Source organism: Bombiscardovia apis (genome assembly GCF_033095945.1).
Lineage (GTDB): Bacteria > Actinomycetota > Actinomycetes > Actinomycetales > Bifidobacteriaceae > Bombiscardovia > Bombiscardovia apis.
Genome location: NZ_AP026800.1, coordinates 980418 through 1038088 on the forward strand (window position 1 = coordinate 980418; position 57671 = coordinate 1038088).

At 50.9% G+C, this 57671-nt stretch carries 54 protein-coding genes and 4 tRNA genes (2 of these 58 cut by a window edge); 15 read left to right on the forward strand and 43 right to left on the reverse strand.

Annotated elements, in window-relative coordinates; translation table 11 throughout:
- Positions 1 to 241: the 3' portion of a hypothetical protein gene (locus tag R8377_RS03805; RefSeq protein ID WP_317642175.1), read on the forward strand. 173 nt of this gene lie to the left of the window's left edge; the window shows 241 of its 414 coding nt (coding positions 174-414); its start codon lies beyond the left edge, outside the window; the stop codon is at positions 239 to 241.
- Positions 242 to 2935: 2694 nt separating this feature from the next.
- Here the strand turns inward: R8377_RS03805 and R8377_RS03810 are convergent.
- Positions 2936 to 3445 carry a hypothetical protein gene (locus tag R8377_RS03810; protein ID WP_317642176.1) on the reverse strand — a complete coding sequence of 170 codons (510 nt, stop codon included), beginning with the start codon at positions 3443 to 3445 and terminating at the stop codon, positions 2936 to 2938.
- A 430-nt stretch (positions 3446 to 3875) separates the two neighbouring features.
- Here R8377_RS03810 and R8377_RS03815 point away from each other — a divergent pair, with 430 nt between their 5' ends.
- Complete coding sequence (locus R8377_RS03815; protein ID WP_317642178.1) at positions 3876 to 4841, forward strand: hypothetical protein; 966 nt, start codon at positions 3876 to 3878, stop codon at positions 4839 to 4841.
- A 231-nt stretch (positions 4842 to 5072) separates the two neighbouring features.
- Here the strand turns inward: R8377_RS03815 and R8377_RS03820 are convergent, their stop codons facing one another.
- From R8377_RS03820 to R8377_RS03830, 3 genes are all read right to left on the reverse strand, one after another.
- Positions 5073 to 5606, reverse strand: coding sequence for a ClbS/DfsB family four-helix bundle protein (locus tag R8377_RS03820; RefSeq protein WP_317642179.1), 534 nt, complete (start codon positions 5604 to 5606; stop codon positions 5073 to 5075).
- Positions 5607 to 5708: 102 nt separating this feature from the next.
- The gene (locus tag R8377_RS03825; protein ID WP_317642180.1) at positions 5709 to 6191 is read right to left on the reverse strand and encodes a zinc ribbon domain-containing protein; all 483 of its coding nucleotides are present in this window, start codon (positions 6189 to 6191) and stop codon (positions 5709 to 5711) included.
- Positions 6192 to 6463: 272 nt separating this feature from the next.
- A complete protein-coding gene (locus tag R8377_RS03830) occupies positions 6464 to 7699 on the reverse strand; it encodes an MFS transporter (protein ID WP_317642181.1) in 1236 nt (411 codons plus the stop codon).
- A 343-nt stretch (positions 7700 to 8042) separates the two neighbouring features.
- Between R8377_RS03830 and R8377_RS03835 the strand changes: the two genes are divergently transcribed.
- From R8377_RS03835 to R8377_RS03845, 3 genes are all read left to right on the forward strand, one after another.
- The gene (locus R8377_RS03835; protein WP_317642182.1) at positions 8043 to 8669 is read left to right on the forward strand and encodes a TetR/AcrR family transcriptional regulator; all 627 of its coding nucleotides are present in this window, start codon (positions 8043 to 8045) and stop codon (positions 8667 to 8669) included.
- A gap of 163 nt (positions 8670 to 8832) precedes the next feature.
- Positions 8833 to 9534: an ABC transporter ATP-binding protein gene (locus tag R8377_RS03840; RefSeq protein WP_317642183.1), complete on the forward strand. Its 702-nt coding sequence runs from the start codon at positions 8833 to 8835 to the stop codon at positions 9532 to 9534.
- A complete protein-coding gene (locus tag R8377_RS03845) occupies positions 9528 to 11936 on the forward strand; it encodes an ABC transporter permease (RefSeq protein ID WP_317642184.1) in 2409 nt (802 codons plus the stop codon). Before R8377_RS03840 ends, R8377_RS03845 begins: the two co-directional genes overlap by 7 nt.
- Positions 11937 to 11979: 43 nt before the next feature.
- Here R8377_RS03845 and R8377_RS03850 read toward each other — a convergent pair whose 3' ends face one another.
- Both R8377_RS03850 and R8377_RS03855 read right to left on the reverse strand, forming a co-directional pair.
- Positions 11980 to 12477: a hypothetical protein gene (locus R8377_RS03850; RefSeq protein WP_317642185.1), complete on the reverse strand. Its 498-nt coding sequence runs from the start codon at positions 12475 to 12477 to the stop codon at positions 11980 to 11982.
- Positions 12467 to 13147 carry a hypothetical protein gene (locus R8377_RS03855; protein WP_317642186.1) on the reverse strand — a complete coding sequence of 227 codons (681 nt, stop codon included), beginning with the start codon at positions 13145 to 13147 and terminating at the stop codon, positions 12467 to 12469. The genes R8377_RS03850 and R8377_RS03855 overlap by 11 nt, the downstream gene beginning before the upstream one ends.
- A 307-nt stretch (positions 13148 to 13454) precedes the next feature.
- On the opposite strand from R8377_RS03855, the gene R8377_RS03860 reads away from it, so the two are divergent.
- A complete protein-coding gene (locus R8377_RS03860; RefSeq protein ID WP_317642187.1) occupies positions 13455 to 13958 on the forward strand; it encodes a hypothetical protein in 504 nt (167 codons plus the stop codon).
- Between the two features lie 160 nt (positions 13959 to 14118).
- Positions 14119 to 14445, forward strand: a complete 327-nt coding sequence (locus tag R8377_RS03865; RefSeq protein WP_317642188.1) for an MFS transporter — start codon at positions 14119 to 14121, stop codon at positions 14443 to 14445.
- 99 nt (positions 14446 to 14544) lie between these two features.
- On the opposite strand, the gene R8377_RS03870 is transcribed toward R8377_RS03865, so the two are convergent.
- Together R8377_RS03870 and R8377_RS03875 are read right to left on the reverse strand one after the other, a co-directional pair.
- Positions 14545 to 15993: a polysaccharide deacetylase family protein gene (locus R8377_RS03870; RefSeq protein ID WP_317642190.1), complete on the reverse strand. Its 1449-nt coding sequence runs from the start codon at positions 15991 to 15993 to the stop codon at positions 14545 to 14547.
- Positions 15994 to 16097: 104 nt separating this feature from the next.
- Positions 16098 to 18011 (reverse strand): DUF6541 family protein, encoded by a 1914-nt coding sequence (locus tag R8377_RS03875; protein ID WP_317642191.1) that lies wholly within the window; start codon positions 18009 to 18011, stop codon positions 16098 to 16100.
- A 210-nt stretch (positions 18012 to 18221) separates the two neighbouring features.
- On the opposite strand from R8377_RS03875, the gene R8377_RS03880 reads away from it, so the two are divergent.
- On the forward strand, positions 18222 to 18578 hold the full coding sequence (locus R8377_RS03880; protein ID WP_317642192.1) for a hypothetical protein: 357 nt from the start codon (positions 18222 to 18224) through the stop codon (positions 18576 to 18578).
- Positions 18579 to 18606: 28 nt separating this feature from the next.
- On the opposite strand, the gene R8377_RS03885 is transcribed toward R8377_RS03880, so the two are convergent.
- From R8377_RS03885 to R8377_RS03910, 6 genes are all read right to left on the reverse strand, one after another.
- Positions 18607 to 19812: an MFS transporter gene (locus R8377_RS03885; RefSeq protein WP_317642193.1), complete on the reverse strand. Its 1206-nt coding sequence runs from the start codon at positions 19810 to 19812 to the stop codon at positions 18607 to 18609.
- Positions 19813 to 20041: 229 nt separating this feature from the next.
- Complete coding sequence (add, locus tag R8377_RS03890) at positions 20042 to 21061, reverse strand: adenosine deaminase (RefSeq protein WP_317642194.1); 1020 nt, start codon at positions 21059 to 21061, stop codon at positions 20042 to 20044.
- A gap of 143 nt (positions 21062 to 21204) precedes the next feature.
- Positions 21205 to 21861: an ABC transporter ATP-binding protein gene (locus R8377_RS03895; protein ID WP_317642195.1), complete on the reverse strand. Its 657-nt coding sequence runs from the start codon at positions 21859 to 21861 to the stop codon at positions 21205 to 21207.
- Positions 21862 to 21870: 9 nt separating this feature from the next.
- Complete coding sequence (locus R8377_RS03900; protein ID WP_317642196.1) at positions 21871 to 22536, reverse strand: hypothetical protein; 666 nt, start codon at positions 22534 to 22536, stop codon at positions 21871 to 21873.
- A 1-nt stretch (position 22537) separates the two neighbouring features.
- Positions 22538 to 23248 (reverse strand): hypothetical protein, encoded by a 711-nt coding sequence (locus tag R8377_RS03905; protein WP_317642197.1) that lies wholly within the window; start codon positions 23246 to 23248, stop codon positions 22538 to 22540.
- A complete protein-coding gene (locus tag R8377_RS03910) occupies positions 23238 to 24059 on the reverse strand; it encodes a hypothetical protein (RefSeq protein ID WP_317642198.1) in 822 nt (273 codons plus the stop codon). Before R8377_RS03910 ends, R8377_RS03905 begins: the two co-directional genes overlap by 11 nt.
- Before the next feature lie 381 nt (positions 24060 to 24440).
- Between R8377_RS03910 and R8377_RS03915 the strand changes: the two genes are divergently transcribed.
- Positions 24441 to 24854, forward strand: a complete 414-nt coding sequence (locus R8377_RS03915; RefSeq protein ID WP_317642199.1) for a hypothetical protein — start codon at positions 24441 to 24443, stop codon at positions 24852 to 24854.
- A gap of 78 nt (positions 24855 to 24932) precedes the next feature.
- On the opposite strand, the gene der is transcribed toward R8377_RS03915, so the two are convergent.
- On the reverse strand, positions 24933 to 27074 hold the full coding sequence (der, locus tag R8377_RS03920; RefSeq protein WP_317642200.1) for a bifunctional cytidylate kinase/GTPase Der: 2142 nt from the start codon (positions 27072 to 27074) through the stop codon (positions 24933 to 24935).
- Positions 27071 to 27844 (reverse strand): pseudouridine synthase, encoded by a 774-nt coding sequence (locus R8377_RS03925; protein ID WP_317642201.1) that lies wholly within the window; start codon positions 27842 to 27844, stop codon positions 27071 to 27073. The genes der and R8377_RS03925 overlap by 4 nt, the downstream gene beginning before the upstream one ends.
- 158 nt (positions 27845 to 28002) lie before the next feature.
- Between R8377_RS03925 and R8377_RS03930 the strand changes: the two genes are divergently transcribed.
- Entirely contained in the window at positions 28003 to 29091 is a 1089-nt protein-coding gene (locus tag R8377_RS03930; protein ID WP_317642202.1) for an MIP/aquaporin family protein, read from the forward strand.
- Here the strand turns inward: R8377_RS03930 and R8377_RS03935 are convergent.
- The 18 genes from R8377_RS03935 to R8377_RS04020 all read right to left on the reverse strand — a co-directional run bounded on the left by R8377_RS03935 (position 29008) and on the right by R8377_RS04020 (position 43252).
- Positions 29008 to 29379: a DUF3017 domain-containing protein gene (locus R8377_RS03935; protein WP_317642203.1), complete on the reverse strand. Its 372-nt coding sequence runs from the start codon at positions 29377 to 29379 to the stop codon at positions 29008 to 29010. The two genes, R8377_RS03930 and R8377_RS03935, sit on opposite strands and share 84 nt — an antisense overlap.
- Before the next feature lie 37 nt (positions 29380 to 29416).
- On the reverse strand, positions 29417 to 30823 hold the full coding sequence (locus R8377_RS03940) for a cell division protein PerM (protein ID WP_317642204.1): 1407 nt from the start codon (positions 30821 to 30823) through the stop codon (positions 29417 to 29419).
- Positions 30824 to 30846: 23 nt separating this feature from the next.
- A complete protein-coding gene (locus tag R8377_RS03945) occupies positions 30847 to 31431 on the reverse strand; it encodes an adenine phosphoribosyltransferase (protein WP_317642205.1) in 585 nt (194 codons plus the stop codon).
- Positions 31432 to 31532: 101 nt separating this feature from the next.
- Positions 31533 to 31943, reverse strand: a complete 411-nt coding sequence (locus R8377_RS03950) for a preprotein translocase subunit YajC (RefSeq protein WP_317642206.1) — start codon at positions 31941 to 31943, stop codon at positions 31533 to 31535.
- A gap of 72 nt (positions 31944 to 32015) precedes the next feature.
- Positions 32016 to 33050 carry a Holliday junction branch migration DNA helicase RuvB gene (ruvB, locus tag R8377_RS03955; protein ID WP_317643693.1) on the reverse strand — a complete coding sequence of 345 codons (1035 nt, stop codon included), beginning with the start codon at positions 33048 to 33050 and terminating at the stop codon, positions 32016 to 32018.
- 61 nt (positions 33051 to 33111) lie between these two features.
- Positions 33112 to 33723: a Holliday junction branch migration protein RuvA gene (gene ruvA, locus R8377_RS03960; protein ID WP_317642207.1), complete on the reverse strand. Its 612-nt coding sequence runs from the start codon at positions 33721 to 33723 to the stop codon at positions 33112 to 33114.
- An 84-nt stretch (positions 33724 to 33807) separates the two neighbouring features.
- Positions 33808 to 34389 (reverse strand): crossover junction endodeoxyribonuclease RuvC, encoded by a 582-nt coding sequence (gene ruvC / locus R8377_RS03965; RefSeq protein ID WP_317642208.1) that lies wholly within the window; start codon positions 34387 to 34389, stop codon positions 33808 to 33810.
- A gap of 5 nt (positions 34390 to 34394) precedes the next feature.
- On the reverse strand, positions 34395 to 35150 hold the full coding sequence (locus tag R8377_RS03970; protein ID WP_317642209.1) for a YebC/PmpR family DNA-binding transcriptional regulator: 756 nt from the start codon (positions 35148 to 35150) through the stop codon (positions 34395 to 34397).
- A gap of 136 nt (positions 35151 to 35286) precedes the next feature.
- A complete protein-coding gene (locus R8377_RS03975; protein WP_425604980.1) occupies positions 35287 to 36498 on the reverse strand; it encodes a glycosyltransferase family 4 protein in 1212 nt (403 codons plus the stop codon).
- Positions 36491 to 37495, reverse strand: a complete 1005-nt coding sequence (locus R8377_RS03980) for a phosphatidylinositol mannoside acyltransferase (protein ID WP_317642210.1) — start codon at positions 37493 to 37495, stop codon at positions 36491 to 36493. Before R8377_RS03980 ends, R8377_RS03975 begins: the two co-directional genes overlap by 8 nt.
- A 5-nt stretch (positions 37496 to 37500) precedes the next feature.
- The gene (gene pgsA, locus R8377_RS03985) at positions 37501 to 38172 is read right to left on the reverse strand and encodes a phosphatidylinositol phosphate synthase (protein ID WP_317642211.1); all 672 of its coding nucleotides are present in this window, start codon (positions 38170 to 38172) and stop codon (positions 37501 to 37503) included.
- A gap of 81 nt (positions 38173 to 38253) precedes the next feature.
- Positions 38254 to 40296: a threonine--tRNA ligase gene (gene thrS, locus R8377_RS03990; protein ID WP_317642212.1), complete on the reverse strand. Its 2043-nt coding sequence runs from the start codon at positions 40294 to 40296 to the stop codon at positions 38254 to 38256.
- 101 nt (positions 40297 to 40397) lie between these two features.
- On the reverse strand, positions 40398 to 41252 hold the full coding sequence (locus R8377_RS03995; RefSeq protein ID WP_317642213.1) for a PAC2 family protein: 855 nt from the start codon (positions 41250 to 41252) through the stop codon (positions 40398 to 40400).
- A gap of 128 nt (positions 41253 to 41380) precedes the next feature.
- Positions 41381 to 41456, reverse strand: a tRNA-Val gene (locus R8377_RS04000).
- A 61-nt stretch (positions 41457 to 41517) separates the two neighbouring features.
- Positions 41518 to 41589 (reverse strand) — tRNA-Val (locus tag R8377_RS04005).
- A gap of 38 nt (positions 41590 to 41627) precedes the next feature.
- A tRNA-Cys gene (locus R8377_RS04010) sits at positions 41628 to 41698 on the reverse strand.
- A gap of 28 nt (positions 41699 to 41726) precedes the next feature.
- Positions 41727 to 41799: transfer RNA gene (locus R8377_RS04015), tRNA-Gly, on the reverse strand.
- Positions 41800 to 41977: 178 nt separating this feature from the next.
- Complete coding sequence (locus R8377_RS04020) at positions 41978 to 43252, reverse strand: MFS transporter (protein WP_317642214.1); 1275 nt, start codon at positions 43250 to 43252, stop codon at positions 41978 to 41980.
- A 191-nt stretch (positions 43253 to 43443) separates the two neighbouring features.
- On the opposite strand from R8377_RS04020, the gene R8377_RS04025 reads away from it, so the two are divergent.
- Entirely contained in the window at positions 43444 to 44946 is a 1503-nt protein-coding gene (locus tag R8377_RS04025) for an MDR family MFS transporter (RefSeq protein WP_317642215.1), read from the forward strand.
- 40 nt (positions 44947 to 44986) lie between these two features.
- Here R8377_RS04025 and R8377_RS04030 read toward each other — a convergent pair whose 3' ends face one another.
- Positions 44987 to 45322, reverse strand: coding sequence for a hypothetical protein (locus R8377_RS04030; RefSeq protein WP_317642216.1), 336 nt, complete (start codon positions 45320 to 45322; stop codon positions 44987 to 44989).
- Positions 45323 to 45608: 286 nt separating this feature from the next.
- Between R8377_RS04030 and R8377_RS04035 the strand changes: the two genes are divergently transcribed.
- Positions 45609 to 46475: a class I SAM-dependent methyltransferase gene (locus tag R8377_RS04035; RefSeq protein WP_317642217.1), complete on the forward strand. Its 867-nt coding sequence runs from the start codon at positions 45609 to 45611 to the stop codon at positions 46473 to 46475.
- Positions 46476 to 46553: 78 nt separating this feature from the next.
- On the opposite strand, the gene uppP is transcribed toward R8377_RS04035, so the two are convergent.
- Positions 46554 to 47429: an undecaprenyl-diphosphatase UppP gene (uppP, locus tag R8377_RS04040; protein WP_317642218.1), complete on the reverse strand. Its 876-nt coding sequence runs from the start codon at positions 47427 to 47429 to the stop codon at positions 46554 to 46556.
- Positions 47430 to 47562: 133 nt separating this feature from the next.
- Between uppP and R8377_RS04045 the strand changes: the two genes are divergently transcribed.
- Positions 47563 to 48357 carry a fructosamine kinase family protein gene (locus R8377_RS04045; protein ID WP_317642219.1) on the forward strand — a complete coding sequence of 265 codons (795 nt, stop codon included), beginning with the start codon at positions 47563 to 47565 and terminating at the stop codon, positions 48355 to 48357.
- Between the two features lie 91 nt (positions 48358 to 48448).
- Here R8377_RS04045 and dnaJ read toward each other — a convergent pair whose 3' ends face one another.
- Positions 48449 to 49576 (reverse strand): molecular chaperone DnaJ, encoded by a 1128-nt coding sequence (gene dnaJ, locus R8377_RS04050; RefSeq protein ID WP_317642220.1) that lies wholly within the window; start codon positions 49574 to 49576, stop codon positions 48449 to 48451.
- 51 nt (positions 49577 to 49627) lie between these two features.
- The gene (hrcA, locus tag R8377_RS04055; RefSeq protein WP_317642221.1) at positions 49628 to 50746 is read right to left on the reverse strand and encodes a heat-inducible transcriptional repressor HrcA; all 1119 of its coding nucleotides are present in this window, start codon (positions 50744 to 50746) and stop codon (positions 49628 to 49630) included.
- A gap of 249 nt (positions 50747 to 50995) precedes the next feature.
- On the opposite strand from hrcA, the gene tkt reads away from it, so the two are divergent.
- Both tkt and tal read left to right on the forward strand, forming a co-directional pair.
- A complete protein-coding gene (gene tkt, locus R8377_RS04060; protein WP_317642222.1) occupies positions 50996 to 53098 on the forward strand; it encodes a transketolase in 2103 nt (700 codons plus the stop codon).
- A 187-nt stretch (positions 53099 to 53285) separates the two neighbouring features.
- Positions 53286 to 54395 carry a transaldolase gene (tal, locus tag R8377_RS04065; protein ID WP_317642223.1) on the forward strand — a complete coding sequence of 370 codons (1110 nt, stop codon included), beginning with the start codon at positions 53286 to 53288 and terminating at the stop codon, positions 54393 to 54395.
- A 98-nt stretch (positions 54396 to 54493) separates the two neighbouring features.
- On the opposite strand, the gene R8377_RS04070 is transcribed toward tal, so the two are convergent.
- The 5 genes from R8377_RS04070 to whiA all read right to left on the reverse strand — a co-directional run.
- Complete coding sequence (locus R8377_RS04070) at positions 54494 to 54823, reverse strand: hypothetical protein (RefSeq protein ID WP_317642224.1); 330 nt, start codon at positions 54821 to 54823, stop codon at positions 54494 to 54496.
- 165 nt (positions 54824 to 54988) lie between these two features.
- Positions 54989 to 55237, reverse strand: coding sequence for a preprotein translocase subunit SecG (gene secG / locus R8377_RS04075; protein WP_317642225.1), 249 nt, complete (start codon positions 55235 to 55237; stop codon positions 54989 to 54991).
- A 90-nt stretch (positions 55238 to 55327) separates the two neighbouring features.
- Positions 55328 to 56119 (reverse strand): triose-phosphate isomerase, encoded by a 792-nt coding sequence (tpiA, locus tag R8377_RS04080; protein WP_317642226.1) that lies wholly within the window; start codon positions 56117 to 56119, stop codon positions 55328 to 55330.
- 99 nt (positions 56120 to 56218) lie between these two features.
- Positions 56219 to 57424 carry a phosphoglycerate kinase gene (locus R8377_RS04085; protein ID WP_317642227.1) on the reverse strand — a complete coding sequence of 402 codons (1206 nt, stop codon included), beginning with the start codon at positions 57422 to 57424 and terminating at the stop codon, positions 56219 to 56221.
- A gap of 138 nt (positions 57425 to 57562) precedes the next feature.
- Positions 57563 to 57671, reverse strand: the 3' portion of a protein-coding gene (gene whiA / locus R8377_RS04090; protein WP_317642228.1) for a DNA-binding protein WhiA. It continues 842 nt past the right edge of the window; the window shows 109 of its 951 coding nt (coding positions 843-951); the start codon falls outside the window, past its right edge; its stop codon occupies positions 57563 to 57565.

A 57671-nucleotide genomic window follows, 5' to 3' on the forward strand; every position in this document is an offset into this window, starting at 1 on the left:
GCTAAGTCAAGATAGCGAATGGATTTTGGCTATCGCGCAAACAATCACGCTGCACTCAGGAAAGAGAATTAGTGATATATGTGAGCAGCTGTACGAGAAATTCCTAACCACTGGAAGTTCTGCTTTATTTATGTACGCTGTAACCCTTCGACCAAAACTGCCTAATTCTCAACATTCTTTTACAGACATAGTTGACTTTTCTGACTCCCAATTTTCCGCAAACAATTGGTGGATTGAATGAGCGGCTTTTAGTAGCACTTCCGAAGAAGTCTAGCTTCCTGAATTTTGCCCCTACTTTGCTCTGCCCTGAAACTTGAGTTTCGGACAGAGCATCATTTTATACTACTTAACTGTCACCAAAGTCATATCTGTTTGAGAGGAAGAGTTAAGATTTATTAGATATTCCTGTACTGTTAAATGGTTGAGAGAGTGCATGTAAAAGTAACATCCAACGCACCACATTTAGCTCCCATACCATCTTGACCTAACGAGAAGAATCCTGGCATATCTTCTTCTACTCATCATCCGGTCTAGTTAATCATTATGGGTTATGTAGCAAAACGTGTGTCTAATGGTTGTCTGTTTTCAGGTATGTTGCGGGTTCAGGTGCTTCGTCCTGCCCATCCTTTTCTCGTGGAGTCCCTTCTCAGCGATCGTGGCGGTCCCGTAGAGAGATGGTGTCTGTGGCGGTGGACCAGCAGTCTTGGGTCTGGATCCTTTGGCGATGATGGCCTGCGGTCAGGGAGGGGTCGGTGAAGGCGAAGAGGGATCCCTGTCTGTTGAGTTGTCTGAGCCTCACGATCAGCCCTAGCCTGAACGCCACCGCTTACCCTGCCCATCGCATCACTCAACGCCTGGGCGGTCTCCTCCAAGTCCTTCACCCCAGCTTTGGCGTCATCGCGCACCTTCGATGCCTCATCAATGGCCGCTGATAGATCCACGCGCACTTGCTCATCATCGACCCGACCATCTCTGGAAGCCAACAGGCCGGAAGCCTCACCAACACGAGACACCACAACACAGAATCCACAGCCCCAGACAACCCACGGCTGCGCACATCAAACAAACTGATATCACGACGTAGACTCTCATCATGAGCTCGTAATTCATCGACACTAGCCACGTCGCAGGATACAGAATACGGTGCTTTAGCAGCATTTTCATCAGCCATTTTCTTGCTGCCTTGACATCATTGACCTGGTTAGATGTTATTTTCTTCGCTTCGTGGTTTTTGCTGCTTGTCAGCAGATCATCGTTTTTCCTGCTCTCTCTTCCCTCTCATTGAAGACATTTCTGCAAGATTGTTGAGCCAGTTTGTACTGCCTGTCTCTCAAATATACAAAGCAGGCCGGCATCACCAAAGCAGTCACCACTGCGAGTACCACCACGATTCTGCCTTTTGCCGAAATCCTCGACAATCGAGAACTATGAAGAATACTGTCAAAAAAGTCATTGTGAAACACCTTCCTATTACTGATTACAAGATAAGGGGGGTGCGGCGGATTCGCTGCCTTTCGCCTGCTTCTTGAAACATGCTCTCGGCTCGTTCGTCTGAGACTTGAGAGTTCACTGCTGCCAGCCGTATCTTGTCAGCACTAGTCGGCGCTTCTTGGGCTGCAACAAGCCTGTGCATAATATTGGCGGATTGGCACGTGCTTTTGACATTTTATATAAACATTCTTCCTCAAGAAACGACAGCTGTTGAGAAGCAATGTCTAATCTGGTAGCAGCTTCATAGACATGTTGATGATTAAGATCTTCAATGATAAGACCGGTAAACGGTGCGCTGTCTGACAGCAGTTCGTAGGCGAGGACCCCGAACGAATACATTTCGGTTGCACCACTTTTCCACTGTTCAGGCGCAGCATAGCAACAGGTAAAACTGCCTTTTCTCGTTACGTTTCAGTAAGCTCCTCTGCGTCATGCGATATGCCAAAGTCGGTAAGATGCCAATGTCTATTGAGTAGAAAACGTTGGCGGATTTCATATCCCTATGCACGACATTACCTTTTATGCTCACTAATATGACTACTATATCTTTAAGAATGGGAGTCGATTCACCCGTCATTATGCCTTTCTGATACCGTTGTATAAAGTACGCTAAAAAACGCTGTGCTATCGGACATGAGTAGCGCCCAAAACATTTTGCCATCTATGGTGTCTGTGCCTTCATCCCACCCCGGCATCACATTCTCAAGTTCATGCTCTTGTTGTATCCGAGCAATACTAAATTCTCTTATCGCCCCACTCTCAGCCTGTATAAGTTTAGCCGCTGCTACTCGACCGTGACTATCGGTAGCTGATATACCGAACCAGAGCAACCTCTGCCAATTGGATCACGAAAAGTTCACGTATGCATACCGCACACGCGAAACAGGGCGATGTTTCTGATAATCTCGGAGCCCTCCTGCTTGCACTGCCAGCAACCTGGCTGACTGAGTCGGATTGACCGGCACACCTCTCCCAATCCCTAAGCCAGTTCCGTCTGTGCGAGTGTCATGAGGCAGTTCTTTCAGCCTAATCCAATCGGGCACATTTCGGGCACATCGCTACCCATAAGTACCCGTATCAGCTTGTATCAGTTAATACTTGGAATCTGCTAGAATCGGCAGTATTCCTTGGATAGTTAGCAGCAGTTAAAGGCAGCTCGCATGTACCAGAACAGCGGCTTATCTCACAAGGGGTCGCGGGTTCAAATCCCGCCGGCCCGACAAATAGCAATGATTCCAAGGGGTTCGCCCCTTGGAATTTTTTGTATGCCATGAATTAAGCGCATTTGAACCACAGAATCTTTTCTAGTCTGCTAGCTCTCTGCTTGACTTATGTACTTATACCAATGATATCTGGAAATAGAAATAGCGAGTAACGCTACAACAATGAATACCGCACCAATTATGAACTCACACCCCGCTAAACAAGTAAACACAACTCGGGGTTATTCCTTTAGGAATCCTCCTTCAATTACTGACTTTGCAGTTGAATGATCTACTTTCCATGAACTACTTTCATTCGCGAAGCCTAAATCCACGAGAGCATCGGTTACGAGTACCGCAGATGAAGCATTATCGCCTTGTTTGACGGAACCCTGCTCGATACTCTTCTCGATAGTTTCGAGATTGGTGTTTCCGAGCTTGTTGTCAAATTTCTTCTCGATGCGAGCCATGCTCTGGAAGGTCGCGTATTTGTCTGCCAAATTATGATCGTTCGTACAATCCTGACTTGCATATTCAAGAGCTTTTCTTCCTTGGCCCGCATAGAGCTGCCGAAAATAAGTCTTGGCTGTTTTCTTTACTTCGGCGCCTTCAGTAGCGGACATTTCAGCGTTGCCATGTGAAAGTGTTCCTGAATCTGCACCGCAGGCCGATAGAGACATTACCAAGCAAATAATAGTGAATGCCGACAGTATGAGAGTTATAAGACCTAGCACCTTATGCTGTAATTTCATGAGTAAGACCCTTTATCCTAAGAACCGCTTCGACACCGGATACATGAAGCCAACTCTTATCGAATTTCCGATACAGAATAGAGCCATTTTATACAACAATCACTCCTACCGCCACACACGATTTCGGAATGAGGTTTACCAATGATCTAACATGCTCATCGGCGCTAAGAATGCTATCAGTTGAATCGGTGACAACATTTTGTGTTTTTGTTGGTTTTTATGTAGTTCTTGGCGGGGATTGATTGGCGCATTGGTGTCCGCTGTAGTAGCACCAGCCAAAACTCGGGTAGTGAAGCTTTGCTGCTTCCGTGTGGATGCCAGGAATAACACTAAAGAGCACTTACTGATACTTATAAACAGCATCAGGGTAATACAAGACTGTTAAACGATAGACTGGTAGCAGAACCGTTCTAAGAGAAGGAATGCGAGCATGGACAGCGAGAGTACACAAACAGGTCCTGACCAGCAGGATGCCACCACTGCGGTGCAGGTGCAGCAGTCAAACAACCGCAAGCGCATCGCTATCATTGTCGGTGTCGCAGTGGTCGTTATTGCCATGATTGTAGGCCTTGCTATCGGTTACTATCGCGCGCAGCAGCATAATCGTCATGAGCAGGCGTTCGCAGACTGCCAGATTGCAGCAAGCAAAGCCGAGCAGCAAGCTAAACAAGCGCAAACAATACTTGACCAAGCCGCAAACCTAGTAAAAGACAGCAAAGATAAAGTTGCAGACAAGGAAACCATCACAGCACTAACCGCCAGTGTAAACAAGGTAAAAGAACAGGACATAACCTTCACCTGCAAATCTTCTATGAGTACCAACGAACTCAACAGCACCATCGCAAATGCCAACAGACTGGAAACCCGATACAACCAGCTCAAGGTAACTCTCAACAAAGAAATCAAAGCCGTCACTGCTTCGCAAGAGAAGAAAAGCCTAGACGATGCCCGGGCAGCGCTCGCGAGTAAGAATGACGAAGCTAGTAAGCTGCTTACTGATTCTGAGGGTAAAGTTGCGGATAACGTGTGCCGTGAGTCTTTACAAAAGGCTATCAACGAGGCTACGGCAGTTCAGTCCGCGATTCCTGACGACTACTCGAAGGCTGTAGAGAATCTAACGCGCACCATGAGCGCAGTTAACGACAATATGAACGCTGCCGCTCAATCTCAAACTGAGAGTGTGCGATCTGTACCCCAGTCAACCAGTACTAATAATGGTTATGCGCCCCAGTCAAACAACACGTATCGGCCCGTGCAAGCGCCAACAACCCCTGTTACGCCACAAGCGCCAGACCCACAACAACCTGCACCTGCACCGAACAACAGCGACGACGAATTGGTAATGGTTTGCACAGGAGAATTAGGACATGATGCAGTATGTTCTGACGCAATGTAAGTAGATGGTAATCTCCTAAAGTTATAAAACCTCAAGGGTTATCTTAGAGAATTCTTATTCCTAGTCACATAGGGGTTCTTTATTACTGCGGACGATTCGTCTACCGCATCGAAGTTGTTGTGCCACTTGGCGGACCAAACAGAGCATGGTCGCCTACAACCGCTAAATACTTACTTAATAGACATGCTTGTCTTTGTAACGAATTCTTTAAAAGTCGAGTAGCGGTATCGGTTATTGGCACATTTTCTTATACTTACGAATCTTTTTGAGAGCCCATTCATAGTGGCTTGAAGTTGAGGAGACGAAGTAAGAACCCAAAGTCGAGCCGCCGGTCCATGGGAAGGCTCCTTTAGAGAAAAGTTCCTCATTACTGAATGAGCCAGCTAATGCCATGACCTGTTCGTGTGATTCACTGAACAAGGCGAGCGCGGTTTCGTATGACGTTTGCTGGTGCTTGTCTCGTAGCTCAATATTCATATCGCCATAATTACGCCAGTTATAGCCTTCAAGTAAAAAGTTCTGCTGCTTCCCCTGCCGGTTCGCCTCGACCCAGTGGAGGAGCAACTGGTGCCATTCGTACAAGTGAACGAGAACGTCGCGTATGTTTTTATCGCGGCCCCAGTGGGCTCCTTTCTCCTTGACAAGGTCAAAGGAAAAGTTGCCAGTACGTTCCTCTTGAGACAGTGAGTCGAGCAACTTCATAAGTTTATGGTAGGTCTCATCAGCCGCAGCAATCAGATCAGTCTTGGTGGTCGGTCGAGCCATTGTAATTCTCCTTAGTTGCAGAGTCTAATCCGCAAAGTTGCTGTATATTCCGTCTCGACGTTGGGCATATCAGATAAGGCGTTCATTGCTCGCCCTTCTTTCCTAGCCGTCCAGATGCACTCGCTGGGAGTGGGATTTGTGCTGCCAACGCTTGAGATTGGGAAGGAAGGCTCCCAGATAGGAGACCGCAACTTCTGGCGAGATTCCGGTGGCTTTAACGAAATAGGGAACGTTCGCTTCGATGAGATCATCCATCTGCTCCTGCGTGAAGGCACCGGACTGATAGCACCACTGGCAGTAGTCGGGATTCTTGCTGCCGTCGCCGTTCGTGCTTCGCTCCATGTCTGGCACCGAGAAAGGGGTTCCGCACGACTGGCAAATCGGACCTTCAGGAGCCTCAAATAGTTCGATTACAGGCACCTGGAGGACGTAAGCGATCAGCTTGACCATGTCGATACTGGGTTCGGTTTCACCGTTCTCCCAGCGGGAAACCGCCTGACGGGTGACATAGAGTTGCGCAGCCAATTCTGCTTGGGTCATATTTTCTTGTTTACGTAGTACGGGAAGAACGTCTTTGATAGCCACAAGGATCCTTTCCAGATGAAAACACAGGCAGATGCCGCTGGGATTAATCATACTTCCCGATTGACTGCTCTCTGCCACGGTGCAACAAATTGTTGCGTCCAAATAAAGCATTAAGTAAGGGTCAAACAGAGTGAGAAATCATCGTCTGACACGAACTAGCTAAGCGTATTAACCCAAAACTACCAACAGGCCAACCGTGAAAAGAGCATCAAATCAGACCATGGTGAAGTCTCACGTGCTTTGGGAAGACACTATCGCGCAGCCGGGATGTACTATTTGGTTGGTTTATTCGCAGCAAAGGTGGCGATACCTGGCACGAATGCTGAGAATGCTGTTATGACGACGCAGATAATGGCGCAGTAGAACAGGATGGTCGGCGCATTGGCCAGTGTTAGTAAGACATAGCCTGCGAAGAGGCCGAAAGGGCCGAGGAAGGTTCGCGCCCCATCGAGCAGGGCGTACACCCGCGTTTGGTCAGAGGGCCGAAAATGGTTGCCTATATACGCTTGCAAATGAGGCGTTCCTATAGACAGGCTGAATCTTCCGACGGAAAGCAGTAGGACTGCGATAGTGATATTAAGGTGTATCGACAGTGCAAAATAAGCTGTAGCAACTAAGGCGTCACCTACAAGCAACAACAATCCGGGAAGGCGAATATTCGGGCATAAGCGCGCAATTACATTCCCAGCAAGTAAAGCCCAAGCAGGCAGAGCTGCCCATAATCCTGCTTGCTGCGCGGTATATGTCTGGGTTAACGTGTTGGGAACGCCAGCCGATGATGCGAGCTCGAATGGTATAGCCGTAATGCTGATTGCAATAAGATAAACAAATAACCAGCGTTGAGATGACACTACCCGCCAGGCTTGCGACATGTCACTCAATAATGCACGCGCAGAGAGTCGGTTTTTGTAGCTTCTACTCATCGGACCTTGCCCAACATTCCGAAGAGTTTTACTGCACGAAACCCATGTGATTGTAGCCAAAACAAAAGATAGTGCGTCTAGGCAGAACCCAAGTGCGTAGGTATTCAATCCGATAAACATGCCGCCGATAGCGGAACCGATAGCAAGACCGGTGCGGTTAAGAATCGCGTTGGTTGCGAACACTTTCGTCCGGTTCTCCCCTGCTCCCAGATGAGACCATAAGACCGACACTGGTGCCATAGTGGCGCCCGCAGCAAACCCATTTACCGCAAAGGCACAGACCACTGTTATTTCACTCGCCCCAAACTGAGCGGCCATAGCTAGGACCACTAAATCAAGGGCTAATACGCTATATCCTAATATGATTACCTTGAGCGCACCCAACCGGCGAATGAGAGCCGAAGCGCAAGCGGCACCGCACGACATGGCGATAAGCATGAAGGCAGTCGGTATAGGCACAAACTCAGCTGGGAAATGACCGGCCAAATACAACAGAATAAGCGAAGATGACACACCGTTGCCGATGTGCGAAAGAAAGGAAGCTGTGCGTATTCGCCCCCAGTAGCTGAGCATTGTTGAATCCATACAAACGTGCACCTTCGCGTAAGCTCCCAACCGAGAGAGCGTCTCAAAAACCTTATTTCGGGCACTAGCTGAGTCAGATGCAAATCTCCTCATAGACACGAGAAACTACTGTCTCAGCTTTGTGCCCGCTCCTCCCAATTATTTCAATCTACAACAAATCGTTGCTTTACGCATTGCAGCAAATGATATGCACTTATCAATCAATAATGTTCGAAAATCAAAGCCAACGGTCAAAGATAGTTGACTCAGTCGTTTATAGCACACATACCTTCGCCTGGCATTTGACACAACTAGAACAGTGTTCTATGGTTGTTGTTTTAGAACATGTTCTATAATGGTTTGTATGACAGCAAGAAAGAAGGACAACCTTCAGAAGAGGCAAGAATTCATTGATACTGCGACTGAGCTTTTTCGACGCAAGGGAGTAGAAGACACGTCACTGAGAGATGTTATTAAGGCATCTAACGGCGGTAAGGGGGTCTCCCCCAGTGTCTTTTACTACTATTTCGACTCGAAAAATGACCTCATCAACGCTTGCATGGACTCGTATATGGGCTCCTATGCGAGCTCTCTTGTCCAGGCTTTAGAAGATGAAAGTCAGGATATGAACGGCAAGATTGATGCGGTGCTGGCATGTGTAGGTCAGGCTTGGGAATCTATCACTCGAATTTTCCCCTCTACCGAGGAACGCAAGGACTGGGAGGGCAGGTTCGATAGGTATTTTATTGACTCGCTCTTCGCCAAGATAGTGCCTGCCATGTCGAGCGCAATAGCCTCGGGCTTAAACCGAGGCCAACTGCCTTCGACAGTATTGAGCCGGCAGTTAGGGCCTGAAAGCATAGCTGAACTGCTCTGCACAGGCACTTCCACCATCTGCCGTAGGCTGCGAGACCCGAAGTCAGAGTCCATTGACCATGTCAAGACTCTGGTTAAGGCCTACGCCGGTCAGCTCTTGGGGCTGCCCGCCTAAGGGTTCCAGAACCAGTCGCATTCATTTCGGTAGCCTGCTTGAGCGTTGGCATCTTTGCGAGCGCTCTCCCTCTTCTTCTTTTGTACAAACCGCACACTCACCAACAGTGCCTGCCTCTGCCTGCGCAAGGGCAGTTACTGGTTTGAACAAAGGAAGATTAGGCATGTCTTATATCGAAGCGAGAGAACTCAGCCGCATCTATACGGCTGGAGATTCACAGATTCGCGCTTTAGATTCGGTTGATTTCACTATTGAAGACAGCGAGCTCACTATTATCTTGGGCCCGTCTGGCTCTGGCAAAAGTACCACGCTCAATCTGCTGGGCGGCATTGATTCAGCGACTTCTGGCTCCCTATATGTAGACGGGCAAGATTTGTGCGGACTCTCAGAAAAAGGCTTAACCAGCTACCGCCGTACGCAAGTGGGCTTTGTATTCCAGTTCTACAATCTCATTCCTAACCTCACCGCTTTAGAAAACATTGAACTGACCGCAGGTCTCAGCTCGAACCCCCTATCGCCCCAGCAACTACTCGAATCAGTTGGGCTTAAAGCCAGAGCAAAAAACTTTCCCGCAGAGCTCTCCGGTGGAGAACAACAGAGAGTTTCGATAGCTAGGGCCTTGGCCAAGAATCCGCGCCTGCTCTTATGCGACGAACCAACTGGAGCTCTCGATAGCGAAACTGGTAAGAAGGTATTGATACTGCTGGCATCTATGGCCAGAGTCGAGCACAAAGCCGTGGTGATTGTTACCCACAACGCGGCCATTGCGCCAGCGGCAGACCGAGTTATTCGTTTGCGAGACGGTCATATTGTTGGCATTGAAACCAATGCAAATCCGGTAGAAATGGAGAGCATCACATGGTAACGCACATGCTCTTCAAGAAAACGTTGCGAGACATTCGCAGTCAGTGGGGCCAGTTCCTCTCCGTCTTCATAATGGCTATGCTTACCATGCTGGTTTTTGTGGGTATTACCTCAGCCGGATACGGCATGCAGCGCTCGCTTGACACTTACAACGAAGCTAGCCAGCCTGCGGATGCCTGGCTCAATGGCCGTTCTATAACAGACGATGATGTAAATGCTATTCGACGATTGGATACCGTAGCGCAAGCTTACGCTGGGCAGACGTTTTCCGCTGCTGTGCAATCCGAAAACGGTCAAGATTCCAACGATTCCACTCTTGAGCTCAATGCCGTAGACCGCGAGGATATACCGAAGCTCGACACGGTAGAAGGCGCTGACTTTCAGGTAGGCACAAACGAGCATGGGCAGCATACAGCAGAGCACCCAATTTGGGTCGATGCTGATTTTGCTTATGATCATGACTGGAAGGCGGGCGACAATATCAGCTTACAGATAGGAAAACAGACGCTTGAGTGGACCGTTCAAGGCCTAGTTCATTCGGCCGAATACCTCTACCCCGCTGATCCCGACACGTCGGTTCCTAATCATCAGCGTTTTGGTTTCGCTTACACCGACTTGGCTTTGCTCGCTCCAGCTCAAGGGGTACCTACATACACAACCGTACGCTTGCGAGTAAAGCAGGCATCCGAGCAGAATCAAAGCTTCCAACATAGAGCTTTAGAAAATGAACTACGCAGTCAGTTGGGAGAACGCTTCGTTTCCTTCTCCTTCCAAGACACCAGAGCGCAAACCAGCTCGCTGCAGAGTCGAATTAGCAAGGTTATTATGATTGCTACTCTGTTTTCGGCTCTCTTTGCCCTAGTGGCATTGTCAACTATGCTGACTTCTATTTCTCGCCTTATTGGCATCCAACGCCTACAAATTGCCACTATGCGAGCGCTTGGTATTTCAAAAACTACCATCCGCCTCCATTACAGCTCCTATGCGCTCATCGTAGCTGGACTGGGTGCCGTCGTAGGCTTTGCTTTGGCACCATTTACGGTAAGCACAGTGATTATGAAGGTCTACGAGAAAACCTACTGGCTGCCATCATGGTCGGTTGCCATTAAGCCGTCTGCTTGGCTGGTGCTTGTTATGCTGGTTTCTGTGTGCATGCTGGCTGCCCTCGCTGCTTGCGGACCTGGTGTCAAGCGAGCTCCTGGCCTCGAATTGAGCACCACTTCGAGCACATCAAGTAAGGCTACGCCACGAGCGCTCCTGGAGCATTTCCCCCACCTTTGGGCTCATACCTCCGGCAATTGGCGGTGGACTATGCGCAACATGCAGCAGGGCAAACTCAGAACGCTCATGGGTCTCTTAGGCTCAATGGGTTGTATGGTCCTGTTGTGTGCTGGGTTTGGTGCTCAAAGTGCAGCCCAGAATATGCCTGGCTTACTGTACGGCAAGCAGTACACGTACCAGACCAAAGTTACCCTCGATCCTCGCGCAACAGCGGATCCTGCACGCAGTGAGCAAGTACAGGCTAACGTCGAGAACGCTGCGAATAACAGCGGAGACGCCGGCTCGGTACAGTGGGTTGAAGAGCAGCCGATGCAATACCGCGACGATGACAGTCAGACAGCATTCTTAAATGTGGTTGGACCCGGGTCGTTTGTTTCCATCGCCGACAGCAAAGGAAAACAAATTAACCTGGACGAGGGAGCCGTACTCACCCAGCAAGCTGCCCAAGCGCTAGGTGTCAAGCCCGGAGACAAACTCGCCGTGCGAACAGCGTCAAGCCAGAGCTACATAGAGGTGCCGATACACGCGGTTGCCTATGCCCCGGTGAGCCAAGGCTTGATTATCTCGCAGCAGGTCTGGACTCAGGAACTCAATCAGACATTTAATCCCACTGCTGCCTTACTAGGCACTTCCGAGAGCGGTCTGAAAGATGTGGACGGTGTCTTGCGCGTAGCCAGCTTTGATTCTCAAAAGGATGGTCTGGTTCAAAACGTAGCTTCATTTGCCAGCATATTCGCTATGCTCAAACTGGCTGCCTTGTTCTTAGGTTTGGTAGTGCTCTACAACTTGGGTGTGCTCAACTACTCGGAAGAAGAGCGCCAATATGCCACTATGCGAGTATTAGGCTTCCGCCAAGGTCAGATTCGCTCTTCAATTCTCAGAGAGAACTGCTCTCTGTCGGTAATTGGCTGGCTGCTCGGTATTCCTGCCGCAATAGCTTTCCTCAAGATATACCTAGGTTCGGTTGCTTCTTCGACGATGGCTTTTAACCCTGAGCTTTCTCCCACCGATCTTGGCTTGGCAAGCCTCCTGACATTAGGCAGCTCAGTATTGGTAGCGCTCGTAGTGAGTCGTCGGGTCAAACGTATCGACATGGCACAGGCCTTAATGGCAGGCGAGTAAGAGTCGTTTGGCGCGGTTTTATCAGCTCCGAGTCCTAGATTCTTCAGGACTCGGAGGGTGAACTGCGTCTGTGTTCGTCAGGGCCACTGCTGTGTTGCCGCTTTTCGAGCCAGTCAAAGAGTCTGAGGAGGCAGAAGTTCATCAGTAGGGAGAGTGCGGTGGTCATTAGTGCGGCTGGTAGCAGGGCGCGAGTATCTTCAAAGAATGGGTAGAGCAAGCCCATTAGGATAAGCATGCCCGTAACTTCGCTGCATATTGTTGTAGACCAACTCTTGCCGAAATTGTTGCGAAACAGCATGGTAATAACGCTGTCTACTACGTCAGTAGCTACGAAGAAAGCGAGGAAAGCACCAATTGCTCCCAATACGGCAGCCCACCCGTGTACCCACGACCGCCAGCTACCACATGGCAATACAGCATGAGCCAAACTAATTCCCCCGGAAAAAGGAAGCACCTGCCCCAAGACAATAGACCCAAAGAATCCTATTCCAATAGCTGTATCCGATACTATCCATCCCGATTTGTTGTCATCAGATGTCATGCTCACCCCCGTCATCACCAGCTTCATGAGAGATATCTTTAGCCTCCGACACTTCTTGCTGGTCATTGTCTTCGTCTACAGAAGATGGATGCCAACCTAACCGGTTGACGCCGTGCTCCTTATTGAATTGGTCGAGGCGTTGAGCGGCCTGATTTCGCCTGTCTTTCTTAATGTCTGCGGCCATATTTTGTAAAACAACGTGTGACTGTGCAACTTTGTCTCGCACGTCGTCAGGTGTGCCTGCGTCTGGAGCAAAAATGAGCCTGTCAGCCAGCACTGCTAACGCAAGTAAAGCACTCATTGCTAACTGTTGCTGCCATGTGTCTGCCAGCCAATACCCTACTGCCCAAGTTGCTACCGCTGTTGCAACTATCTCCGCAAATATTTCTGCCTTCCCAGTCGGTAAATCACGACGCTCTTTTATACACCAGTGGCGCATTAAACTGGCGTTACAGACAGCACAAATTACTGTGGAGACAACTATATACTGCGTTAAGCGCCCAAGGGGAAGATATGTTACATCTATCAGCTTCCCCAAAACCCAAGCAATCGGCAGCTCTACCACAAGATATATAAGCCCCAGCGTGAAACGGCCAATGACTTGATAGTGAAAGGCAAGCGGTTCCCAGGCATCCCCGGCTGTATTAACGTTCTTTCGTTCCTCTTTCATTGTGCATCTCTTCCGTTGGTAAATAGTGCTTGTTCCAGCCCAACTTCCTACTTTTAGTCATTATCGACTCAGTTGCACAGCTGTTGTACCTGAACCCTAAACGGACCTTAGAGTTGACTGTACATCATAAGCGCCCTACTAGCCAGCACATAACACATTTCTGGCATCGGAGGACCGATAATTGATAACGATGGTGACTATATCCGCTAAAGATGTCGGACGTTACTCTTGATGCATGGGTTGAGGTGGCAGAGGGCTACTATATGTCATATATAAAGATGTTCGCCTTCGTAAAGGCTAGGTTATTATGACTACTCAGGCTCCGTTTACGCTGATATGCGACGGAATTGATGAAAACCAGCGCTTCAAGATTGACCATACCGGCCGCGGAGAAGACCTCTCCCCCAGCTTTCGCCTGCAAAACCTGCCTGAGCAGGCGCAGACCCTAGCACTGGTATTACGAGACGAATCTCACCCACTCTTTGGTTCAATGACCCATTGGCTTATCTGGAACCTGCCCGTGGCTGACACTATTCCTTCCAGCATTCCTCACGGCACCAACCCCGACATTGGTCAGGCTCGGCAAGGCCTGGCCTACGGTTGGCACCGCTATCGAGGGCCCAAACCTCCAAAAGGGAAGTTCCCACCGCTACAGCTTCACCGCTTACGCAGTCAGCCGATCTCTCCAACTCAGCCCCCAACCTACCTACCGCCAACTCCTCGCAGCTCTCAAAAGCAAAACCCTAGCCACCGCCAGCACCCATGGTTTCTACGAGTAAACCGTTCACAGCATTCGCGACTTTACGAGTGATTGTGATGTATGACTAGGCAGATTACAGAGTTCTTCCTCTATCTCAATATGTGGTCCAAGTCGAAGACTTACTCTGAGCGGCGAGTAGGGTGAAGTAATGACATACACATTACTGCCCCCCCCCCCAAGACTTGATTGTTCGTTTGTATAAGAGCCTACGATGAGTGCCCGTTTAAGTGCTACAACAACCGCTTTGAGCTCAGTACTTGCCGCACACACGTTCTCTGTCATCGGCAACACTATAACCGTATTCGCTATGCCCTTCTTAGTGCGGTCATTAGGAGGTAGCGCTGCCGATGTCGGCCTCGCCACAGCGGTTGCGACTATACCTGTCGTCGTTGGTGGCCCCTTGAGTGGAGTGTTGATTGACTGGCTGGGTCCGCGAAGGTTTAGCATCTTCTCTGATCTCATTTCAGGCTTAACCGTGTTGGCAATTGCTTTACTCAGCAGCAGCGATGATACCCCTGCTCGATACGGCATGGAATAATGCGGACACTACGCAGAATTTCACCACTTAGAGCAAGCTATACAACCATTTTTAACGCTTGAACGACAGCTTGAGACGCTTAACGAACGGTTGGAGAACCTACATACGTAAGATGTTGGTGCGGGAGTAGTAGATGTCGCCGGCTCGGGGGTATTCTCCGGTGAGTTGAGGGATCGTGACGAAGCGGAGATTGTCGTTGCTATCTCTAAGCTGGTCAATAATTTGCGGGAGGGCATCTACCGTGTGCTGGTAGGCGTCATGCATGAGGATTATTGCACCAGGGCGAGCTTGGCTCAGCACTTTCTCCTGCACGGAAAGAGTGCTGGCCTGGGCGGACCAGTCGTAGCTGTCGACGTTGTAAAGAGCGATACCCGCCCCGAGTTGGTCGCTGAGATTAGTGCGGCTCTCCTCGTTGACTGCACCATGCGGCGGGCGCACTAAGTTGACTGGTCGACCAGTAGCTGAGCGGATAGCAGTAGCAGTTTCTACAAATTCTTTCCGCTGGCTTTGTTGGGCAGTTATACTCGTGAAATCTGCGTGGCTCCAAGTATGGCTGCCCACTGGGAAACCTCGTTGGCCAATCTCGGTGAGTATATCCTTGCCGTTAGTATCAATTTGTTGACCGATTGAGAAAAAGCTAGCTATTGCATGCTTTTCTTGCAATACGCTAAGTATGTCAAGACTGACCGGGCTAGGGCCATCGTCAAAAGTGAGCGCCATGCAATTTTGATGGCTACAATCAATGCTTGCTTTGCGATTTTGCGATTGCACTACCATGTCAGCCGCTTGGTACAAGCCCAGTCTGACTACTTCAAACTCGTGGCGAAGTACTTGAGTCGGCTCCCGAGACAGCAGCAGCTTTGCTTCTTGTATTGACTTCAATAAGTCTTCGCGCACCACTTCCTTATCGACATCTCCCTTGGAATCCTCAAAGAGCGCATCCATGCCAGGTAGTAGTGCATCGAGTCTGCCCCGAGATACTGCTGTTGCCTGAGGATTTCTGTCAAGCACTGCGCCTTCTATTGGGGAGAAGGTTTTGCTGAGCTCCTGTATCTGTTGAATAGCTTCGAGCGTTGTATCTTTAGAAGTCTGCGCTTGCCTACGTAGGCTCCACAGTGGGCGCTGCGGTTGGCAATTTGCCACTCGTTCTTGTTGTGCTGGCGATGTGTTTTGTGGCTGTCTTTTGAGCAAGGTTTGGGCCTTCTTCAGTTGCTGTTGCCCTAAGCTATCAGCTTGGCCTGCTAGACTCTCGGCTTCTTGTAAGAGTTTAGAATCATCACCCCAAAGCTGAGCTAAATGCTCCTCACTGATGTTAGCTGAATTGCCCCATTCTACGCAGTCCGCTACCGCCCGTCGAACCGAACGATACAGCGGCCTATAGGTTACAGCTGCCATGAGGCCCAACAATGCTACGATAACCAGCGCTGCGATAAGTACTTTGCGCCTGCGGACTGACTTGCGCTGCGACGGATCTATTTGGGCTGCACCAAGCGCACCAGCAGTCGGTTGTTCAACCGGCTGGCCCTGTTCGTAGCTTCCATCAGCCATACCTACACTCATTTCACTATTGCTTCAATGAGCCCCCTGTGTAGCGCTGCCTTGCACATACAACCATTATAGGTTATGCCAAGGGTAAAGCCGCTCGGTATAGTTCAACGCTTGCAAGTAAAGCGATATAGCGCCCAATCGTGAGCGAAAGAGCCCTGAGCGCTAAAATCTGCGACTTTGACTAAAGCGCCCGATTCTAGATACGCCTGAATGTGATTTTGGTCGTGGAAGGGATCGTATTGCCCCTTGAAGGTGTACGCACTGAGACTGTGAGCCTGCGGGCCCATGCTCAGGAAATACTTCTCCCCACTAGGCTCTACTAGGCAGACGGTGTTGAGGAGCGTTGCCGGGTCTGCGCTCGCGAAGGCCTGCTCCACCTGCATGAAAATGGCGCCGTTCTTCTCCGTCATCGGATTATAAATCGGATAGAGCATGTTAGCACCAAAAACGGTAGCGCCATACATGGAACCGTTAAGCGGATCAGAAATAATAGTGGCCTTCGTGCCGGTAATAGCAACGACTTCTCGGAGCACTTGCATCTTAGATTGGGTCAGCTGCTCATAAGGGTCTTCGTTTTCTAGAATAGTGCTCTCGTTAATTTGGTCTGCGAGCTCTTGGCGGCCGGGATTGTGAATCTGGCATCCACACAGCACCAAGGCCACTAGCACGACGGAGCACAGTGTAAGCCAAGGCTGCCGAGCCGGTACGCGCATACCAGCTATAGCACACAGGGCAAAGCAGATAAGCGGTATAAGGGCGAAGGGAATAATGGTCAGTGGCCGCGTTTCGGTGCGATACCAAGCCCCAGCCATGATATTCGGGAACCAACCAGTCAAGGCGGTGGAGCAGACATATACTAGGGCCACAAGAGCAGCCGATAGCAACAAAGCGAGAGCATGCACCCGAGCGTGTGGAAGACTAGTGAGCTGGGGCTTCACCACTAGCGCGATAGCGATAACAATAGCTGTCACAACAAGCGCCGCCATTGCCCAACCAGCCGGGCCAGATACGTTGTCAGTGATGAAGCGCCCCAAAGCTTCGGGCACAGTTCGATTGGGCTGATAGGTGTGGAACCAGTCTCCAGGATTGCCATAGCGGCTAGATTTGTAGGAAGCTTTCATGTAGAAGAGGAAAGCCACTGCACCGAGTAAGACGAGAACGGCCATGCCCGCAATCCACTTCCAAGGCAAGCGCAGGAGAATAAACGGCACCATGAGCAGGAGCCATGTGAAAATGATTCTAGGATGCGCAAAAAGGCATAACACCGCTAAAGCTGCGGTAATGAGCAGCCAACGCAGGGTCGTCTTTGCTGGGGTGCGTTTCAGCTGTGCCAAGCAGTCCAGCAAGCGCAGAGTCGCGTAGAGCCAGAAAGGCAAAAGACTCGTAGCCAGGCCGTATGCAATAAGCGGCCCGACCGCCAACATAGTGAAAGGATGTGCCGGTGAGGAAACTGCCAGTATGGGCACCAGTACTGCCATGAGACAGGAGAATGGGCGCCAGCCGAGAGCGCGACTGGAAGCGCTGGCAGTAGCATCATCGCCTGGCGCACGCTGACTTTGAAGGCCGTCCACTTGTCTAGTCCAATACGTTGATAAGAGCAGCACGCCAGCAGGCCACACCAAGCCAGAAGTTGCAATCCAAATAATGTTGAAAGCCGCATAGATACTGACTTGAATCCCGAAGAGCGCCCCCAGCTTTATCAGCCCCGCAGCCAACAGGTGGAACATGGGCGGATAGTAAGCATCATTGGGCCACAGTCGGCCGGCGGCACCCACGCCCTCGTTCAAAATCTTACGAATAAAGTAATAGTGGGCTGGCGCGTCAATCTCGTGAATAGGCAGATTCCAAGCCGCGCCGAAGCGAGAAAACCAAGTTAGGACTATTGAGAAAGCAAGCAATACTCCGACGACTGAGCTTAGAGGCAGGGCCGCCCGACGTAGCACGCGAGCGCTCCCTCCCCCATTTCCCAGGGAATGCTCCAAAGCTGCTTTTTCACGAGAATCGTCTTCTTGCCTCATGTGCTCGATTCTACTGGCTGGTGCGTAATTAGAACGAGCAGCTAGAAGGAGCTAGTAGCAAGCCTCGAATTATACCCAATTTCTGTTTGAACGATTCAATAGGAAAGCGTGGATGCTTGCTTGTTGAGTGGGTTTATCTCTGATAGCCTTGGGGGAACTCGAACAAGAGATGTAATCAAGCGTGGGGGCGCACTGGACTAGGAGACCACCATGAGACCACGTCAACGACTCGATGCCAGCGTTACCATCTGTTTCGTGCTCTTCTGCTTGGCCACGGCACTCGCAATCAGTGCAGCATGCTTCCTGTCGTTGAGCTCTGTAAGCCTCTTTGCCTATCCCCTGCTTTGGGTTCTCATGTATGGCGCACTGTCGCTCGCTAAAGTTGAGAGCACCCGCAAAAAGCAAGTCCTGACCATTGCCGGATTCTGCTTCGCCACAGCCCTCATCCTAGCCAAGCTAATCCACGCCTTTACCGGCAACATCACCCCAGCGCTCCTCTCCTACGCAGTCCTGTGGCTAGTCCTCCTAGCCCTCCTCACCGCAACCGCCCGCCGACAAGCGGCCTAGCAGCTCCGGTACATATCGTAGATTAGTGCTACCCTTTTTGATCTGATTTGCCTGCTATTACCAGCCAGAGGGTTGCGAATACAAACAGTGCCATGCTGACAGCTATCGCAGTAGCCAGCAAATTCTTGTCAGCAGCCCAGCCGATAAGCGGGTTAAGCAACAATGCAATCAGACTTCCCAAAGAACTTGCAATGTTAAGCACTGTGGCGCGCTGCTTGGAAGGAATAAACTGATTTGCCAAGGCCGTTGCTACTGGAGCTTTGCCATGCATCCCAGCCACAATGAGGAGCATACCTAGTCCTACTGCAAGGGCGGATGGAAGAATCATCATGGCAAAGCCTAAACCAGCGAGCGCAAAAGCTGAGAAGAGCGCCAGGGTACACCCCAGCTTCTTCTCAATCGCTGCCGCACAGGTGTTGTAGACCGCTGCTGCAATAAGGCTCAAAGCCGCGAACATTCCCCAATATTTGATTGCTAACCCGTTGCGCTGGTAAAACGGCTGATTTAGAGTGTATACCGCATTGAAAAGCGCAAACGAAGCGCTGGATCCAATAGTTACATAGGCAAGTGTTGGTGAATTGTACAGGAGCCGCAATCCTGCAAGCAAATCTTTCCAAGACGTTCTGGCAGAGAGCTTGCCTTCGTTCTGTGGCGCAGGCGAAGCAGGTAGCTGTAGCATCAGTACTGCACCCATGATTGATGCGACGGCTGTAGCGTATGCAGGATAGGCCAGATTGCTCTGGGCCAGCCACGCGCCTGCCAGTGAGGATAGCAGTCCAGCAAGCAACTCTAATACGCTCAGGTGAGCAAAAACAGAGACCGCTTGAGTATCGGCTGACTCCCCCAACTGCTCATACACGTATGCTTCAAAAATGCCAGAGAGTAGAGCAATACTGAACCCGCTGAGACTATACGAACAAGCGAAACCGAAAAAGTCATGAGCAAGAGCAAACAATACTTTAGAAGCAGCATCGAGTGCAAAACCAGCGATAAGAGGCCAGCGGCGGTCTATACGGTCGGAGATGATGCCGGAGGGAATCTCCAGAATCATAATGGAAAATAAGAGAATGCTCTCCAGAGTAAAAATATGGCTGTAGCCTAATCCACGTGAAGCAAGATACACCGTGGAAACTGGTGAGTAGAAGAGCAAAAACGTGGCAATTTGGCCCACTGCAAGTATTGCAAGTGCAGGCGAGCGCCACAATATAGAGGCTGAAGCAAGCCACTGTTTCATAGCTCAAACCTCCGGCCAGTCAGGCTCAAGCATGAGCTGCCCTGCTCAGCTGACGAGGCCTGGTATTGCTGAGCTTCGTGATGGTTCTAGTAATCAGGCTTCATGGGTTGTCCTTCTTTCAGCACATTTAGTGTTGCTTCAGTCTACGCGAGAATATCCTCATCGCACAAGCTGCTGTCTAGGAGAATACAAGCACAGCAGCTTGAGGCAGAGGCTTGGCTTTCTAGGCTTACTTATCCTTGGAGAGGTAGGTGTCGATTTGGGATTGGTAGTGGGCTTTTTGCAGGCTTGGTATCCAGGAGACTTCGAAAGAGTTGCGGGCTAGTTGGGCGATTTGTTCTTTGCTGAGGTTGAATTGGCTGGCTAGAGCGTAGTAGTTATCGTTGATGTAGCCGCCGAAATAGGCTGGGTCGTCTGAGTTGACACAGATTTTGGCGCCCTTGCTCAAGAGTTCCAAAATTGCCTCGCCCTTCATCTTGGGAGAGGTATCTGTCCTAGCAGGCGGGCAGGAAGTGATGCCAATACCTTGCTTAACCGCGAAGTCTACTAGGTCAGGATCTTCCACGATGTTAGTTCCGTGGTCGATACGCTCCACGCCCATAATCTCCAAGGCCTGCTTAATGTGCTCGATAGAGTCCTTCTGGTCCACATCGCAGTGGGCGGTAATATGCAAACCAGCGGCCTGCGCATCCTCGAACTGGCGGGCGAACTTGAGGGGTGGATTGTTGTGTTCGTCGGAATCTAAGCCCACACCCACAATCCAATCCTTATAGGGCATGGCCTCTGCCAAGGTTTGGCGCGCTGACTCTTTGGAATAATCTCGCAGGAAACACATAACCAGTGCGGCGTCCACTCCCAAGTCTTGCGCATCGACGACTGCCTTGTGCAAACCAGTAATCACGGTGGCAAAAGAAATCCCCCGGCTCGTATGGGCCTGGGGGTCGAAGAACATCTCTACATGTCGTACCGTATTTGCTGCGGCTTTTTGCAGGTAGGCGTATGCCAAATCATAAAAGTCCTGCTCGGTTTGCAAGACTTCCATAGCTGGGTAGTACACGCTTAAGAATGATGGCAAATCGTGGAAATTGTACGTCTTGCGGACTTCTTCCACGGTAGTTTGACCTATATCAATATGATTGCGCTGGGCCAATTTCAGCTTCAAATCGGGCTCAAGCGTTCCCTCAACATGCAGGTGAAGCTCAGCCTTCGGTAGTTGGTCGATAAATGCCCTAATTTCACAAGCCGTCATGACGATACCCCTAAAAGTTGGATGAACAGAAACGGCAACTTTAGATTATCAAACTTACGAATCGCTTATGTTAACTTCGTAATATAAGCTCTACAAGCTGCCGTTTCATTAGTAAAACCGAGAGTACGCGGCATATAGCAATATTAACGGGCGTTTTCAAGCCTTTTAGAGTCCGTGTATATGTGCCCATTTTCTATAGTGAAGACAGAGTCTGCTACTTGCATTATTTCATCGTCGTGATGGGAAGCAATCACAATAGTGGTTCCTTGCTCCTTCTGGTGTTCCATTTCACCGAGAAATGTCTCAACCGAAGCCTTGTCTAAGCCGTTAGTCGGCTCGTCGAGCAAAACCAGCTTTTGCTTCTCCATTAAAGCCTGAACAATAGCTAACTTCTGCCTCATTCCAAGCGAATATGACTTCACTTTTTCATCGCGATGCTCATACAAACCAAACTGGCTCATGAGGCGCAGGGTTTCTTTTGGATCCCAGCCGTTGTCAAGCCCTGCAAGATATTCCAAATTCCACATAGCACTCTGGTTGCCAATAAACCCCGGTGTTTCAATGATAATACCGGTCTTAGTTGGCAATCCCTTGTTAAACTCTACCGGTTTATCATTCACAACTATCGTGCCACTATCTGGACGGATAAAACCGCATAAAGCTCTCAAAAGCATCGTTTTACCTGACCCGTTAGGCCCTACAAGTCCGTAGACTTTCCCCTGCTCACAGGAAAGGTTTACTTCTTCTAAAACTTTCTTGGACTTTATAGACTTACTAAGATTTTCTACGCTGACAAACATGATGGCCTCCTACAGTATTTCTGATCGTTTATAGAACTGGTAATTGATAATGAGTATGAGCACTGTGCTAATAGCTAGGATTGGAATCCAATTGGGCAAATGCGCCAAACTGTGTCCAAGCAACAAGTGTTGAACATCTGATAGTCCGCTGTATGCATACGCCAAGACTGTACTGACAAGAAAACCGACAATACGATTGCCTGCGCTCGCTATAGCATCTGCGACGAGCAGTAGCACTATAAGCATCCACAAACCACAAACAAAATCTGCCAGACTTCCCAGGGAACGAGTTTGCGGCATGAGACCCCACATAATAAACAGTTGAGGAACTGAATACAGCAAAGCATAAAGGAGCACTAGCCCTATGTATCTGATATATCGCTCCGCTCCCCGACGCCGTCTTATATAGACCAGCCAGTTGTCTTCCAGCAGGTAAGACTGCGGCTGGCCTAAACTCAGCAACAAACCAAACTCTAAAAAGGAAAAGACTGTGAAATCGAAAGTTGATAGAAGATCGGTTTCAGACACAGATTTCGGAAACATACCAATAAAAGTGGCCGTGTCAGGAGAGCGCGATAGATAAGAGAAAAAAACCACCAAATATATTACTAGTAGGCCAAGGCGTGAGAGTACTCTTTCTCTGAGGGTGTCGGAATAACTAGTTTGTTTGTCCATACTAGCTCCCTAAGTAATCGCGGTTATCGTAAGCCCAACCGCACACAAAAGTAAGCAAGATGCAGAAGGAAGCAAAGGGTATCAGTTTGTTGATTGCAAGACTGGAGAATGTAGGTTCCACGGGTATTAAAAAGTAAAATATAAGACTAGTGAAGTCAGGTGCCCAACCGTTTAAAACCCAGTTTGCCGAGATTAAAGCCACCATAAGGACCGGCATCGTTTTACCCCAAGACAAGCCGAAGCTGATAAGCATATATTGGAAAAGACCTATAGCAATAAGTTGGGTGCAAGAACTTATAAACATGAGTAGCAAGATACCCGGTAATTGCTCTTTTGCCTGTGACCAATCCCGATGACCAAAACCGAATTCTATAGCTATCCATGTAACCAAGCTCAGCACTGTAACTGCCAGCGCGCATAAGAATAACCACCAAATATTCGATTGGAATTCTTTTTGAGTAGAAGAGCGAGCCCGCTCAAAAGGACCATAGCTACTAAACCCGAAGTACAGAATGACAAGAAAAAGAGGAACGCAAGTAATTGCGAAACCGCGCTGATTTAAAAATTTCTCGATAGAATCCTGAGCGGTCAACAGGAATGGTGAAGTAAACCCGACTCCCTCGATTACAATTCCAAGCACGGCAAAAGTAAAGATTATTACCCGCGCTGACTGAGAAGTTTTTACCAAGCGTAATTTAGTTTCAGAGAACATCTTGCGCCTGCTTTCGCGAATAGAGCACAGCAGTTATACCAGCTAAAACAGGCAAAGTGAGCGCTGCGCCCAATTCGTTAGGGCCTCTGTCAGTGAACGCTACCCCATATTTAAGAAAGTTGATATGGCTTAGCCCGTACAAACTAATCTGTGTGCTATTACTGACGATAATATGCAAAGCAAGAACAAGTACGAATGGCGCAATGACTTCTATGTAGCGCTTCTTGGTGAAGAAAGAAACCGCAACTGCAATATCAGCAAATAGACCGGAGAGTATAAAAACATACACAAAAGTGACTAGCATCAACGCAATCTGGTTCTGCTGGTAGAAGCCATACACCCATGATTCTTTGTCTATAAGAGGGTAATTGTATTCGTTTAAAGTACCATCCACAAACCACATGTGGGGCCGATGAATGATAGCAATGACGCCGCTGCACACCAGAGGAAACAACCCAGCAGTTCCGCCCAAAATGAACCCGGAGAGCAACGACTGTTGCAATGCCTCTTTATTATTCACACGAGTACTCAGCAAGGACATACGGCCACTGAGTTTTTCGTCAGCATAAACGCTTCCACCAAAGAAAGCAGCTAACAATGGCAGAACAAATAAGTACAGGTGAGATCCGCGTCCAAAATAACTGAACAACAACATGTAATTAAAAAAATTCGGATTAGGCTGGGGCAGATTCCAACCCATAAAAAAAGCGGTTTTATATTGAATACCAAGAAGAATAATCGTTGTTATAATAACTACTAACCATTTCCAACTGGTAATACCCATCAACAGTTGCCGTTTAGTAAGTTTCATAATAATTCCCAACGGTAAGTACAAACGATGCCGTAAAGGTGAGTACACTCCCCGTCAAGCGTCCACCAGCTATCCAGCCTTTTCAGCAACCATAGCATAGTTCTTTCAGGGGGCATGCAGCTACGTCTCCTTCGATTACTTAACTTATTGCTGAGCAGAGCGGGAAAATAATAATGAGAGAGGCATATCGATATCCGGCCGTGAGAATATCGATACCTTACAGAATATGAGTTTTCAGTGTTTTCGCACCGCAGAAAGCATATTACAAAAAATCTAAACTGACATATACGACAGATATGTCTACTGTCGAAATTGGGACCATTAATATAAAATGTGTGTTCGGTCGTCCCTACTTAGCGCACGAAGAACATCGGAGTCTTCATGTTTACAAGCAGAAACAAAAAGTTCGCTGGAGTGGTACTCGCCTTAGTAACCAGTCTTGGTTTCGCAGCACCAGCTATGGCAAATAATCACGCCGACACTAGTTGGTCCTTCACTCTTACTCCTTGGAACAACCTCGGTAAAACAGGAGCACGCAGCAAAACGGATACTTCTTCCGTATATGCCCGTGTCAATTGGCGTAGTAATACTGGTCCGGTTTGGGCATGGGCTGAAGCTGGCAATAGCGCCAATGTCGGCACAGCTGTAGTACCGATTTGGAGTGGTCAATCCGTGAAGATAAGTCAGTATATCTACGAGTGGGGCTATCGATCAGCACGACTCTGTATATCAGATGCGAATGGGGATAGCGCTACGGTTCGAGTTACTGGTGTCTGGAGTCCAGATTCCGTATGAGTTAACGCTCTCATAGGATAAAATAGTTTGACCTCTAGCAGAGGTATTTTGCTAGAGGTCAAACTATTTTATCTTGAGTTACTTGGACTTGCCCTTGTTTTTCTCTCGGATGTGGACTGAGAGTTGGATTGGGGTGCCTTGGAAGCCGAACTCTTCGCGCAGGCGTCGCTCTAGGAAGCGGCGGTAGGAGGCTTCCAGGAAGCCTGTCGCGAAGATGACGAAGCGCGGCGGGCGGGTTGATGCCTGCGTGGCGAACAGAATACGAGGCTGCTTGCCACCGCGCAGAGGATGTGGGTGGGCGGCCTGAACTGTGCCGAGGAAGGCGTTGAGCTTGCCCGTGGGGATGCGCTGATCCCAAGATTCTAGGGCCGTATGCATGGCTTGAGACAGACGGTTGGTATGCCAGCCGGTCTTGGCAGAGAGATTGACTCGCTCGGCCCAAGTGACCCGGTCGAACTCAGTCTGCCAGAGGCGCTCTAAGCGTTGGCGGCCAAAGTCGTCAAGCAAATCCCACTTATTGAAGACCAACACTACGGCTCTACCTGCATCGACTGCCTGGCTCATGACCTTCAAATCTTGGTCGGCGATAGGCTGCGAAACATCGAAGAGCACCAAGGCCAGCTCGGAGCGCTCGATAGCCGCCTGAGTGCGCAGGCTGGAATAGTATTCAGCACCAGAAATTTTGTGCAAGCGGCGCTTAATACCAGCCGTATCAATAAAGAGCCAGTCCTCATCGCCGATCTCGATAATCTCGTCGATAGGGTCTCGGGTAGTGCCGGCCAAGTCGTTGACCACAGCCCTCTCCTGGCCAGCCAGCTGGTTCAGGAGCGAAGACTTACCAACGTTGGGGCGGCCAACGAGAGCCACGCGCGGAAGACCTGAAGGAGTCAAGAAACCAGAGGTTTTCTCGGCCTTCTTCAGCTGGTCGACGGCAGCATCGAGCAGGTCGCCAACACCGCGGCCGTGCATAGCCGAAATCGGGTAAGGCTCACCCATACCCAGCTTCCAGAACTCTGCTGCTGTGTAGTCAGCATTCCTAGAATCGAGCTTGTTGACGGCCAGCACTACAGGCTTTCCTGCCTGACGGAGCATGGTTACCAAGCGAGTGTCCATGTCGGTGAGGCCAACTTGGCCGTCGACGACGAACATGACTGCATCGGCAAGCGTAACAGCTAACTGGGCCTGGTCAGCAATCGCCGAGCCAATGCCTTGAGCGTCAGCCTCCCAACCGCCAGTATCCACAATCTTGAAATCGGTACCAGACCACTCAGCATCGTAGGAGACACGATCGCGAGTCACACCCGGCGTATCTTCCACAACTGCGGCCCTGCGGCCTAGAATGCGGTTCACCAGCGTAGATTTGCCAACATTAGGCCGACCGACTACTGCCAAAACGCCCACTGACTTAGGGCTCAGGGGCTCATTGCTGTGCTGGCCCTCAGCTTCAATCAGTGCGCGATCGTCTTCGTCGAGCTCATAGTCGTCTAAGTACTGCGAATAGTTTTCGTCGTCTACATCAACGAGAGCTTGCTCTACGATGCCAACCAAAGTTTGCAAGGTCTGGTCAAAAGTCATATCAGAATTATCGACTTCGATGACGCCCTCGGCAGGCTCGGTGAAAGAAGTAACCTTCGAATCCACTCGGTCTCGTGCTGCAACATCGTCTTTGCCAGCTGCCGAAGTCTTGCTAGCATCTTGCCCCGAGCGGCGGGCAGCGCGGACCTCTTCACGAGCAGTAAGCAGAATGCGAACTTCTGCGTCGGGAGCTACAACAGTAGTTATATCTCGACCTTCGGCCACTACTCCCCTGCCATCAGACTGAGAATCGGGGTCAGCCTCGGCGGCAATGTAAGCCCGCTGAGCAGCAATAAGTACGTGGCGCACGCCCTGAATGCTAGACACAACAGACACGTGGGAAGAAACCTCAGCAGAGCGTATCTCCTCAACGACGTCTCGGCCGTCTAACTGAATCCAGAAGTCATCGGGATTCACGCTAATCTCGAAATGGCCCTCAGTAAAGAGTGCTCCCACTGCTTCAACAACGCTTTGCTCGTCTAAGTCGGTAGCATCTAAGTCAATGCCCTGCTCCATGCACCACAAAGCACTCGTGCGATACATGGCGCCCGTATCGAGATAGGCTAAGTCGAAGTGACGCGCTAAAGCCTTGGAAGTTGAGGACTTGCCTACTCCAGCTGGCCCGTCAATAGCTACGGTAATCACAGGCCTACCTCCTTATCGAGGGCGGTAATCTCGGCCTTAGACAGAATGCGGTAGGATCCGGGCTTCACATCACCCAAGTGAATCGGGCCGATTTGAGTACGGACCAAGCGCACTACCGGGAAACCAATAGCTTCAAAGACGCGGCGGACGATACGGTTCTTGCCCGAATGGATTACGACTTTTACCATGGTGTGATCGCGCGAGCGGTCGATAATGGCGCAGTGGTCCAAGCGAATAGGACCGTCGTTGAGCATCACGCCCTGGGTAACCAAGCGCCGGCAGACGTTGCCACCAAGCTTGCCCTGCACGGTGGCCATATAGGTTTTTTCAACCTCATACTTGGGGTGCATCACATGCTGGGCCAGCTCGCCGTCGTCGGTCATCAAAATGAGGCCTTCGGAATCGTAGTCCAAACGCCCCATGTGGAAGACACGCTCATAGCGGTCTCCGATGATGTCTCGCAGGGTGTAGCGCCCCTTGGGATCGTCCATAGCAGAGAGCACCTTGCGTGGCTTATTGAGCGCCATCGTAACGTGCTTACCGCTGATGTGTATACGCGAGCCGTCGACGCGAATCTGCTGCTTGTCGGGGTTGACCCGGCTGCCCAATTCGGTAACGAGTACACCGTCGACTTCTACTCGCCCATCGGTAATTATTTCTTCGCATTTGCGCCGGGACCCAAAGCCCGCTTGCGCTAATACTTTTTGAAGACGAATGCCTTCTTCGTCTGATTCATACGCTCGTAATGCGTGTGTATATTGGTGTGGCATCGTTCTCCCAACGTGGCCTGTTAAAATGACTTACTGTATAGCAAAGTCATAACATAGCTTACCCTAAGCCGGTGATTTTCAGCTAGGCTGAATCAACATCATGCCGACTGCTTTTGCAGCTCAAGCTGGCAGGCTTAGGCAGACGCCACAAAGGACGGATGATGGAACCAGACACGAGCATACAGTCGCTAGCACTGCTCAAACCAACTACAGTGAGCGCCATACGAGTCGCGGCAGAATGTGTAGGCACCTTCCTACTGTGCTTCGCCATCTACGCAGCCTCGTCTTGGGGCCGCCTATCTACTGGCGCTTCTTCTATCGCGGTTGCTCTTACTTGGGTGTTCGCTGTCATCGCAGTTGGTACGCTCTTCGGTAAGGTGTCCGGCGCACATTTCAATCCCGCCGTGACATTTGCTGCTATGTTCACTGCCCAAATCGGCTGGCTGGAAGGCCTGTGCTATATCGTAGGTCAGCTCATTGGCGCTATTGGTGCTGGTGCAGCTGTAGTCTACTTGCTGCCGCTTACCGGTGAGAATGCTGGCAAAGTTTGGCTGCCTGGAGCAGTGAACGGTTTCGACCAGGGTTCGCCTTTACACGACACCTTGCAGCAATACAACCTGAGCTTTAACATAACGATGGCGATTGCGGCCGAGCTAGTAGCTTGCCTCATCGTGGTCGGCACTTCGGTTGCAACCCTACGCTCTGATGGCCGCGAGCAAGACGGTCACGTATGGAAAATGGCCATGGCATACGCTGCCGGCGCTATGATTACCTATCCTCTTACCGGAGCAGGAATGAACCCGGCTCGTTCCACGGGTATCGCTCTCTTCGCCCGCGGCAAGGGACTCAGCGCTGATCCTATCCAGCAACTGCTCATTTTCTGGATTTGCCCATTCTTGGCAGCAGCCGTCGTCGGACTGGTCACCATCTTGTATCACATGCTGCTCGATAATGCGCAAACCCGGCTTGATACCGCTCCTGAGACCCCTATCGACATGCCTGACGTCTTGCTCAACAATGCTGAAGCTGAAGAAGATAACTTCACCGATGAATCTAATCCCGAACTGATACTTGATGTGGAAGAAGTTGAGGTTGACGAATCAGCCAATGGAGAAAAGCCTGATAGCGAACAACCATCCGAGAACAACGCAGAGGTTGAGCCCTCACAAGATAAACAAGATACTCAGGTAAGTCACCACAAGGCCGATTCCCAAGCCAAGGCAGACAACGAAGTCGAATCCGACTGAACGAACCTTCCACGGGCTCCTCTCTTTTAATACGAGGCGGAGCCCGGCTAGGCAGAAGGAAACAAGCGCAAACAGACCTATACCAACGCCGGTAAATCCCATTGCTGCAAGCACAGCCGCTAAAGCAACCACAATCGCAACAATCCATTCAGCAATGGGTCTACCTTCGTTACGCTCTGACACAGCCGACGTGTGCCCTCGAACCTGAGATTGGTCATCGGGCTCGTTGGGCTCATGAGTCTGATGAGAGGTGTGAGGGCCATGAGCATGGCGTGCTACAGGTGTCATATCTTCTCTTTCCGCTCAACTCGTAGTCTAAATTCTACTACTGACCCGAACTTTGGCCCGGAGCATCCGAATGAGATGTTTTATTGACTGTTTGAACCGTATGAGACGGCTGGGAAGAAGTATCGGTTCCGCTGATTCGTGTCTGAGATTTATCGCTACTTTCGTATGAATTTAGTGAAGCCGGAACCGCAGATACAAGTGTCACACTCCTGTGCAGACTATCTATTGTGGAATTCCATAGCAACACTAGAGCGGACACCAGCAGTAGCATCAACCAAGGAGCCAACAGGCCTACTGAGATATCGCGTGCGAATACTGCTGCCGATTCCGTCACATGGACTCCCACTCCTTTGAGGCGGTGTTCTCCTAGGTCGCCATTTGAGCAGAAAAAGGCTAAACCTAGCGCAAGGAGGACAATCAATCCTGTTATAACAAGGCTGATGCACGAATACAAAAAAGTGGTAACCAAACGAGTATCAATTTGTCGTAGACCCTGTTTACGCAAGCTAGCGAGCATATCAAAGCCACGTTTGGTAAGCAACGTAAGCAGAGCAACTATGCCGGTTACAATGGTCGGTAGCACCAGTAAAATAATGCGCTGAACTGAACTAGTCACTGCCTCCGGAAATAATCCAAAAATGGGGATTGGCGGTAGCGCTTCACCCTGACCAGTCCATAATGTAAAACTAGCTAATTCGCCGATATAAAACCCGCCGCCCGTCAACCAAGAGAGTGCCCAGATAATTAAATTTGGCAACCATACAATCGCAGCAAGAGAAGTCAGTATTCTTGAGCTGGTACCCATTTCAGATAGAACAAACAGTTTACCCACGGCGTCATGGTAGAGCGCTATCCAAACCACTACCGTCAATGCACCCATAAGCACAAAAATAGCAATGAGCCATACGGCAACGTGTACGCCTTGAGTAATGGCTAGACGAAGTCCCGAGGGCAAGCTTCCGTATGGACTACTCGCCAACCACTTGGAAAACTTTCCTGAGCGCACCCCGGCAATAGCATAAGCTAAGCAATACACTAGAGCCGATCGGCACGCTATAATGAACGTGGTATCAACGAGTATAAAGCCTTGAATCTGTTGGAAGAGGAAGCTGACTATCAGCCATAGCAAACCACCCGATGCAAAACCTTCCCAGCTCATACCAAATCTGCGTACACAAGTAACCAATAGAGAGACAAGAACGAGCGTAAGCCCTAACGGGATGATGGTGAGCTTTAAAGCGCCAGCTGAAAACCCATTGCCTTGGCTGAGCAGAACGACAGCTTGTGTTACAGACAAGGACTGATCAGAAAGCGAAGCACCTCCCTCTTCCATCGAAATAACCAGAAGAATCAGCGCTATACAGGAACCAACTGCCACCACGAATATTGCTAGTGCGGTAGCGGCGGCGTAGATGCCTCGCAGGGCACGTTTCGATCTTGCCATCGTCGGAGCATTCGCGCTGCCCACTAGGCAGGCATCGAAACAAGGGTAGAAAGCGGATAGTTGCTGAGTACCTCACATCCGTCGAGGCCTTCCAGCTCCATAACGAAGCTGAAACCAGCAACCTCTCCCCCAGCTTGCTCAATGAGTTTGGCAGCTGCCTGGGCTGAACCACCGGTAGCAATCAAATCGTCAACTACGAGAACACGTTCGCCGGGCTTTACCGAGTCGGTTTCCATCTCGATTGTTGCTGTACCATATTCGAGAGAATATTCTTGCGAAAGGGTCGGGGGCGGCAATTTTCCACTCTTGCGCAGGGCAATGAAACCCTTGCCCAAGCTGCTAGCAATCTGCGGGCCGATCAGGAAGCCACGAGCTTCTAACCCCGCCACGGCATCAAACTCGTCAGGAGAAACTGGTAGGGCCCTCAGCAGAGCGTCGCTAATAATAGACAAACCACGAGGGTCTGCCAAAACTGGCAAGAAGTCCCTAAACAGAATGCCTTCTTTAGGGAAGCCGGAAACACTCTTAAACAGGGAAACTACATATTGCGCATCTTCTTCGCCGACGGCGCTGAGCTGCTGAATAGAAATGTCGCCCGACTGAGCCATTATCTTCTTTCCTCGATATCGTATAGTGACCATTGCACCAATTCATACATCTGTATATGTGGAGCCGTTCAAACACTAAGCCGACGGCTCCATTGCAACAACTACTCTTGCGTAGAAGAGGCTTGATCCTCTGCCAGTTCTTGCACCTCAGCTTGCGAATCATCGGTGCTGGGTTCGGCAGCTTCTGCAGGAAGAGGATTGCCATTTTCGTCGACTTCATCATCGTGGACATAAGCAGGCACGACAGGAGGCTTGGTAACAGCCTGGATGCGCCAGCGAGACTGGGTACCTTCGGAGTCAATAACGACCTGCTCCTTCTCCAGATCGACAGACACGATAGTGCCCAGCAGTCCGGATGCCGTCGATACTTCAGTACCAGGCTCAAGGGAGCGGCGGAAGCTTTCGATGTCTCCCTGACGCTGCTTGTTCTTGCGAGTGGACCACCAAGACATGCCAAACATCAAGAGGATGAGGATGATGAGGAAAAGCATGGACGATACGTTTGACTGCATGTATTGGCTCCTTACCGTGTCCGATTCAGGGCAGGCCTCAGTGACCTCACCCAATGCGCCGGAAGTACTATTCTAAAACAGCTTAGTGACATCTTCAGGGGCTTCGAGTCCTAAATGAGACCAAGCTTTTTGCGTGGCAACTCGCCCCTTTGGTGTTCTGACAAGGAAGCCCTCCCTTACCAAGTAAGGCTCGCAAACAGTCTCCACTGTTTCAGATTCTTCTCCAACCATGGCCGACAAGTTGTTTAATCCGACCGGGCCACCTCCAAAGCTTCGGACTATCGCTTCAATTACAGCCAAATCCAGACGATCGAGACCTTCGGAATCAATCTGATAGAGCGACAAGGCTGCTTCAACATCTTCAGGACCGACCTGTCTCAAATCATGGACGACCGCCCAGTCTCGAACCCTGCGTAGCAAACGATTCGCAATGCGAGGCGTGCCCCTAGAGCGCTTAGACAGTTGAGCGCAGGCCAGTGCAGTAATGTCTATACCGAGCACGGCCGCAGAGCGTTCAATCAACTTCTCAAGCTCTTCGCAAGGGTAAAAGTCTAAATGTGCGGTAAACCCAAAGCGTGCTCGTAAGGGTGAGGGCAGCATACCTTCGCGCGTAGTAGCACCTATAACTGTAAACCTAGGTAAGCTAAGGGGAATCGATGAGGCACCCGGTCCTTTTCCGACCATAACGTCGACACGAAAATCTTCCATAGCAATATAAAGCAGCTCTTCTGCGGCACGAGGAAGACGGTGAATCTCGTCGATAAAGAGTACCTCTCCCACTTCTAGAGAGCTCAAAATAGAGGCTAAATCGCCAGCATGTTGAATCGCTGGGCCTGAAGTAATCCGTATAGGCACCCCGAGCTCATGAGCCACAATCATAGCGAGAGTCGTTTTACCCAATCCAGGAGGGCCGGCTAAGAGGATGTGGTCTGGCGGCACTTCTCGCTTTTGAGCAGCTTGCAAGAACAGCTCCAACTGTGCTTTCAGCCTAGGCTGACCGATAAAGCCTTGCAAGCTATGCGGTCGCAGCTCTTCATCGCTGACTGGTTCAGCATCGAGTGGAGCTGCAGATACCATGCGCAGTGATTCATCTTGCTCTTGCCCCATGCGAGTTCCTTCACTTAAACCAGCGGACTGATCACTGACCTGACGAGTAATACGGCCCATATTAGCGACCCCTGTCTAACCGGGTAAGAGAGGCCTTTAACACTAGCGGCACATCCGAACTGCTCAGCGGCAACTGGTAAGAGTCTTCCTTGCAGACTTCTTGAACAACCCGCTCTGCGTCTTTTTGTTGCCATCCCAGGGAAATGAGGCCTTGAACAACCTGATTGCTGCCATTGTCGAGGGCGCTGGCGCTTTCAGCCTTATCGCCCTGCTCCAAATCGACCTTGCCCGACAATTCAAGAATAATCTTCTGGGCTCCCTTTTTACCCAAGCCCGGAGCTTTGGCCAAGGCAGCTGCATCGCCCAGCTCTACTGCCTGAGCCAAAGCTTTGGGCGTGAGCGTAGATAAGAGCGACAGTGCCACACGTGGCCCAACACCGCTCACCTTCTGTAATTGAATAAACAAGCCTTTAGAAGTTTGAGAGAGAAAACCGTAAAGTGTCACAGCGTCTTGAGAAACGTTGAGCGAAGTGAAGACTGTAACCTGCTTGCCAGTTGTTAAAGCAGCCAAGTCCGAATTGGGCATGCGTACTTCGTAGCCGACGCCAGATACATCGATGACCGCCAGACCGCTCTCGATCATAGCGACCGCCCCTGTGAGCATAGCCAGCATAGTACCAATCCCCTCTGGCTGGTTTGTACTCATTGTCGGCAATGAGAGACGCCCAACCAAACTCGAACGCTTGTTCGAATAAGACTACATGTCCCTTTGGACTGAACCGCGTCGCCGATTACTGTGTTGAGCCTGAGCCCACTGCCGCTGGGCCTGCGTTAGGTGTTGCTCCCGCTCTCCGCCTTGCAAGGCACCAGAAGGTCGCAGGGCGTGGCACATTGCCTGCGCAAGGGCATCAGCTGCATCAGCAGGCTTAGGCAAACGGTCCAGACGCAATATGCGGGCCACCATACGTTCGACCTGAATTTTCTCGGCCTGCCCATTGCCCGTTACGGCGAGTTTAACCTCAGTAGGCGTATGCAAAGCCACGGGAATCCCACGCTGGGCAGCGGCAAGCATAGCCAAACCGGCAGCCTGAGCCGTGCCCAATACCGTGTTCCTATTGGCTTGAGCGAATACGCGCTCGATGGAGACAACATCTGGGCTGAATTGGTCGATTTTTTCGGCTAAACCGTTGTAAATCGTCAGCAAGCGCAAATCTTGCGACTGCTCAGGGTCAGACCTGACCACGTCGACGTGGACAAAGGATAACTGCCGAGAAGCCCGAGCTTCTATGACGCCGACACCGCAGCGAGTAAGCCCCGGGTCGACGCCACAGATAATCACTACTACTATTCCTCGTCTAACTGGGCCATGACTTCGTCAGTTGCAGTCCAGTTGCTGTAGATGTCTTGCACATCGTCAAGATCGTCTAAGTTGTCAACCAGCTTAGAAACCTTGCGCGCTGCGTCAAGATCCAAGCTCACCTCGGTCTTGGGGTTAAGCACCAAATCAGCGGAATCGTAGTCTATGCCGGCATCTTGTAGAGCCTTACGGACTGCAACCAAGTCGCTGGGTTCGGTAAAGACCGTGTAGGTCTCACCATTATCTTGCACATCTTCTGCGCCAGCCTCGGCAGCTTTTTCAAAGACTGTGTCGAAGTCTGCGCCCTGAGCAGGAACTTCAATCTGGCCCTTGCGCTCAAAGTTGAAGGAAACCGAACCGTTTTGTGCCAAAGAGCCGCCGTTCTTGGTGAGCGTAGAGCGCACCTCAGCAGCTGCACGATTGCGGTTGTCAGTTAAGCACTCAATGATGAGGCCGACACCTGCGGGAGCATAGCCCTCGTAGACGATCGACTCATAGTTGGCTGCACCAGCCTCTTCACCCGAACCACGCTTGACGGCCCTGCTGATGTTGTCTGCTGGAACTGAAGACTTCTTCGCCTTCACGATTGCGTCGTAGAGCGTAGGGTTACCGTCGGGGTCGCCGCCGCCAGTGCGGGCTGCAATTTCAATGTTCTTGATTAACTTCGCGAAGAGCTTGCCGCGCTTAGCGTCGATGGCAGCCTTCTTATGCTTCGTGGTCGCCCACTTGGAATGCCCTGACATAATGCTCCTGACGATACATGTAAATGAACTTGAATAATACTATGCGTTCTCTTTGACAATATACATCTTGCAAGCATAGCCAAAGGCGATCTTGAGCCAAAATCAAGAGGCAAAGTAACTCGACAACCGCTATTCGCTAGATATGGAGAGCCCGCGCATAAACAGATAAAATCTGCTCGCTAACACGATCCCAGTCATAACTCTGTGCTCGGGCTAGAGCTGCCTCTTGTAAGTGTTTTCGTATGCTCAGATCAGTCAAGACACGAGTAATTTGCTCGGCGCAGGCATGACCATTACCATTGCTGAAGTGAAGAGCGCTCACCCCCTCTTGCGATACGGCCCGGAAAGCTGGCAAATCAGAGGCAACGACAGGACAACCGGCAGCCATAGCTTCCGCCAAGACTATGCCAAAAGACTCGCCGCCAGTCTGCGGCGCTACATATACGTCTAAGCTTCTATACAACTCTGCCTTTTCTTGGTCACTGATACGCCCAAGAAACTCCATACGATCCTCGAGACCGGAACTTATAGAATGCGCAATTTTCTTGGCATCGTCTTGGCCATCCCCAGCGCATAAGAAGCGTGCTTGAGGATACTGAACAAGTAAAGACTGTGCAGCCTGAGCAAAAACGCGAAAACCCTTGCGCTCCTCCCCCATTCTGCCTAAAAATCCAATTGTTGGTTTCCGAGAAGTACCCTGCCAACTATCGCGAGGCTGAGCTTGAGCAAAGAACTTCGCTTTGATGCCATTTGGAATAACTTGAACCGCAATGTTGGAGTCTAAATACCTTCCAGCGGTTTCATAAGCAGCATCACTCACGCAAATAGCTTGCCGAATATTAGCTAAGTACGCTCGTAAATAGGGTTGTGCAAGCTTCAAAGCAAAAGGATACGAATCGAACGAAGCGTGAAAAGTTGCCACATATGGGCAAGGAGCAAAGCCCCGAATGAGTGGCTTGTGGCTCAGACTAGGTACTTCTGGTTCGTGTAAGTGCAGAATATCGAATCGCCCCTGCCGCACCCATTGTCGTGTTTCACGGCCTGCAAACCCAAAATAGCTCAAATTGGCTACGGAACCGTTGTATGGTATCGAAAATGAAGAACCTGTCGTATGCACCCACAGCGGCATGTCAGCAGTGCGTCTGCCCGGGGCTAATACCTCAACCTGGTGTCCGCTGTCAATCAGCTGCTGAGCAAAGTCTCGAATATGCAGCTGCACCCCGCCCGGTGTCTCAAACGAGTACGGGGAGATGATACCAACTCTAAGTTTGCGCCCCTTCAAGGGATCGCGAGCCGGTTCAACAGGCTCGGTTATTCCGGGAGTTTGTAAGGGCATATCATTATTCATGCTGATTCCTAGCGGTCGTGGATGCAGCCCGCTCTTCCATAAGTTGCCGAAGATTGTCAGGCACCTGATGAAGACGGTTAAGGTCCAAATCCTCGATAAAAATCGGCTGCATCATATGCCAGTCCTGCGGAAATTTGCGGATGCCCTCAGCCCATTGGTCAACCCAGGCTTGCGTGAGTTCCTGCACAGCTTGCTGGCGTGGCATAGCTAAATACCGCTCAATATCAATAGGCCCATCAATTGAGCAGACGTAACCAGAATCGCAATGCGCTTGAGAACGCTTGTCAGTCGCCAAAGATTCGCGGTGCATATTAACTGTGTACAGAGGCAGTTTTGCGTCTAGCGCGATAACCGCTGGCCCGGCAGCCACACGGATATAAGAATCAAAAGCCCGAACGAAAACACCATTGCGGCTCAAATCACGGTCTGCCAAAAGAGGCACGACTTGGCCTTCTTGCAGAACTTGTTGAGTCAAAGTCTGGGTTAATCCAGGCTGCCCTGTGAGCAGAATATGCATGCCCAATCCCCGGCGAATCTGAGCAAAATCTTCTAATAGCTGCGGATCAGCCAAGCGTTCAGCCACCGTAGTAACTGGGCCTAATGCTTGACCAGCCCAAAAGCCGGCGTAATCCCAATTACCTTGGTGCCCCATAGCGATGGGCAGAGACGCATCTTTGATATTGCTGAGCGAAGGCTCGGGGAAGCCGGTACCTTCAGTGCGAATACGAGCTAAAAGTTCCTCTTGACTTCGCCCTCCAACAGTTAGAGCTTCGCAAAAATACGCAAAATAAGAGCGTAGACCTTCTCGACTGACTTGTCGTAAACGCTTGTGAGAAACAGGCCCCATCACATGACGCAGGTTGCGCTCCAGTTGGGAGACGCTACCTAGATGAAGCAGCCACACGAAATCGGCCGCTCGGGTAAAGGCCCATCGGGCTGCTCGCTCTGGAATCCGATCGGCGTGGTGGACAATCGCCGTAAGTAGGGCTGAAATCATGACTGCTACTTGTGATTGGGGTCTGCGGGCTTGGGCGAACGATTCATAGCCGTTTTGACAGTGCGAATGCGCTGCCAAACAGTAATAATGCCAAGAATATCGAGCAAGAGCAGGAAGCATGACAGCCATGCAATTGAAAGTCCTGCACCGGTGAGTGCCATACCTACCAAGATAATCACTAAACGGTCGGAGCGCGTTGCAATGCCATTTTTCGCTTCATAACCTTCTGCTTCAGCACGCGCACGAGCGTAGGAAGTAACGAAGGAGGTCATAACAGCGAAGAGGGCTGCGTATATACCAACTTGAGCCCAGACATCGATATCATTATGCCCAGCTGCCTGCCATGCCATCTCATGCCGATGCATGAAAATAATGACCGCAGCTAAAACTGCCCAATCAGCAATGCGATCCAAGGTGGAATCTAGAAAGGCGCCGAACTGAGTGCCGCCTCCGGTCATAGAAGCGACCGAGCCATCAAGCGAATCAAAAGCAACCAAAATCGCTAACACTATAGCGCCCGGGAGGAGCCAACCGGTGAAACCTGCAATAAATGCAACCAGCACTGTGCCAACTGCGCCAATAATTGTAACGCCGTTAGCAGTGATCCCTAGATGCACTATTCCGCGCGCGATTGGTGCAATTGCACGCTTCCAGGGACCTCGTAAATGCTCAAACATCCTTCACCTTCACTGTTGGCTGCCGCGATTTTGCTCAAAGTCTGCTGCCGAGACCATACAGCCTCGGCAGCAGCAGCTATATCAGTTCTGCACTGCGTCAGTATGCGCTACAAAATCCTCTACTGAGTTAATGAGCGCACGCTGCTTAATGGCCTGGTCAATCCATGCTACAGCGTCTGGGACAGCCACGCCGTTGAGCTGGCTACCATCTCGGAAACGGAAGGAGACAGCGTTGTTGGAGACATCCTCCTCGCCTGCAATCAAGATGAAGGGTGCCTTGGACTTGGCAGCATTGCGAATCTTCTTACCAAAGCGATCGTCGGAACGATCAACCTCGCAACGCACTAGGTTGTTTTTGAGCTGGGCAATAATATCTTCCAAGTGGTCTGCAAACTCATCAGCCACTGGCACTGCCTGCACCTGCACGGGAGCCAACCAAGCAGGGAAAGCACCTGCATAATGCTCCAGAAGGATGGCAAAGAAGCGCTCAATGGAACCGAAGAGCGCACGGTGAATCATCACCGGACGCTGGTGGGAACCATCGGCAGCAATATATTCAAGGCCAAAGCGCTCAGGCAGGTTGAAGTCGAGCTGGATGGTCGAAACCTGCCAAGTACGGCCAATAGCATCGCGGGCCTGGACCGAAATCTTGGGGCCGTAGAAAGCAGCGCCGCAAGGATCGTCTACCAGTTCAAGACCGGATTCCTTGCCAACTTCTGCCAGAGTAGAAGTTGCCTCCTCCCATACCTCATCGGAACCGACGAACTTGTTGGGATCCTTGGTAGAGAGCTCAAGGTAGAAGTCATTTAGGCCGAAGTCTTTGAGGACCTTCAAGACGAACTTCAAGAGGCTAGTGAGCTCGTCTTTCATCTGCTCACGGGTGCAGTAGATGTGCGAATCATCTTGAGTCAAGCCACGAACGCGCGTCAGTCCGTGGACTTCGCCCGACTTTTCGTAGCGGTAGACTGTGCCAAACTCAAAGAGTCTCAGAGGCAGTTCCTTGTAAGAACGCTGGCGAGACTTGAAAATCAAGTTGTGCATGGGGCAGTTCATCGGCTTCAAATAATAGTCGAAGCCCTGCTTGACTACTTGGCCTTGAGAATCAGTCTCCTCATCCAAATGCATGGCCGGATACATACCGTCTTTGTACCATTGCAAGTGGCCGGAAATCTCGTAGAGGTTCCCTTTGGTGATGTGCGGGGTTTGCACGAATGAGTAGCCTGTCTTGCGATGCATTTCACGAGAATAGTCTTCCATCGCATTGATAATTGCAGCACCCTTGGGGTGGAAGACTGCCAAGCCTGGGCCAATCTCGTCTGGGAAGGAGAATAGATCCAATTCCGAACCCAGCTTACGGTGGTCGCGCTTGGCTGCTTCCTCAAGGCGAGTCATGTATGCCTTGAGGTCGTCCTTGGAAGCCCAGGCTGTGCCGTACACCCGTTGGAGCATGGGGTTCTTCTCGCTACCACGCCAGTAGGCCGCAGCGGAACGCATAATTTTGAAAGCCTTAATGTAGCGGGTGTTGGGCAGGTGGGGGCCGCGGCATAAGTCTTTCCAAACTACATTGCCGTCACGATCCATGTTGTCGTACATGCTGAGCTCGCCGGCGGAAACTTCGGTAGCTTCCTCACCCTCAATTTGAGCTTCCTTGAGGCCGATAAGCTCGAGTTTGTAAGGCTGGTCAGCCTCCTCTGCTCTCGCTTCTTCTTCACTCACTACACGACGTCGGAAAGACTGGGAAGACTTGATAATAGCCTTCATCCGCTTTTCGATCTCTTTCAAATCGTCGGGGGTGAAGGGCTGCTCTACATCGAAGTCATAATAAAAGCCGTCTTTAATGACTGGACCAATGCCAAGCTTGGCATCTGGCCTAATCTCTTGCACAGCTTGAGCCATCACATGGGTGGCAGAATGGCGCATAATCGCCAATCCCTCTTCGGACTCAAGATCGATAGGCTCTAGCGTGTCGCCTTCGTGGAGAGGAGTGTAGAGGTCGCGTGGCTGGCCATTGAGCAGAATCGCGATAATGTTTTTGTTTTCTGCAAAAAGTTCGACACCGGTTGAGTCAGCTGCCACCTCCTTCATTTCGCCGCTGAGGTTAATGGAAATAGATGACTGACCCATGAAATGCCGTCCTCGCTATCGGGGCCCGCGTTACAAGGTGCAGGCCTTTGGACTTCAAATTACGAAGGCAACATTATGCTACAACAACGACAAAAGCAGCTTTACGACGATGCCGTATCGTGGCCTCCCATAGACTTTAGGAAAGCTTCAGCTTCACGAACTAATTCTTCCGCCGCCGGGACATCCCCATTTTGCTGAAGTCTCTCAGTAGCTTTAGTGTCGCTTTCGACTTCGAGACGATGCACATATTCAGCCAGTTCATCGTTGCACCGCAGCAAAACAGAGGCTTGGGCCTTCCAATGCTCGGCCTTAACTGGTAAATCACCTTCGTTGAGTGCAATCCCCAATTTCTTAGACAAGCAGCGTAGCAATTGCAAACTTCCCAGGGCGCATTCATCGCTACCTAAATACTGCGGCACGGATACCCAAATGGCCTCAGTTTGGAAGCCGGCTTGACTCGCCAGAGCGTCTAAAACCGTAGGAATACCAACTGGTCCCGAGTGATCTTCTGGATTGCTTTCGGCTTCATCATTGGATAACACGTCGATAGGCAAATCCCTAGTATGAGGGCAGTCTGCAAACATAGAACCAAGTGTAATAATGCCCTGCACATCGTAATCTTCGGCCAAATGGATGCTCTGCCTGCAGAATTCGCTCCACTGGTAGTTGGGCTCCGGGCCTGTTTCTACCAGTAAGGTAATCTCCGTGTTAATAGTTACTTCATAAAATTTAGTTTCTGGCCATAGAATATTGCGCCGACCTTGAACATGGCAAAGCATGGGGCGAGCTACCTGATAATCATAAAATCCTTCAGAAGCAATGGTGCCCACCTCTTGAGAAGGGTAATAGTTCAATAAGTGGCGAATTACATTCGTCGATGCCGAGCAGGCATCATTCCACCCTTCAAAGGCCGCTATCAAAAAGGGATAGCGATGTGGTGCAGCTTCTTCTCTCATACCTCCACCCTAGTCTGGTTCGGTGCAAATGGGGACCAGTAAGCCATCAGCGAGACAAGTTGTTAGTAAACACTAATAGCAAATTATGTACAAGCACTGTTTCCATGAAACAGTCATACCTGTGAGACTGGTGGGTGATGCAGGAATCGAACCTGCGACCCCTTCCGTGTGAAGGAAGTGCGCTAGCCGCTGCGCCAATCACCCAAATAAAAGAGTCCAACCAACAATGGTCAGACTTCATAACTAGCGCAAACCGCTAGTTCCGTGGGCGATACAAGATTCGAACTTGTGACCCCTTCCGTGTCAGGGAAGTGCGCTACCACTGCGCCAACCGCCCGGGTCTTGCTTACGTGAGTTTGGTACTCTCACGCAAAGAGGTGGGTACGAGAGTCGAACTCGTCTATACGGCTTTGCAGGCCGCTGCCTAACCGCTTGGCTAACCCACCGTATGAGGTTGGACTACTCGAAGCCTCGAGCGGGCAACGGGACTCGAACCCGCGGTCTCGACCTTGGCAAGGTCGCGCTTTACCAACTAAGCTATGCCCGCGTCTCAGAAGCAATCCATCAAGTGAACCACCTGAGCACGAGGCACAACTATATAGGCTGCTGGCCCGAAATGCAAAACCGCGTGTCGTGTCGTCTTTATATTTTCCAGAATCCAAGTAAAGAGAAGGCTTTAAGACCGGTATTGCCGGCTTATGAATTTAGCGGGCTTAATCGAACATTCAGGCTAATACTTTAATGCGAGCTGGCATAGTGCAAGATGCAATGAAGCCGGCACCGGTGATAAGACCGGCCGAAATTAGCGCTGACCAGCGGGCACCAAGGAGTTCAACTGTACAACCGACTAGCGCACCTCCTATCAAGTAACCACCCGTAGCGATAGCTCCAATAAGTGAAATAATCCTAGCTCTGACATGTTGTGGAGCCAGCTCTTGTTCCAAAAATTCATCAATCACATTTGCCACACCGTAAGCAGCATTACCAGCGAATAATAGTGCTCCGGCAGCAGTAATTTCCTGAGAACCAGCAAAGACACCGAATATGAGACCCGCTAGCGTGATAGACCACGCGTATGAGTGTACTGCTGCGGTTCGCGTGCGCGCCAATGGTCCGGCTATGACCGCCCCTACCAAAGCGCCCAAAGAAGCAACCGACGTCACATACGCATAGCTAGCATCAGAGCCAGCTAGCACCGTTTTTACAAACACCACAAGCACAGGCTCTTGCATACCTAAACCAGCCCAGAGCAAAGTCGAGGTCACCGTCAAACTCCGCAGAAGTGGCGTATGCTCCAGTAGGCGAATTGACTCCAACAAAGCTGACTGCTCTAGCAATGCAGACAATGGACTAACAGTTGAGCTGAGTTTGCGCACACTAACTGGTATTTTGGCTTGCCGAGCTCTGACGACATCAAAGCCGGCTGCCAACAGACTCATAGCGACGGCTACAACGAAAGCTAATTCCCTCAATAAACCTGTCATGAGCGCTGTCACTGCTCCAGAAAGAATACCTGCGAGAGTGGTGGACATCATCATAAGAGCATTCAGAGAAGATCGTTGGGAGCCTTGGGTAAGTTGAGCAGCCAAAGCATAGCGAGCCGGTTTTATGACCGCCCGAACAGAGGTTATCAAAAAAGCCAACACCAGCATGCACAACAAACTTGGGTGGGTCAAGAACAAAGCACAGAGTACAGCTTGCGACACGCCGCATGATGCCAACAAATACCGGCGGTTGTAACGGTCTGCCAAGCCCGCACACAGGGGAGCAATTACAAGATTAGGCAGGTAAGTCACCACGAAGAGCACACTGACCGCGATAGGTGACGATCCTGTGGACCGGTACACATGAATAGTGAGAAGCAGGTTGACCTCTCCCCCAGCAAGAGTGTTGAGGAAAGTACCGACTACGAGACTCGCAAGTCCCCAGTCTCCCATAAGAGCAAGGTATTGGGAGATGCTGCTATGAACCAGGCTGGCACATTTTCTCAAACACTTCATACCCACAGCTTGTCATAATTTCACACAGTGGACTATTGTTCGACCGTATGCTGGACAGCACAGCAAGACTCTCAAGCAATCCTCAGGGATTCTCTCAAACTCAGCAAAATCCGGGGTTCGTTGGATAATTGTGGGTAATTTGTGCACGGTGAACTGTGCTTGAGGAACGATGAAAGGGTTGCGGCGAATAGGTGAGCCAGAACAATAGTAAGACTACGAAAGTTGGTCCGGTTACTGCAGCGGTGTTCATGTCGACATTCATGACGGCAGTTGAAGGAACAATTGTCTCTACGGCGATGCCCACGATTGTCTCGGACTTGCATGGGCTAAGTTTGATGAACTGGGTTTTTTCCATATACATGCTCATGTGCGCGGTGACGACGCCGATTTATGGCAAGCTTTCGGACCGTTTTGGCCGCAAGCCGCTTATCAATATAGGGCTACTTGTTTTCGTTATTGGCTCTCTGCTATGTGGGCTTTCTCACACTATGATTCAGCTTATCTTGGCACGAGTCGTTCAAGGTTTGGGCGCTGGCGCTATCCAACCGCTGACCTTCACCATTTTGGCTGACATCTACCCCATTGAGAAACGCGCCAAAATGATTGGATTCAATTCCTCTGCCTGGGGCGTGGCTTCAATCGTGGCTCCACTGTTAGGCGGATTCCTTGTCCAGCAGCTTTCTTGGCACTGGGTTTTCGCCGTTAATGTGCCAATTGGTCTGATTTCTATCGTACTTATCCAGGTCTTTTTGAAGGAAGATATCAAATCCCACGAAAGCCCTATCGATTACTGCGGTATTGCTTTACTTACCCTGTGCCTAGTCGGCCTCATGCTCGGATTGCAGAATCTCGACGGCTCGGCTAGCCTGTGGGCCAGTCTTGTTCCTCTTGCCCTGGCAATTGCTGCTGCCCTTGCACTGGTTGCTGTTGAGCGCAAGCAAGCGGATCCTATATTGCCTCTGAAACTGTTTGGCAACCGTACATTCATGATTCAAAATGTCGTGATCCTCCTCATTTCCGGCTTCCTGATGGGTTTTGAAACTTACCTGCCTATTCGTATGCAGTCAGTTTTGGGCTTTAATCCCACTATGGGCGGTTTTGCTCTCACGCCCAGTTCGATTCTGTGGCTGGTTGGCTCATTTATGGCAGGTCGGCTGCTCACTAAGCATCCGCCACACTGGATTACCAGCCTTTCTCTAGGCTTCCTCATCGCCGGCTGCCTGGCTTCAATCTTCGTACCACTGCATACTTCGTATCTGGTCTTCTTGCTGATTTCCGCTGTGCTCGGTTACGGTTTTGGCCTCTCCATCACTATCGGCACTATGACTTCGCAGTCAGTTGTTTCATCTGATGAAGTCGGCACAGCCACCTCATTCAACACGCTGGCCCGTAGTTTAGGGCAGACCTTAATGATCTCCCTTTTCGGCATCGTTATGAACGTAGTCATGGCCCAAGGGGTAAAGCGCACTCCCGGCCTAACCTCTGAGATGATGGACCGCATGATTAATCCCGAAACCGCAGGCCAATTGCCCGAACAGTTCTTAGAGCCAGCTCGTGCAATTGTCTATGACAGCCTACGCTGGATTTTCATCGTCGGACTCATCATCTTGCTAGCTGCCTTCATTATCAATCTCTTCGACCACAAGTCCAACCGTTTGCTCACCCAAACGAAGGCAGAAAAGGTTGAGATCTAAGATTACAGCCCTTCTTGGTTTGGCATTATCTGGTGTGGACTCAGTGCTGAGAGCTTGAGTCCACACGACTATCCGGTGAGCTATGGATGAGGATACTATACGCTTCAAGGGCTTGGGTGAGGCTTAAATCTCGGTGCTCTCGTCGGAAATCTTTCAAAGATTTAAGGTCTATCCCCCGCAAATCAACTTGGCTCTCAGGCTGTCGCGTACTCATACGGTATTCGTGTACGCAATACACCAATTCAATAATTGAAGCCAGGATCAGGAAAACTACACCCCACGTTTGCTGCCCGAAGTATTTCGTTACAACTATGATGCTAAGATCTGCAATCAGCCATGCCCAGCCAGAAAGTGCTATCTTCTGTTTCTCGGACATGATTGCCTCCCACTATGGATGCCAATTCGTTGGGTACAGCATATCAGAGTTGCTCCCTTGCAACAATGGTGATAGTTTTAAAATTGACACTTTAATATACGATGTATTGGCACCTAGCCCTTTGCGGCTCAGCACCGCCTCGAAAGCGAACGCTTTAGCGGTGTTTTCTTCTTGTGCCTTTCCCTTTTCCCCATTACTGGGTCTACTGCCTTACAAGCTATGCGTTTGTTTCGACAGTCACAAAAGACAGACAATAATCTGCACTATTTTTTTAGAAAGGTTCAACATGACAATAAATAATGATTCCAGCAATCTCCACGACGACGTAGCTGATAATAAAGCTAATTGGGATGACCGCGCGAAGGTACACGCTGAAGGTGGCTATGGTGACTTACATGTCTTTGCGCAAGACACTTCAGTCATTACCCCAGCTGTTCAAAGAGACCTGGCAATCCTGCAACCTCACTTGAGAGACCGCACTATCGCTGGAAAAAGCCTGATACACCTTCAATGCCATATTGGCACTGATACCATCAGCTGGCAGCGTTTGGGAGCTAGCAAGGTACATGGCGTCGATTTCTCGCCAAAATCCTTGGAGTATGCCCGCGAGCTTGCGCGGACAGCACAGGCACCCATCACCTATGTGGAAGCCGATGCTCGATACGCCGACACTGCCTTGCCCGGAGAACATTTTGACTGCGTAGTAACCAGCGTAGGCACCATTACTTGGCTACCTAGCTTAGAAGAGTGGGGCCGTTCGATTGCCAATCTGCTTTCGCCTGGTGGTATATTCATGATTCGAGACAATCATCCCCTATTGTTTGCACTCGATGAGAATAATCTTGCTATCACTGGAGATTACTTGTCGGGCACCGAAGACAGTTACGAATCGGACGGCTCGTATACTCCCGGCTCAGCAGGTAAAGTGGCCCACACGCGCAACCACAATTGGGCCCACGATTTCCAAGAAATCACCTCCTCGCTTCTCAACGCTGGTTTGAGCATAGAAGAGCTTGGGGAGCACAGCGAGGCCGACTGGCAGGCCTTACCCATGCTGGATTACGATGCCTCTAGCCAAGTGTGGAAGATGCCGCAAGGGGCTCCTAGGATTCCGCTCACCTTCTCACTGGTCGCAAGAAAGCCTCTCTCGTAAAACAGTGCAAATACAACAGAGCCCGCAAGTTCGTTTTGTGAACTGTGCGGGCTCTGCGCTATAGCCTTTCTTAGGAACTCAGGCAGCAGCAACGCCACCAATAGCAGGAATCACACCCGTGAGCAAGAGAATGGCTACGATAATAGCGAGACATATACGGTAAATCACAAAGCCTCGATACGAGAACTTAGAGACTATCTTCAAAAAGGCAATGATAACCAGATAGCCAACCACAAAGGAGACAATCGTAGCGCAGATAGTGGCCCCCCAGCCGGGGAAGGCAGCGTCTGCATTGATGTCTTTGACCGACTTGTAAGTCTCAAGAATGCCCGCGCCAAAAACAGCTGGAATGGCCATCAGGAAGGAAATACGGGCAGCAGATTCACGAGTGTACCCAAGAGCTCGGCCGAAGGTCATGGTGCCGCCGGAACGCGATACGCCAGGAACAAGCGCCAGCATCTGCCCTATGCCAAAGAGCAGGGCGTCTTTAGCACTCATCTCTCCAATAGTCTTATTTTGCTTGCCGGTGCGGTCATAATAGTCAAGCAGGAGGCCGAAGAGAATCAGCACCACTACAGTAATCCATAAGTTGCGCAGATTTGTTTCGATAGCCTTTTGGAACAGCAGTCCAGCAAGCACAATCGGAACCGTACCAATAATGATGTACCAGCCCAAGGCGGCGTCTCGGTCTTTAGAACCCATACGCTCTTGCCAACTCGAACCATCTTTGCCGGCCAGGCAACGGAACCAGTGAGTGAGAATGCGCGCAATATCTCGGCGAAAATACAGTAGAACCGCCAGCTCAGTACCAAACTGAATAATCGCAGTGAAGGCAGCTCCCGGATCTTGACCCATTAAGGCGCCGACGATTCGAATATGGGCGCTAGACGAGACTGGGAAATACTCAGTCAAAGCTTGGACAAGACCTAAGAGAATTGCTTGGAAAAAGTTCATGGACCCCTCACATGCTGATGTCAAGAACGTCAAAGACCCAGCTTAGCGGTTAGCTTAGTCAAGCGTCTATTTTACGCAGATGTCGCGCAGAATGCCCACAATGGAAGTATCCGCAAACGGCAAGGGAGGCCTTATGACAAGCACATATCGCAAGACGAGAGCTGGAGCTCCTCGGGGCTTCTTCGAATGCGAAGGCCGGGGTTTACAATGGCTCGGGCAGGCGCAGCCCCAGGGGGGTCCGCGGGTTGTACAGGTCTACGATTGGGGCAAGGATTACCTCGACATTGAACGGGTCGACAGCGCAAGCCCAACTCCCGGGGCGGCCTACAGCTTTGGAGCTCAGCTGGCGCACCTGCACGACGCTGGAGCTTCCAGCTTTGGAGCTGGCCCAGAAGGCTACGAAGGCACCTGCTACTTCGGCCCCTTACAAGACCCGGTTCCGATGGATACTGGCGACTGGCAAGATCCCATAAGCTACTTGGCCGAAGGGCGGCTGAAGCCCATGGTGCAGATGGGCATTGACCGCGGCACTCTCAACCGTTCAGATATGTCCATGATTGAAGACCTTATCGAGGCACTGCCCGACATCATGGGTGCGGCAGCAAACGATAAGCCTGCTCGAATTCATGGAGACTTGTGGTCAGGCAATGTGATGTGGACCGCTGACCAAGATTCAACGCAGGCAGTGCTCATAGACCCAGCAGCCCACGGTGGTCACCGGGAAGAAGACCTAGCCATGCTCCACTTGTTTGGCATGCCTTACCTTACGCAAATCGAAGACGGATACCAGTCTGTGCATCCGCTAGCATCTGGCTACCGGCAACGCTACACACTCTGGCAGCTCTACCCCATCGCCGGACACTGCGTCTTCTTTGGCGGCGGTTACGTATCTGAGCTGCGCTCCATGTGCCGCGATTTACTGAGCTGATACCACACATATATCATGTGGAGCAAGGCCTACGCTTTAAGTCTTGCTCCACATGACAACCTGAGATATTCAGCTATTCAACTTCAGTTTCTTAGCTAAAGATGTCCTTAATCTTGCCAAACAATCCCTTCTTGCTATGGAAAGGCTTAGAAGATTGAGTCACTTCGTTAGCATTCGCGTCATGGCTTGCCGCAAACTGCTCAATCAGCTGAGACTCTTGATCATTGAGCTTGGTGGGAATCTGCACGAGAACGTGAACCACAATATCGCCACGATCTTGTGTGCCTAGCATAGTGACGCCTAAACCCTTGACCTCAACCACATCACCGGGTTGGCAGCCGGCTGGCACTTCCAATTCCTGCTGACCATCGAAGGTCTCCAAGCTTACGCTATGGCCCAAAACGGCCCAAGTCATCGGTACGCCAATCCAGCAGTGCAAATCGTCGCCATCTCTGGTGTAGAGCTTGTCTGCCTTGACATGCACGTCGATATACAAATCACCGGCAGCGCCGCCGCCCTCGCCAACTTCTCCTTGAGAGGCCAGGCGCAAGCGCGAACCGTCTGCCACACCGGCAGGCACAGCTACGCCCACATCACGACGGACGCGAACTCGACCATGGCCCTGGCATTCAGCGCAAGGATGCTCAATAATAGTGCCATGGCCCTCGCAGCGCTCGCAAGCCGCAGTAGTCATCATCTGACCCAGCAGCGTGCGCACGACCTTTTGGGTGAAGCCTTCACCATGGCAAATAGGGCAGGTCACCGGCTGACTATTGCCTTCCGCCCCCGAGCCGCCACAAGTCTGGCACAAGCCAAAAGTATGAATCTGCGTGTGAGCAGTGCCGCCAAACACAGCCATCTTCAAATCGATAGAGACCTCAGTTAGAGCATCTCGGCCGGGCTGAGTCCTAGGAATCGGCTGCTGGGCCGCACCCTGGAAACCACCGCCAAAGAACTGACCAAAAATATCGCCCATATCGAAGCCTTGAGCACCTGCTCCCCCGCCTGGGCTGTTAGGATCGACACCCGCATCATACATCTGACGCTTTTGCGGGTCTGAAAGCACCTCGTAAGCGCTATTGACTTCCTTGAACTTGTCTTCAAATTCGGGACCAGCAATATCGGGATGATATTTACGGCTCATCTTGCGATAAGCCTTCTTAATGTCATCGTCGCTCGCGTTGCGCTCAAGCCCCAAAAGCTCGTAGTAGTCTGCCACTAAATATCCTTCTGCTTGACGTGTGTCTGCTCATTGTGCCATACGGTCAGGTCAGTAATAACCTTTATCGTCTTCAGTACGCGTCACAAATTGTGTTAAATATGAGGCCACCGCGTGCACTGCACTCATAGTGGCCGGATAGTTCATGTGTGTTGGCCCAATGGAGCCCACAAATGCTATAGGGCCATTCTGGGCGAGAGTGGGCTTCGATGCAGCGCTATGGTCGGCATCTTGACCCTCGCTGCTGGCATGGCCGTACCCGCTAGTAACTACCGAGGCATGCATGAGCCCGGGCGTTTGGGTTTCGGATCCGATAGCTACGCTTACCCCGCCCTGTTGCTGAGAAAGTTCACTTTGAGCGCTCATTAAGCGCATGAGCACAACCTGCTCCTCAAGTGCGTCAAGAAGTGGTGCCAGTTCCGTAACAGACACGGTTTGCTGGTGGGTTAACTGTGATCGACCGGCCATATATAAGTTAGTAGACTCTTCCTCATCAGCTAGGTCTGCAAAAACCTGTGCCAAATCACGTAAAAGCTGCGCGGTATTGTCTTCGCGCTGCTCTTTTGCACTCTTGAGCGCATAATCGGCAGCACCCGACAATGTAAGCCCACTGCACCGCTTGTTTATGGTCTCAGACAACCTCAAGAACACTTGTTCATCCTCATGGCACTTGTAAGGCAAGTTCAAAGTATGCTGAGCCACGCGACCAGTGTCGGTAATAACGACTATCAAGAGGGTGCGGGTACTGATAGCGATGAGTTCCAACCGGCGTAGACGAGACTTTGCCAAAGAAGGTGATGCAACTACTGCCACCTGCCCAGTAAACTCAGCAATCAAACGTGCAGCCCTGCGTAAGGTGTCTTCTAAACTGACCGAATCCGACAGGAAAACATCAATACCCTTGCGTTGGGCTTGGGATAGGGGAACCAACTTAGCTAAGCGGTCTACAAAATAGCGGTAACCTTTTTGCGTGGGAATTCTGCCAGCAGAGGTATGGGGTTGTATGAGATAGCCTTCATCTTCTAACGCGGCCATATCATTTCGGATAGTAGCAGAACTGACACCTAACTGATGCCCTTGCGTGAGCGCGCTGGAACCAACCGGCTCTTGGGAGCGAATGTAATCCTCAACTACTGCGCGCAATACCAACATGCGTCTATCGGCACTCATCTGTCCTCCTTTCCGCTCAGATGTCTTTGCAAACTGCGCATTTACTCTTTATTGTATTAGCACTCGAAGCCTTGCAGTGCCAAGACCTTCGTTCACAGCTGAGACGCGTAAGGATGAAAGTACTCAAAATCAGGTCGCCAGTGTCGCCTCAAGAGGATACGATAAGAACTGCAATGTGAAGGTAAACGAACATTTTCGGCACAAGTCGGAACATGTCGACCTACCAATTGGAAGGAAAGTTGATCATAAATGACCGATTTTACGTGGACTGATCTGGACAAGCGCGCCGTTGATTTGGCCAAGGTCCTCTCAGCAGATGCTGTTCAGAAGGCCGGTTCGGGTCATCCTGGCTCCCCCATTTCCTTGGCTCCTATCGCCTACGCGCTCTACCAGCGTTTTATCACCCACGATCCTAACGACCCCAACTGGGCCGGTCGCGATCGTTTCATCCTCTCCGGCGGCCATGCTTCGCTTACCCAGTATGTACAGCTGTACTTCTCGGGCTATGGCTTGACTCTGGATGATCTCAAGAAGTTCCGTACTGCCGATACCCGCACTCCGGGCCACCCTGAGTATGGTCTGACTCCCGGCATTGAGATGACCACCGGTCCTCTGGGCCAGGGCTTGGCATCTGCTGTTGGTTTTGCTTACGGTCAGCGCTTCGAGCGCGGTTTGCTCGATGCTGAAGCTCCTGCAGGACAGTCTCCCTTCGACCACAAGGTCTGGGTTATCTGCGGTGAAGGCGATTTGCAGGAAGGTGTTTCCTCTGAAGCCAGCTCGCTGGCAGGTGGCCAAGAGCTCGGCAACTTGACCGTCATCTTCGATGCCAACCACATCCAGATTGAGGGCGATACCAAGATTGCCTTCGACGAAGACGTACTTAAGCGCTACGAGGCCTATGGCTGGTACACCGATGAGTTCTCCTTCGTACAGCCCGACGGCTCCTACAAGGAAGACGTCGAAGGCTTTGCTGCAGTTCTCGAAAAGGCTGAGCAGGTCACCGACCGCCCCAAGCTCATCAAGGTCGACACCCTGATGGCATGGCCTACTCCCGGCAAGACCAACGATCCTTCGGCCCACGGCTCAGCCCTGGGCGATGAGGCTGTTGCAGGTCTTAAGAAGGAACTCGGCTACGACGCAGACCAGTCCTTCCAGATCGATGAAGAAGCTCTAGCTCATGCTCGCGAGGTAGCTCAACGCGGTTTGGAAGCCCATAAGAACTGGGATGAACGTTTCCAGGCTTGGCGCAAGGCCAACCCCGACAAGGCTGCACTCTACGATCGTATCCACGCAGGCAAGCTGCCTGAAGGTTTCGATGCTGCCATCGACAAGGCCATAGCATCCTTCGAACCCGGCTCCAAGGTCGCTACTCGTAAGACTTCTGGCGCTCTGATCAACGCTATCGCTGAGGTTATGCCGGAACTTTGGGGCGGTTCTGCTGATTTGGGCGGTTCCAACAACACCGATATCAAGGGTGCTGTTTCCTTCGATCCTAAGTCCGACGGAACCAAACAGTGGCCTGAGGTCAGCATTTACGGCCGTCAGCTCCACTTCGGTGTACGCGAGTTCGCAATGGGTGCCATTACTAACGGCATTCTTTTGGGTTCTGACACTCGACCCTTCAACGGCACCTTCTTCCAGTTCGCTGACTACGAGCGCCCCTCGGTCCGTCTCGCAGCTTTGATGGACATCCCCAACCTCTACATTTGGACCCACGACTCCGTGGCTCTGGGTGAAGATGGCCCCACCCATCAGCCAATCGAGCACCTGGCTGCCATGCGTTCCATTCCTCAGATGGAAATCGTACGACCGGCAGATGGTTTCGAGACCGCTGAGGCTTACCGCTACTTCTTCGAGAAGGAGAATACCCACCCCACGGCAATGGTTTTGACCCGCCAAGGTGTTCCCATGCTCGAAGAGACCAAAGCCAAGGCAGCTGAAGGTGTGCGCAAGGGTGCTTACGTGCTCGTCGACACTGATGGTGAGCCCGATGTTTTGATTATGGCCACCGGTTCCGAAGTCCAGCATGCAGTCGCTGCTGCTAAGACTCTCGCCGGCGAAGGTGTCAAGGCTCGCGTTATCTCCGTTCCTTCTCTCGAGTGGTTCGAAGAGCAGGACGCCGAGTACAAGGAAGAGATTCTTCCTGCCGCAGTCAAGGCTCGCGTCTCGGTTGAGGCTGGCCTAGCTCTGTCTTGGTACAAGTATCTCGGCTCTTACGGCAAGCCTGTTTCCATCGAGCAGTTCGGCCTTCAGGGCTCCGGCGATGAAAACATGCGAGACTTGGGCATCACCCCTGAGCATGTGGTTGAAGCTGCTAAGGCTTCGATCGCCGAAGTTCAGGCTGCTCGCTGATTGAATAGTTAGAGTCCTGCAAATAACCAATGCTGGTCTGCCTGCAAAGTTGTACAAGCAGACCAGCATCAAAGCGCAAAGAAGCGAATGTGTGCTCACCGCGCAGGTTGGGGAAGTTACAGGACTATCAAGCATTACCCGTTGTACCCCTCCACTGAAACGGTGGAGGAATAATGAAGGAGATAATATGGCAGAAAATGCAAACACTCAGCGCACTAGCGACTCTGGAGTTTCCATCTGGCTCGACGATTTGAGCCGCACCCGCATCGAGTCCGGTAACCTCCAGCAGCTCATCGCCGAGAAGAACGTGGTTGGTGTCACCACCAATCCTTCCATCTTCCAGAAAGCTCTGCATCAGGTCGGTCCTTACGATGCACAGCTCAAGGAATTGGGCCGTGTCAACGTTGAGGATGCTGTTCGCGAACTCACCACTACTGACGTGCGTAACGCCACGGATATCTTCCGTGAAGTTGCAGAGCGTAGCGACTTCGTTGACGGTCGCGTTTCCATCGAAGTTGATCCTCGACTGGCTCACAACACCGAAGAGACCGAAAAGCAGGCTGAGCAGCTGTGGGCCAAGGTTGATCGCCCCAACGCTATGATTAAGATTCCTGCAACCCTTGAGGGTCTTCCCGCTATCACCGCAACTCTGGCCAAGGGCATCTCGGTCAACGTTACCCTGATCTTCTCTCTGGAACGCTACGAACAGGTCATCGATGCCTTTATCGAGGGCATGGTTCAGGCAGATCAGAACGGACACGATCTCAAGCACATGGGTTCCGTCGCTTCCTTCTTCGTTTCTCGCGTTGACAGCGCTGTAGACAAGCTGCTCGAAGCTAATGGCTCGGATGAAGCTAAGGCTCTGGAAGGCAAGGCTGCTGTAGCCAACGCTCGTTTGGCTTATGAGCTTTTCGAGAAAAAGTTCGACACCGATTCTCGCTGGGCCGAACTTGAAGCTAAGGGTGCCCACAGGCAGCGTCCTCTCTGGGCCTCCACCGGTACCAAGAATGCTGCATATTCTGATTGCATGTATGTCGACGAGCTGGTTGCCCCCAACGTGGTCAACACCATGCCTGAAAAGACCTTGGATGCCTTGGCAGACCACGGTAACGGTGCTCCTTCTATCGAAGGCACCTATGAGGAAAGCCACCGCATCATGGATCAGCTCGCTGATTTAGGCATCAGCATCAAGGAAGTAACCGACAAGCTGGAAGCCGATGGCGTTGCTTCCTTCATCGATTCCTGGTCCTCCGTCTTGGAAGATGTTCAAGCCGGCATTGATCGCGTAAACGCCTGATTGCAATGTGAGTAGGCAGTCCAACTTCGCTACTCACATAAGGAAGCGCCCCCAGTTAGATAACCTAGCTGGGGGCGCTGCTTAAATATTGGAATTAGCTAACCCTTGTTCGGGAAGTCTGAGCGGTGATGAATCTTTTTGGGCTTCCAGCTCAAGCCCTTCTTGACCTGGCGACGCTCCCAAGTGGAGTTGACGCTGCCATTACGCGCAATGAACCAGTCTGAGAGCAAACCGATTACCGCCACGAATAAGGCTGGACCCCAGTTAGATACAGACCAAAGCTGTTCAAATGATTTGTCCGACCCCCAAAATATTAACCCACAATCAAAAACAGTAAAGCGCAGCACGAAGTTGAGAGCAAATACAGTAATAGTTCGGCGCTTCTTATGATGAGTTGTTGAATCCCCGCCGCCCACTGAAAATGGCATGTCTTGCTCCTCTGTGAGATTAGCTGTCAGTCCTTATACAGTGAATTTACCAAGAACGTCAGCAGCAATCGAAGATTGTCCACATAATGAGAGTTGTACGACGTTAATAATTGGAAAGGCCCTTGAACGGTATTCGTTCAAGGGCCTTTGCTAAGGACAACAGTATCAGCCGATGTGATATTTGGCCATCAGACTGAGGGCAATAATGATTGCAACCCAGACGAGTGCTACGATAATCGTTAAACGATTCAGGTTCTTTTCTGCTACACCGGAGGTTCCAGCGTTTGCGCCCATACCGCCGCCGAACATGTCAGACAAGCCGCCGCCCTTACCCCTGTGCATCAAGATAAGTAGGGTCAACAGGATGCTGGCAATGACAACAACGACTTCCAACGCAATCTTGACAATGGTCACAGCTTACCTCCACAAGTGAAACTTACTTTCAGTCTATCGCATGGCCCGGTCAAAGCCAAGCCAAGCTCTCCCCCACTACAAGCTCTCAGATTAACGTCGAGTCGACTTTAGCGTTAATCGAGCAATCTTAGCAAACTCCTCAACCTCGAGAGAAGCTCCACCTACCAAAAAGCCATCGACATCTGACTGCCCTATAAGCTCTTGAGCATTCTTAGATGAAACCGAACCGCCGTACAAAATTCGCATACTTTGAGCCGACTGCGCTCCAAAAGCAGATTCGATATGTGAACGAATAGCTCGCGCAGCATCTTGAGCCACATCAGGTGTAGCGACCATGCCAGTTCCAATAGCCCAGACAGGCTCGTAGGCTACGATCAATTTGCTGACATCTTCTTGCGAAAGATCTCGAGTGACATCACGCACTTGTCCAACTGCAAATTCAAGTTCTATACCCTGGCGCCGCTCTTCGTAGCTCTCACCGACACACAGAATAGGTTGCATACCAGCGGCCAAGACCGCTCGGACCTGATCAACAATATTGGCATCATCTTCGGGATGATATTTTCTACGCTCAGAATGCCCAACTATTACATACGAGCAGCCAAGTTGCGCCAACATATCCGCTGAAACATCTCCCGTGAAGGCTCCTTGATTGGTGACAGAAACTGTTTGAGCCCCATACCGAATAGCTAGGTTATCAGCCTCCACTAGCACTTCTACAGAACGCAAGGCGGTAAATGCGGGGAAGAGAGCCACTTCGCATGTATTGTAATCAAACTTAGCGTCACGCAAGAGCCAGACAAGTTTCTGGAGAAAGTACGTTGCCTCGAGATGGTCGAAATTCATCTTCCAATTGCCTGCAACGAGCGGCGTTCGGGACATACTAGCCTCCATGCAAAAATGCGACAGTCTTTAAGTCAAAAAGCCGGGCGATTCATCTTGACCGCCCGGCTTATAATCCGTAGCTCTCTCGAGCTGCTCTTAGTCCAAAACCTTCAGACCGGGCAGTTCCTTACCTTCCAAGAACTCCAGAGAAGCACCGCCACCGGTGGAGATGTGAGAGAAACCATCTTCAGGGAAGCCCAGATTGCGTACGGCGGAAGCTGAATCGCCGCCGCCCACGATAGTGAAAGCTCCAGCCTTAGTAGCATCGACCAATCCCTGAGCAACTGCCTTGGTTCCGTCAGCAAACTCAGGAACTTCGAAGACACCCATTGGGCCATTCCACACGACAGTCTTAGAATCAACAATCTTGTTGTGGAACAGCTTGCAGGAATCAGGGCCAATGTCCAAGCCCATCATGTCAGAAGGAATGGCATCGGCAGGCACTACTTGCGGTGCAACTGGAGTCTCGCCAGCAGGGAAGCCCTTGTTAACGACGATATCGGTGGGGAGTACAAGTTCGATGCCATTCTTCTGGGCGGTTTCGATGTAACCCTTCACCGTATCGATCTGGTCCTCTTCTAGCAGCGAAGTACCAACTTCATAGCCCTGAGCCTTGAGGAAGGTGAAGACCATGCCGCCACCAATGACCAAGCGATTTGCCTTATCAAGCAGGTTCTCAATCACGCCGAGCTTGTCGGAAACCTTGGAACCACCCAAAATGACAGTGAATGGACGCTCGGGATTCTCAGTAGCCTTAGATAGGGCTTTGACTTCCTTCTCAACTAACAGACCGGCTGCGGAAGGCAGATCAGCTGCTACAGAGTAGTTTGAACCCTGAGCGCGATGAACCACACCGAAGCCATCGGAAACAAACACATCTCCAAGAGCAGCAATCTTACGAGCGTACTCAGCACGCTCGTCCTCGTTCTTGCTAGTTTCTTCAGGGTTGAATCGCACGTTCTCAAGCATGACGACATCACCGTCTTGCATCTGCTCAACCTTGCTTTGTGCACTAGGACCGTATGTGTCTTCTGCCAGCGGCACATCGATACCCAACAGCTCACCAAGGCGCTTGGCTACGGGAGCTAGGCTGAGCTCCGGAACTACCTGACCCTTAGGGCGACCCAAGTGAGCCATGAGGATAACCTTGGCTCCTTGCTCGCGCAAAGCCTTAATGGTAGGCAGAGCGGCTTTAATACGGCCATCATCTGTAATGGTTGTGCCCTTGAGCGGCACGTTGAAGTCAGCGCGAACCAGAACACGCTTGCCTTTTAAATTCCCCAGATCCTGAAGTGTCTTCATAGATTTCCTTTCCGGGCCGCACGCGTTCAAACGATACAGTAAGAACAAGAGCGGTCACAATTGCCAACACGACGTCACACTAGTGCCAATGATAGCCGGGTGAACCGATAAATGAACCAGCCCGACTCCCCCGGCGCTTTAAGCGTTTTGTTCTTCACGCTGCTTACTGACCTTTGCGGCCAACTGCAGGAGCCGACGAATACGCCCGGCGATAGCATCCTTGGTGACAGGCGGATCTGCCAACCGA

Coding starts and splice junctions, on each gene's coding strand:
- thrS (WP_317642212.1), bottom strand. CDS start 40,296: ATGGGTCAGTCATCTATTTCCATTAACCTCAGCGGCGAAATGAAGGAG.
- R8377_RS04030 (WP_317642216.1), bottom strand. CDS start 45,322: ATGTCCGAGAAACAGAAGATAGCACTTTCTGGCTGGGCATGGCTGATT.
- tpiA (WP_317642226.1), bottom strand. CDS start 56,119: ATGTCCCGAACGCCGCTCGTTGCAGGCAATTGGAAGATGAATTTCGAC.
- R8377_RS03880 (WP_317642192.1), top strand. CDS start 18,222: ATGAGACCACGTCAACGACTCGATGCCAGCGTTACCATCTGTTTCGTG.
- R8377_RS03835 (WP_317642182.1), top strand. CDS start 8,043: ATGACAGCAAGAAAGAAGGACAACCTTCAGAAGAGGCAAGAATTCATT.
- R8377_RS03875 (WP_317642191.1), bottom strand. CDS start 18,011: ATGAGGCAAGAAGACGATTCTCGTGAAAAAGCAGCTTTGGAGCATTCC.
- hrcA (WP_317642221.1), bottom strand. CDS start 50,746: ATGAGTGCCGATAGACGCATGTTGGTATTGCGCGCAGTAGTTGAGGAT.
- R8377_RS03865 (WP_317642188.1), top strand. CDS start 14,119: ATGAGTGCCCGTTTAAGTGCTACAACAACCGCTTTGAGCTCAGTACTT.
- R8377_RS03950 (WP_317642206.1), bottom strand. CDS start 31,943: ATGCAGTCAAACGTATCGTCCATGCTTTTCCTCATCATCCTCATCCTC.
- R8377_RS03840 (WP_317642183.1), top strand. CDS start 8,833: ATGTCTTATATCGAAGCGAGAGAACTCAGCCGCATCTATACGGCTGGA.
- R8377_RS04085 (WP_317642227.1), bottom strand. CDS start 57,424: ATGAAGACACTTCAGGATCTGGGGAATTTAAAAGGCAAGCGTGTTCTG.
- ruvA (WP_317642207.1), bottom strand. CDS start 33,723: ATGCTGGCTATGCTCACAGGGGCGGTCGCTATGATCGAGAGCGGTCTG.
- R8377_RS03845 (WP_317642184.1), top strand. CDS start 9,528: ATGGTAACGCACATGCTCTTCAAGAAAACGTTGCGAGACATTCGCAGT.
- R8377_RS03855 (WP_317642186.1), bottom strand. CDS start 13,147: ATGAAAGAGGAACGAAAGAACGTTAATACAGCCGGGGATGCCTGGGAA.
- tal (WP_317642223.1), top strand. CDS start 53,286: ATGGCAGAAAATGCAAACACTCAGCGCACTAGCGACTCTGGAGTTTCC.
- R8377_RS04020 (WP_317642214.1), bottom strand. CDS start 43,252: ATGAAGTGTTTGAGAAAATGTGCCAGCCTGGTTCATAGCAGCATCTCC.
- R8377_RS03820 (WP_317642179.1), bottom strand. CDS start 5,606: ATGGCTCGACCGACCACCAAGACTGATCTGATTGCTGCGGCTGATGAG.
- R8377_RS04045 (WP_317642219.1), top strand. CDS start 47,563: ATGACAAGCACATATCGCAAGACGAGAGCTGGAGCTCCTCGGGGCTTC.
- R8377_RS03945 (WP_317642205.1), bottom strand. CDS start 31,431: ATGGCTCAGTCGGGCGACATTTCTATTCAGCAGCTCAGCGCCGTCGGC.
- uppP (WP_317642218.1), bottom strand. CDS start 47,429: ATGAACTTTTTCCAAGCAATTCTCTTAGGTCTTGTCCAAGCTTTGACT.
- R8377_RS03850 (WP_317642185.1), bottom strand. CDS start 12,477: ATGACATCTGATGACAACAAATCGGGATGGATAGTATCGGATACAGCT.
- R8377_RS03900 (WP_317642196.1), bottom strand. CDS start 22,536: ATGGACAAACAAACTAGTTATTCCGACACCCTCAGAGAAAGAGTACTC.
- R8377_RS04035 (WP_317642217.1), top strand. CDS start 45,609: ATGACAATAAATAATGATTCCAGCAATCTCCACGACGACGTAGCTGAT.
- R8377_RS03885 (WP_317642193.1), bottom strand. CDS start 19,812: ATGAAACAGTGGCTTGCTTCAGCCTCTATATTGTGGCGCTCGCCTGCA.
- R8377_RS03895 (WP_317642195.1), bottom strand. CDS start 21,861: ATGTTTGTCAGCGTAGAAAATCTTAGTAAGTCTATAAAGTCCAAGAAA.
- R8377_RS04070 (WP_317642224.1), bottom strand. CDS start 54,823: ATGCCATTTTCAGTGGGCGGCGGGGATTCAACAACTCATCATAAGAAG.
- R8377_RS03995 (WP_317642213.1), bottom strand. CDS start 41,252: ATGAGAGAAGAAGCTGCACCACATCGCTATCCCTTTTTGATAGCGGCC.
- pgsA (WP_317642211.1), bottom strand. CDS start 38,172: ATGTTTGAGCATTTACGAGGTCCCTGGAAGCGTGCAATTGCACCAATC.
- ruvB (WP_317643693.1), bottom strand. CDS start 33,050: ATGGGGCAAGAGCAAGATGAATCACTGCGCATGGTATCTGCAGCTCCA.
- R8377_RS03980 (WP_317642210.1), bottom strand. CDS start 37,495: ATGATTTCAGCCCTACTTACGGCGATTGTCCACCACGCCGATCGGATT.
- tkt (WP_317642222.1), top strand. CDS start 50,996: ATGACCGATTTTACGTGGACTGATCTGGACAAGCGCGCCGTTGATTTG.
- R8377_RS03860 (WP_317642187.1), top strand. CDS start 13,455: ATGACTACTCAGGCTCCGTTTACGCTGATATGCGACGGAATTGATGAA.
- R8377_RS03925 (WP_317642201.1), bottom strand. CDS start 27,844: ATGCCACACCAATATACACACGCATTACGAGCGTATGAATCAGACGAA.
- R8377_RS03870 (WP_317642190.1), bottom strand. CDS start 15,993: ATGGCTGATGGAAGCTACGAACAGGGCCAGCCGGTTGAACAACCGACT.
- R8377_RS03970 (WP_317642209.1), bottom strand. CDS start 35,150: ATGTCAGGGCATTCCAAGTGGGCGACCACGAAGCATAAGAAGGCTGCC.
- R8377_RS03810 (WP_317642176.1), bottom strand. CDS start 3,445: ATGAAATTACAGCATAAGGTGCTAGGTCTTATAACTCTCATACTGTCG.
- R8377_RS03935 (WP_317642203.1), bottom strand. CDS start 29,379: ATGACACCTGTAGCACGCCATGCTCATGGCCCTCACACCTCTCATCAG.
- add (WP_317642194.1), bottom strand. CDS start 21,061: ATGACGGCTTGTGAAATTAGGGCATTTATCGACCAACTACCGAAGGCT.
- R8377_RS03940 (WP_317642204.1), bottom strand. CDS start 30,823: ATGGCAAGATCGAAACGTGCCCTGCGAGGCATCTACGCCGCCGCTACC.
- R8377_RS03915 (WP_317642199.1), top strand. CDS start 24,441: ATGTTTACAAGCAGAAACAAAAAGTTCGCTGGAGTGGTACTCGCCTTA.
- R8377_RS03905 (WP_317642197.1), bottom strand. CDS start 23,248: ATGTTCTCTGAAACTAAATTACGCTTGGTAAAAACTTCTCAGTCAGCG.
- R8377_RS03930 (WP_317642202.1), top strand. CDS start 28,003: ATGATGGAACCAGACACGAGCATACAGTCGCTAGCACTGCTCAAACCA.
- R8377_RS03815 (WP_317642178.1), top strand. CDS start 3,876: ATGGACAGCGAGAGTACACAAACAGGTCCTGACCAGCAGGATGCCACC.
- R8377_RS03910 (WP_317642198.1), bottom strand. CDS start 24,059: ATGAAACTTACTAAACGGCAACTGTTGATGGGTATTACCAGTTGGAAA.
- R8377_RS03830 (WP_317642181.1), bottom strand. CDS start 7,699: ATGGATTCAACAATGCTCAGCTACTGGGGGCGAATACGCACAGCTTCC.
- R8377_RS03975 (WP_425604980.1), bottom strand. CDS start 36,498: ATGAATAATGATATGCCCTTACAAACTCCCGGAATAACCGAGCCTGTT.